We start from the raw sequence: 57,671 nt of genomic DNA on the forward strand, positions 1-57,671 counted from the left end.
AGTAGACTTACTACAAAATGGCCAAGTAATCGCAACGCAAGAAGTAACAGCGGAAAAAGGTTGGAAGTATGAATTCAAAGATTTAGCGGCATACGATGCCGAAGGTAAGGCGTATAAGTATGAAGTAAAAGAACAAGCAGTAGACGGATATCAAACAGGAGTACATGGTTATGACATCACGAATACTAAAGTTGGTCAAACAAAAGTAGAAGGAACGAAAACGTGGAAAGACGATAATGCGAAAGATCGTCCGACGATGATTAAAGTAGACTTACTACAAAATGGCCAAGTAATCGCAACACAAGAAGTGAGCGCAGCAAGCGAATGGAAATATGCGTTTAAAGATTTAGCAGCATATGATGAGAATGGTGTAGTTTACAAGTATGAAGTGAAAGAACAAGCAGTAGACGGATATCAATCAAAAGTCAAAGGTAATGACATCACAAATACAAAAGTAGGCCAAACAAAAGTAGAAGGAACGAAGACATGGAAAGACGATAATTCATCAGAACGTCCTTCAATGATTAAAGTAGACTTACTACAAAATGGCCAAGTAATCGCAACACAAGAAGTGAGCGCAGCAAGCGAATGGAAATATGTGTTTACAGATTTAGCGGCATATGATGCTGAAGGAAAAGCATATAAGTATGAAGTGAAAGAGCAACCAGTAGATGGATATCAATCCGAAGTCAAAGGATATGACATCACGAATACAAAAGTAAGCCAAACAAAAGTAGAAGGAACAAAAATGTGGAGAGACGATAATGCGAAAGATCGTCCGAAAGCAATTAAAGTAGACTTACTACAAAACGGTAAAGTGATTGCGACGCAAGAAGTAAGCAAAGCAACAGGCTGGAAATATGAATTTAAAGATTTAGCAGCATATGATGTAGACGGAAAAGCATACAAGTATGAAGTGAAAGAACAAGCAGTAGACGGATATCAAACAGAAGTAAAAGGTAATGACATCACGAATACAAAGGTTGGTCAAACAAAAGTAGAAGGATCGAAAACGTGGAAAGACGATAATGCGAAAGAACGTCCTTCAATGATTAAAGTAGACTTACTACAAAATGGCCAAGTAATCGCAACACAAGAAGTGAGTACAGCAAGTGATTGGAAATATGCGTTTAAAGATTTAGCAGCATATGATGCTGAAGGTAAGGCGTACAAGTATGAAGTGAAAGAAAAACCAGTAGCGGGATACAAATCCGAAGTAAATGGTTATGACATCACGAATACAAAAATCAAGGACGAACCAGGTGTAGATCCAAAAGATCCAAGTACAGATCCAAACACAAATACAGACAAAAATAGCGATTCAAAAGTTCCACCTACTACAGAAAATGATAAGCCAACATTACTTCCTAACACAGGAGGAACATCAGCAGAAATGATTTCAATTCTTGGCGGTATGGTATTGTTCCTTTTAGGTGGAATTCTATTTGCTCGTCAGCGAATAAAATAATAAAAAAGCTTTAGATTATTGATTAAACCGTAATCTGAGTAGCAGACAAGTTGAAAAATTACTATTGATATTACGCCCTTTAGGTAAGTATTCAAAAACTTCACGATAAAGTGAAGGGAAGAATGCAACCTGAAGGGTTTTTTTATAGAAAAAAGAGAACAGTTTCAAGTTGGACTCAATCAACGGCCCAATAATATGGTCAGCTTTCATAGAGATAAGCGGCTCTAAAGCGATAATAAAGCTGCTTTTAAGAAGTCTATTATCATAGGCTTAGAATGTGGTGTCCTATCTCATGTAATTTAAGGTCAATGACCATGTTCCATTAAGTTTTAGATGAATGCATAGCCATTTTTATGGCTAATTTAGAAATAGTATTTTGGAAAGCTTTGTTCTTGAGTAGCTGCTGCAACGTTTATTTCAGGAATAAAAGCATTAATTCCTGAAATTCAAGTTAAAGTTCACACAACTGCAAGAATAATTTTTTCATAATTGAAAAATCTCTTTATTAGATGTAATCAATATTATTACAATTTTTATTCTACATGATAATGCTATGCAATAAATATGTTTTTTATTTATATATTACAATTTTAATTATACACGATAATACCATGTAATAAATATGCTTTTATGCATATTTATTTTTTCTCAATAAACAGCCACCGATTAATCGGTGGCTTGAAATAGTATTAAGCAGCTTTTTGTCCTGTTTTCACGGTAGGTTGAAGGCTATTATAGACGCCTGTACCAATGACCTCTAATGCCATTTTCATACGTTCTGGTGAAATATTCTCAAATACATTATCTTGAGGTGTATGATATACCTTTTCGATATGATAGATTAATGGATTCCAACTATCTACGCCCATCCAAATAAATAGTGCAGAAGGAATACCAACTTCAGCAAATGGTACGTGATCACTAGAGCCAAATTTTCCTTGAAGAACGAGATCATTATTTAATTGTTTACCTGCTTGTAAAGCGGCATCTGTTACAAAGTTCGTGGAACCGTCAGGAGTCATAGCGTATAAATTCTTTGCTTTATCATAATTTGTTGCAACCATGTCTGCGTTAAAGACACCTAAAATTCGGTCGCGTTCTTTTTGGGACAGACTATTAACATAATAATCAGAGCCAAGTAAGCCAGTTTCCTCAGAACCAAAAGCAATAAAACGAATTTCTTTATCAGTTTCTACATTTTGAAAAGTGCGAGCCAGTTCTAATACTAATCCCGTTCCAGAGGCATTATCGTTTGCTCCAGGTGCTCCAACGACACTATCGTAGTGTGAACTTACAACGACAGCCTTGTCATTACCTGTACTATTTTTTGGTTTCTTTTTTGCGATGACATTTAAGGATGTTAAATTAGATTCATGTCTCGCTTTTAGGGAAAGAATTGTTGTCTCTTTTTTAGCGATTTCTTCTTTAAATGCATTTCCTTGAGCATAAGCTAGACCGAAGACAGGGATAGACTGTTTTTTAGTTAAGCGAGGATTGAAAGTTTGTCCATAGTTTCCGCGTCCGCCAATTAAGCTGTATAAAAGAACACCTTTTGCCCCTTTGCTAACAGCATTTTCAACTTGCTTATTATAATCTGCTACTGTTGTACCTCTTTCGAATAAAACAATTTTTCCGTTTACCTCATTTGGAATATCGTCCAATTTTGTACCACCTTGAACAAAGATAAGCGGAGCTGTAACAGCTTCTGTAGAAATTAGTGCATTGGGAGCAGCACCAGCTTGCCAATTACGCTTTGTCCCTAATGTTGATTCGATAAATCCAACGTATTGATCCGGCACTTGAAAGGGCTGATACTCTACTTCATATCCCATTGATTTAAGATTCATACCAACATAGCGAGAAGCCCATTCTTCTGATTTTGTACCACCTGGACGGGGACCGATTGTTTCGGATAAGAAACGGATATGCTCGATGGCGCGGTTTGCATCAACTTGTTTTGTAATAGGTGGGGTCTGTGTAATTTCTGAAGTGGAATCAGCTTTTGCTTGCCCGATTGGAGCTAAGCTAACGGCGAGTGATACAGCAAGCAAGGAGCTTACTATTTTTTGTTTCAGCGATTTTCTCATTTTTTCCTCTCCCATTCTTCTATTCTCTCTGACTGACAAAAGAAGACGGATAACGACTTTATTTTATCTTTATATATCTGAATTTTCAATAATTGGATGTTGAGAAATAAAAAACGCTATATGCATATTTGTATATTTTCAGCTTAGATATGTATGCTATCATTTTAAATGAAGGATCGCTTTCTATTCTGAAGGCTCCTACATTGCATGAATCTAGTGTACCCAAACTTTAGATTATGTGGGGAAAAGGGATCCGTTATAGGGTTTCTTTTCTTTTGTTTGAATCATGTGATGGTAACTATGTTTCCGCATTTCATAATTATCATCAGTGATATATGTAAGGCATCCATATGAAAATACGAGGCTGTTCAAGAGTTTTCCGTACTTTTGGACAGCCTCACCCCGTTAAAAAGGTGATACTTTGATGCATCACCTTTTTATTTATATAAGCTTTTACATACCTAAAAATAATAAAAAACAGCCGCTTAGTAGAAGGAATCTACAAAACGGCTGTTTTTTATTATATTTCTGTTAAGATAATCGGTTCACCGCGTGTTACAACAACTGTATGTTCACATTGTGCAACAAGGCTCTTATCTGGTGTAACGAATGTCCAACCATCGTCACCGCGCTCAATAATATGATCAGCTTTCATAGAGATGAATGGTTCTACAGCGATAACAAGGCCGTCTTTTAGAAGTGCATTATCCATTGGATCATAGTAGCTTAAGATGTGATTTGGGGCTTCGTGTAAGCTAAGACCAATGCCGTGACCAGTTAAGTTTTGAATAACGTTATATCCACTTTTATGTGCAAAGTTAGAAACAGCACGACCAATTTGATTTTGTTTTGAGCCAGCTTTTACTTTTTTCATTGCTTCCCAAAATGAGTCTACTGCTGCTTGGCAAAGTTTTTCTTTTTCTTCATCGTCGCCAAGAACAAATGAGATACCTGTATCTGCATAATAGCCGTCAAGTGCTGCCGATACGTCTACGTTTACTAAATCGCCTTCTTTTAATACGCGATCGCTTGGAATGCCGTGAGCAACTTCTTCGTTTACACTAATGCAAGTTACACCTGGGAATTTATATTCTTTTTCAGGCGCTGAAATAGCACCGTTCTCGTCTAATACTTTTTTACCAATTAAATCAAGCTCTTTCGTTGTCATACCTGGCTTCGCTTGTTTTTTCATTTCTTCGCGTGCAAGTGCAACGATGCGGCCGATTTTTCGTAAACCTTCTAAATCTTGTTCATTACGAATAATCATGAAAACCACTGTCCTTCCTCGAATATATGTCTTATCCGATTGTATCATGTTTATTTTTGTACTGCTACTCGCGTGCGGTATGCGGGTTGATTCCTCTCATAAAGAATACATGACAATTGTCATATTGATGTCATGACGCATCATACTGTTTCCTGACTTTTCCAGCGCATACAATGTAAATATAAGAAACAGCGGGGTGGAGAGATGGAAAAGATTATTGAAGTAAATGGTGTTTCTAAAACATTTAAACATAAAAAAGCAGTAAATAATGTTTCATTTCATGTAAATAAAGGGCAAATAGTAGCATTACTCGGCCCGAATGGTGCGGGGAAAACAACGACAATTTCGATGATGCTCGGGTTAAAAGATCCGACAGAAGGGAATGTCTCTATATTTGGAAAAAGTCCGAAGCATAGAGATGTTCGTAATAGCCTTGGTGCGATGCTGCAAGAAGTAAGCGTGATTGATAGTATCACGGTAGAAGAGGCAATTGAGTTATTCCGTAGTTATTATACGAATCCAGTAGCGAAAGAAACATTACTTCAGTTATCAATTTTAGAATCAGAGAGAAAGCAAAGATGTGAAAAGTTATCAGGTGGTCAAAAGAGAAGGTTAAATTTTGCACTCGCACTTGCAGGAAATCCAGATTTATTATTTTTAGATGAACCAACAGTTGGAATGGATATTACGTCACGAAAAACATTTTGGGAAACGATTAGAAAATTAGCAAGTGAAGGGAAAACGATTATTTTAACGACGCACTATTTAGAAGAGGCAGATGCTTTAGCGGATCGGATTTTATTATTTGCGAACGGAAAGATCATCGCAGATGGTACGCCAGATGAAATGAAAGCGACGATTTCTCGAAAAACGATCTCGTTTTATTCGAAAGAAAATATCCCTATGGGCTTGCTAAAGGAATTGCCGAATGTAACAGAAGTACAGTCAAATGAGGGGCGGTTTATTTTAACAACGGAGGATACTGATGCCACGTTACAAGCAATTTATCAAAAAAACTTACCTGTAACAGATATTTCAGTTGAACGTGGAAGTCTCGATGAAGCATTTGAACAGTTTGTCGCAAATCAGAAGGGGGAAATCGCATGAGAGCATTATGGATGCAATGTAAAATAGAGGTTTTACGTACGTTCCGTAATAAATTATTTATCTTTTTCTCATTATTAATGCCAGTTATGTTTTACTACATTTTCACAAATGTTATTCAAGTCCCACAAAATGGAGATGCTTGGAAAGCTCATTATTTAATTTCAATGGCGACTTTCAGTATTGTAGGGACTGCACTTTTTAGTTTCGGTGTGAGACTTTCTCAGGAAAAAGGGCAAGGATGGACACATCTTTTAAAAATTACACCACTTCCAGAGGGAGCATATTTAGCAGCAAAGATTATTGCTCAAACAGTAGTGAATGCTTTTTCAATCTTAGTTATTTTTATGGCAGGAATATTAATTAATAATGTCGAGTTAACAGTAGGTCAATGGATTGGTGCCGGATTATGGTTATTATTAGGCGTGACACCATTTTTAGCACTCGGAACAGTAATAGGTTCAATCAAAAAGGCGGATGCAGCTGCTGGCCTGGCTAATATTTTAAATATGAGCTTAGCTGTAGTTGGCGGATTATGGATGCCAATTGAAGTATTCCCAAAAGTATTAAGAACTATTGGAGAATGGACACCAACATATCATTTTGGTAGCGGGGCATGGGATATTGTAGCTGGAAAATCAATTGGATGGGAAAATATCGCGGTACTAGGAGGTTATTTCCTTATATTTGTTGTAGTATCAATATATATAAGAAAAAGACAGGAAGCGGTATAAATGATAGAGAAGAAGTTTGAGATTTTTCCGAAACATATGGGGTTCTTCCCGTATATGTGGCTCGTGTATCTGTTATTTCCAATTTATAATTTAACGCAAGTATCAGGGTGGAAGCTTGTAATTGGCATCGGTATGTTGATGGTTTTCATCGTCACATACCGCCAACTTTATTTCGTTCAAAAGACGTTCATTTTATGGGCATGTATTCAAATGTTACTAACCTTTTTATTTGCTTTATTTTATAATCCTTTCATGATACTTTTTGGATATTTCACGGCGAGTGCGATGGGATTTACGCCAAGTAAGAAAGTATTTCGTGTGTTACTAGGTTTGTTAGTTGTAATGCTTGGAGCTTTTATATTTGTAAATATTGATCAACTAACAGTTACGAGTTTAGTGAATATAGTTCCAATGTTTATTTTAATGCTACTTACACCATTTGGAATGCGAAATTTCAATCAAAAAAAGATGTTAAGGAATCAATTGAACGAAGCAAATGAACAAATTAAAGATTTAGTAAAGCGCGAAGAACGGCAGCGAATTGCAAGAGATCTTCATGATACGTTAGGGCATACGTTATCTCTTATTACTTTAAAAAGTCAGCTCGTGGAGAAGTTAATTGTGAAAAATCCAGAGCGTGCAAGTATGGAGGCGAAGGAAATTACACAAACATCTCGTACGGCTTTAAAACAGTTGAGAGAGTTAATTTCTGATATGCGTATGATTACAGTAGAAGAAGAGCTTGAGCAAATAAAAGCGATTTTGCAAGCAGCCAATATTGAATTAGAAGTAAAACAGGAAGCTAATTCTAGTTCGTTATCACCAATTGAGCAAAATATTTTAGGTATGTGTTTACGTGAAGCTGTTACGAATGTCGTGAAGCATAGTAAGGCGACGGTGTGCATTGTTTCTATATTAGAATCACAAGGTGAATTGATTTTAAAAGTAGAAGATAATGGTATCGGTTTAGAGGAGCAAAATCATGATGGAAACGGCATTCGTGGTATGAAGGAACGAATTGCCTTAATTGACGGTCTAGTGGAGCTAGATACGATTAATCCGGGGACGCTGTTAACAGTGAAAGTTCCAATTGTAATTAGAACGGGAAAAGATGAGGTGAGGGCATGATTCGAATTATTATTGCAGAAGATCAACGGATGCTTCGTGGTGCATTAGGAGCCCTGCTTGATCTAGAAGATGATATTGAAGTAGTTGGGCAAGCGGCGAACGGTGAAGAGGCCTTAAAGTTAATTGAATCGTTAGAGCCAGATATAAGTATTATGGATATTGAAATGCCGATTCAAAGTGGTTTAGATGTTGCTGAAACGTTAAAGAAAGAAAAATCATCTTGTAAAGTAATGATTTTAACAACATTTGCACGACCGGGCTATTTTGAAAGGGCAATGAAAGCTGGTGTGCACGGATATTTATTGAAAGATAGTCCGAGTGAGGATTTAGCTTCGGCAATTCGTAACGTAATGAAAGGGAAACGAGAGATTTCTCAAGAGTTAATGTTTGGCTTATGGCAAGAGCAGAATCCGTTATCGGATCGCGAAAAAGAAGTGCTGTTACTTGCGAAAGAAGGAAAGACTGCAAATGAAATTGCGAAGGCACTTTATCTTTCACCTGGCACAGTTCGTAATTACATTTCTGAAGTATTAACGAAGCTCGATGCAAAAAATAGAATTGAGGCAATTACAATTGCGGAAGAAAAGGGATGGATATGAAAAAGAAGTTTACCTATAATCGGTAAACTTCTTTTTTGCTTATTTTCCTTGTTGTACTTCTACTACTTTACTAATTTTTGCTAGTGCTTTATATCCATGTGCTTGGAAAGCCTTTTCGAATTCTGTCGATGTTGTATTGCCATATAAATCTTTTGCAGCCTGTACGATGTGGGATTGAAGTGATTCAAAATCTTCTGCTGAAGTTGCGTAGTTTTGCAATGCACGCATAACAACTTTACTTACTTTTTCATTGCCTTGTTTTTGAACAGCAATCCCGTTGTATGTCTTACCCTCAGCTAATTGATATAATACGTGACTAATGATACCAGAATTTACGTGCGACTCTTGATCATTTCCGTTATTATAGAAATCTTGCAAGTTTGTATATAGTTTGTTGCCACCGTCACCAATTTCCCTTGGGATGTCACGAATTGTTAGGCCGCCTAACGTATCGCCCATAATCCAATTTCCTTTATCTTTCTTTACGTAATATTCTATTTGTGTACCCCAGAAGTCTGCTAAACCTTCATTTAGTGCAGATGTTTCAGCACTTGGATATCGCACAATTTTATTTTTCGTCGTACCACTAAATACAGCATGTCCAAATTCATGGGCTGTTACATCAAGAGCGGAGGTTAATTTCCCGTTTAGACCATCGCCAAAGACCATTTGATTCCAAGCTGGATGCCAAAATGCATTTACATAGTTTTCTTTTACACCATCACTAACTTCGGTAGAATCGAATCCGTGGACGCTAGCAACAACTTTCGAATCTTTATTATCATAACTTTTTAGATTATGTTCTTTCTTAAAATAGTCGTAAATATCACTCATATTTTTCATAACACCAGCTGCTTCTTTATCTGCAAAGCTCGAAGTGTTGCTTGAAATAAGTGTCCCTGGATAACCGGCTTGGCTATCGCCACCAAGAGAATCAGCATAGTTTGCGTTATAAATATAAATACCATTTCCACGGGATAAATCAGCTAAATAAAATTTTCCGTCAGTACCTTTTGCGATATTAAATAATACATTTTCTTGTAAGGCATTTTTCCCAGTTCCTTGCTCTTTAGCTAGGGAAAGACTAGGTGATGTTACTTGATTAATAGTTTTATTCTCTTTATTTTTAATGAACTTTTCTTGGAAAAGTACTTCACCATTTTGTAGGTCCATGATGGCATTTCCATTTATAATTTGTTCATTGTTTTCATACGTAAATGTAAGGATCGTTGCGTATGTATAGTAGCCATCTTTTTTCTTATAAACTACCGTTTCGCTAGAAAATTCTGTTTCTGTCGCATCACTTGGAATTTGAAGTGTATTGCGTAATTTAGATTTTACTTCATTTTTCGACAAAAAATTTGTTATAGTAAGATTAGGTTGTTGGTCTAAATTTTGGACAACTTTACCACTAACAGTTGTAATTACTCCATTTTTATCTACTTTTACAATGAGATCTTGACCATATACTTTATAGTTTTTGTACGTTTGTGCAAGGCGTACTTCGGTTTGATTTTCTTTTGTTTCTTTATTTGTAGGTTGAAAATCTACGTTTTTTTCAGTAGTGACTTGCTCTTGTTGAGCTTTAGCCCCGTTTACCTCACCTTTTAAATATTTTTTAGCAATATTCTCTTTCGTATCATTTTGAGGTTGTGTTAATTTCCCGATTGTTAAACCAGGCTGAGCAATTTCAACTTTTACTTCATTTTTATCTAATTCTTGAGCGTGAATAGCTTCTGTTGATAAAGGACAAAGAAGACCGAATGTGACGAAAGCACTAGCAAGTTTTCTATAATTCATCTATAACACTCCTAATCTCGTATTGTGTATGTGAGATGAATTGTATGAGAAATTTGCCGAATTTTATATATATTATGCATTATTTCATATCAAAAATTGTCGAATGCACATTATTGTAGTGGTATGACAACTTAAAAAATTAGATTGTTATAATGGGATGGTGAGTAAGTATGCACGCAGAAAAATTAGGAAGCGAAATAAAGAAAATTAGGGTAATGAGAGGATTAACACAGAAACAACTCTCCGATAATGTATGTCATCAATCGGAAGTGAGCAGAATTGAATCGGGCGCGGTATACCCAAGTATGGATATATTGCAAGGTATCGCAGCAAAATTACAAGTTCCCATTATTCATTTTTATGAGGTACTCATTTATTCCGATATTGAGAAGAAAAAGCAGTTTAAAGATCAAATTATTGTACTTTGTAAGCAAAAGAAATATAAAGAAATTTATAATAAAGTATGGAATGAGCTGAAAAAGGAAGAATATCACCCTGAGTTTCAGCAGTTTCTTCAATGGCAATATCATGTATCTGCGTATGTGTTGAAGAAGATTGATTATGAATATTGTATTCTAGAGTTAAAAAAGCTACTAAATCAACAATTAACTGGGATAGATATGTATCAAAATCTTTATATAGAAAATGCAATTGCAAATATTTATGCTGAAAATAGCTATTTTAAGAAGAGCATTGAGTTATTTGAAGATATATTAAAACAATTAGAGGCATTGCATGATAATGAAGAATTTGACGTGAAGGTAAGGTATAATCATGCAAAAGCATTATACTTAGATGACCAATATGAAGAGTCACTTTATCAAGTAAATAAAGCGATTGAAATATCATGCCGAATTAATAGTATGGCATTAATTGGACAGCTATATTATCAAAGAGGTGAATGCCTAGGGAAGTTGGAGTATGATGGGGCAGAGATTGAAGATGCATATAAAAAGGCAAGTTTCTTTTTTGATATATTAGAAATGCATGCATATAAAGAAGCGCTCGCAAATAAAATCAGTAGATAAACAGCCTAAAAAATGGATATGCATAATTGCATACGATATGGATAAATTTTCATGATATATTAAAAGAAAAAACGTGGGTGATGGAATATGAAGAAACTACTTATTGGTAGTCTATTAACGTTAGCAATGGCATGGGGTATTTCACTAGGGGATACAGCTTTCGAGAAAAGCCAAGTAATTTCTCATAACGATCAAGAGGTACAATTAGCTTCAGATCTACCTTTTGAATATTAAAAAAAACAACCGTCTTACTTAGACGGTTGTTTTTTCGTGGAGTAACATCCAAACATCTTTACTAGAAACAGGTTTGCTAAAGAGGAATCCTTGAATGTGGTCACAGTTTTGTTCGTGTAAAAACTTCCATTGTTCTTCTGTTTCTACACCTTCCGCAATAACCTCTAACTTTAATTCTTTCGATAGCTTAATAATGGAAGCGATAATCGCTTCTTCTAAAGGGCTATTTGTAATTCCGCAAATAAATTCTCGAGCAATTTTTAATGTATTGATTGGATATTTCGTTAAATAAGCTAAAGAACTATAACCAGTTCCAAAGTCATCAATTGAAATTTGGATACCGAGATTTTGAAGTTCTTCTAGTTTAGCAATTACCGAATGATTTTGATTAATTGCGATACTTTCTGTAATCTCAATATCTAGCGCTTCCGGCTTTAGTCCTGTTTCTTCCAAGACTTTTGAAATAGTTGATATTAAATCTGCGTGATTAAATTGAACAACAGATAAATTTACACCAACCTTTAAGTGAGAAAATCCTTGGTTATGCCACTTTTTTGCTTCTAAGCAGGCGGTACGTAAAATCCAGTTACCAAGTTCAATAATAAATCCTGTTTCCTCCGCTAGAGGAATGAATTGGGCAGGCGATACAATTCTGAGTTTTGGATGTTTCCAACGAATTAATGCCTCAAAACCGATAATTTGTTTTGTTTTTGTATTTACTTGTGGTTGATATTCAAGGAAAAATTCATTTTGTTGCAGAGCTTTTGAAAGTTCACCTTCTAGGAAGTGTATTTCATTTTGCGCAATACTCATTTCTTTTGAGAAGAAAATGAATCTATTTTTCCCATTAGTTTTTGCTCGATACATAGCCATATCTGCATTTTTCATTAATTCAGTTACATCGGTTCCGTAGTCAGGGCACATTGCAATTCCTATACTCGGTGTAACAGAAAGTTCTTCATCTTTAATGAAGTAAGGCTTATTTAATATAGTTAAAATTTGTTCGGCTATAAAAGTAGCACTTTTTTCAGAGTACATATCTGGTAATAAGATTGTAAATTCGTCTCCCCCTTGGCGGGCAACGATATCTTTTGAACGCAAACATCCACGTAATCTTTTGGCTACTTCAATTAATAATAAATCCCCAACATCATGGCCGAGTCGATCGTTAATTTTTTTAAATCGATCTAAGTCAAGGAACATGACAGCAACGTCATTTGCGCTATTTTGAGCTGTATTTAAAATCGTTTTTAAATCTTTTTCGAATTTCCGGCGATTCGGTAGTCCTGTAAGTGCATCATGGAAAGCCAAATGTTCTACTTGTTTTTGTTTTTCATATAAAGTTGTAATATCACGTGCTATACCAAACATTCCAACAACTTCTTTATTTATAAAAGTCGGGATGAGTGTAATGTGAAGGTAATAATAATATCCCTCTTTCTCTTTTGTACGAACTTCTAGAGTTTGTGGTCTACCTTCTTTTGTAATTTGTAAAGATTTCTTCAATAATTTATGATCTTGCAAATCGATGAAGTGTAGAAGAGAATAGCTTGTTACTTCACAATAGTAGGATGTAAATAAACTTTCGCAAGCCTTATTAGATTGTTGAAAAATCCCGTTCATATTCAAAGAAAAAACAGCATCAGATGATCTTCGAATAAAGATTTATAACGTTGTTCACTTTTTGATAGTGCAGATGCACCTTCTTCAACTTTGCCTTCTAGTTGTGTAGTCAACTGTTCGTATGTATCGATTAATACTTGATTATCTTTCCACATGTAAAGTTGTCGTAGGAATAATAAGATGAGTGATAATACGAGACCGATTAACATGAACTTATCATCCCAAGGCTGAATGACAATAAAGGAAAAAGTAATGATTATACTAAAATAAGGTAATATAAAGCGTACATAATCGAATCGATAATATTTAGTCTTAGTTTCATGTTGCATTGGTTTATCTAAAATGTATAGTATGGACGATAAACCGATTAATAAAATTGAAGCAGTATGTATTAAATAAGAGACTTCAGAAGAAGTTTCCATTCCTGATCTTAACTGGAACAGGTGTATATATCCGTAAACAAGTATGATAGTGAAGCCGACAATTAATGAGATTCTACTAGAAGAATACTGCTCTCTTCTATATAAGCTAATAACGGCGTAAATTACTAATGATTGAGCAATGAAATATCCAATTGAAACCCACGTATCCGTTGTTAACATACGAAAGCTTGAAATGTCTAAAATAAAGGTTAAGTTAAAGTAAATATTCATAATAACAATAAAGATGCTATCGAATGAAAATTGAGCAAGACCTCTAATGGAGTAATGTTGTATAAACTTTATAGCAAAGCCAGAAAAGAGCAAAATATATTGTACGATGAAAAAGGGTAGTGCTTTATATGAAAATATGACTTGGTCATAAATAGAAAGAGAATGAAGGAATAAAGTTATTTCCATAGTTAGTCCACATAGGCAAGTACATAGTAGTAAAACCCAAAATAGTTTATCACCGCGCTTCATTTTTTTAATTGCTTTATATAAACAATAGCAAGAAAAGAGTGCAGCAAAACAAAATAAGAAGAGAATTCCAATTTCTTTTATATTCAAGTCCTTAGGGATAAGGAATATCCAAAGAGAAAATATAATAATATACATCATGACAAATTGTACATATTTTTTTTGATTGATCATATAATGGCTCCGTTTCAATAAAGTTGAATCACAGGGGGAAAATGCTAATTTAAATAATAGCATATAAAACAGGAGCTTTTTTACTATAAGAAATACTTTTTGAAAAAAATAGCGCAACGTTACAATTTACCATTGTAATGTTGCGCCTTTTATTCTTTTCACTCCCCTAGTAGAAGAGAGTTCTTCTATTAATTGAAGAAGTGCTAAATTCTTTTGTTTACTCTCAATCATAATATCGAAATTACGATCAACTTTTTTTGCGATGTGTAAAAAGGGTTTAATAAACTCTAAATCAATATAATCTGAGTGGGCCCTAAATTCTTTTTCTGATTTAGGAGAAGAAATATGAACTTTAGGAGGTACATTTGTATGTGGCCAAGTTTCAAAAATTGCAGGAAGTAGCCTTTCTAGCGGTTCATCACACAGATTCGCTATGTGATGATGATAATCGAATACGAAAGGGATGTTTTCCTTTTGACAAATAGCCAAAGTTTCAGAAGTGGTATATGTTTTATCGTCATTTTCAAGAGTCATTTGTTTTTTTATATGTGAAGGAAGTTTTTTTATGTTTTCATGAAAACGTCCAATTGCACTTTCCTTATTTCCATATGCGCCGCCTACATGAATATTAATGTAGGAAGAATCTGCAATTCCTATAGCGTCTAATACGTTATAATGATAGGTCATATCTGTAATCGCATTAGTTGTAATATGTGGCTTGTCGCTTGTAAATAGCGTAAATTGATTTGGATGGAAACTTATGCGCAAATTGTGTTCCTGAATTAATGCCCCTATTTTACGCCAAAGCGGTGCAAATGCTTGAAGGTAATCAAATTTGACTTCAGGATGTGTTGCAAGCGGGACGATAGAAGATGATAAACGATATAATGGAATTTCATGTGCAATATTGTAATGAAGGATACGTATTGTATGTTCTAGATTTTGTAGTGTAACATTATATAATTTATCTTCACGCTCTTGTTTTTTTAGTTTTTTCCAGCTTGTAAATGTCATTGTTTTGGCAGGCGAACAGTCCCATAATGCCGTAGCATGTGAGACATATCCAAATCGAATTATCATATGTGATGCACCTCTTTGGCTCTTGAAATTTCTCTATAAAAAGAACGCGAGTATCGTTCCTATCCATTCCTTTCCTCTATCGATAATGGAGAGAGGGCTGACATCTTCAAAGGAAAGTAATGAGGAGCGTCCCAAATCTTCCTCGAATTTACTTTTTACTTCTTGTATGAAATGTTTATCGTATAAAAGGCAATTGATTTCATGGTTAACATATAAACTTCTCATATCGAAATTAGCAGTTCCGATATCACAAATATGATCGTCTACTATAATAATTTTGGCGTGGAAAAATCCTTGCTGAAAAGCGTAAATATTACAACCAGCTTGTATTAACTTTCGGCAATATGGGAATTTTGCTTCTCGAACGAGGGCGTGATCAGCCTTTTGTGGAACGAGAATGGTTATTTGAACCCCACGTTTTCGCGCTTTTAATAATGCATTCATAATTTTTTTTCCAGGAATAAAATATGGTGTACCGATAAAGAGTTCTTTTTTCGCGCTTTCGATTAAATGTAAAAATGTATTTTGTAAATAGGCACCATCAGTAGGGATGAAACGATGTAGAACGGTCCCTGGTTGTTGCGTAGGAAAATAAAGAGATGAATCTAATAAATTTTGGTCTGTATCGTCGAGCCAATCATGTAAAAATTGTTTTTGTAAATCTTGTATCCCTTCTCCTGTAAGACGTAAATGATAATCTCGCCATAACCCTAACCTTTGATTATGCCCTAAATATTCCTCGCCAATGTTAAATCCACCAATATAACCAATTTTCCCGTCAATAACTGTAATTTTTCTATGGTTTCTTTGATTTGCAGAAAAGAAGGGAAAAGGAAATTTCACTTTGTGACAAAATGAAAAAGAGACACCATGCTTTTGTAGGGAGTAAATCGCTTCTTTTGATAAATAATGACTTCCAAACCGGTCGAGTAAAAGTCTTACTTCAATTCCTTCTTGTGCTTTATCGATAAGTAACTTTAAAAACGTACGACTTATGTCATCGTTTTTTACAATGAAAAATAAAACGTGCACATGGTGTTTAGCTTGTTTTATATCAGTAAAGAGAGCATCGTACAGATCATTTCCGTATGTATAAAGGCGAAAATCACTTTGACGTAAAGGGAAAGAACGAGAACGTACACGCTTTAAGTGAACAATTCTCCCATATGAAAGGTCGATTGTAATCCAGAGAGCGCTGCCTAATAACAAGAGAGATAAGAAAAACATAAGTAAATTCCCTCCTTCACGGTCTTTTCACCATCAGTTTTTTACAAATCAAAAATTCAATTTATCCCGCTATTTGCAGGCAATAAGACTCCCACCTCAAAATTAGGGTAAAACCAAGAAGTTGAGTGGGATTCGGGGTGCCCGAAAAAGTCCGATTAGTGTGGGCTAATAATCATGGGGTATGAACAGCTCCGCCGATTAAAGTTTCACTTTATAGTTTTACCGAAATAAACAGCTTTATTAAAAAATGTGTTGTTGTATAACAAAAAACTGTTGACTGAATGCTCACTCATTATATAATGGGAATAGGGGATATAATTCAGAAAATTATATATTTTCGAAGATTCTAAAAAATGAAGAAGGCTTACAAAGAGAGGGGTAGCATAAAATGAATAGCTTACTAATCATTAATTGGCTGGCTGCCATTGCTGTTATTGCTTATGCGGGATATTTGTTTGTATATCTTATACGAACGAGGATGGCCTACATACAATTAGGAAAAAAGATTGAATTTGACCGTCGTTTTAAAGAGCGTTGGGATCTCCTTAAGGTCAATGTTTTCGGTCAAAAAAAGCTGCTGAAAGATAAAAAGAGCGGCATCATTCACGTTATGTTCTTTTACGGATTTATTCTTGTCCAATTTGGAGCAATTGACTTCGTTTGGAAAGGGCTCGCACCAGGATCACATCTTCCACTTGGACCACTATACCCTGCATTTACATTCTTCCAGGAAATTGTCACACTTGTTATTTTAATTGCAGTCTTTTGGGCTTTTCATAGACGCTATGTTGAAAAGCTTGTTCGTTTAAAACGTAATTTCAAATCAGGTCTTGTCCTTATCTTTATCGGTGGCTTAATGATTTCTGTGCTACTTGGTAATGGGATGGGAATTATATGGCATGGCGAAGAGCTTTCGTGGAGTGAACCAATCGCTTCTGCAATAGCTTACGTTTTCTCAGGGGTAAATGAAACCGTAGCCATTTCAGTGTTCTATTTCTCTTGGTGGGTGCATCTATTAATCTTGTTAACGTTTTTAGTTTATGTACCACAATCAAAACATGCGCATTTAATTGCTGGGCCAGTTAACGTATTTTTTGGTCGTCTTTCAAATCCAGGAAAACTTGAAAAAATCGATTTTGAAGATGAAACTCAAGAAACATTCGGTGTTGGTAAAATTGAAGACTTTAGACAAAATCAACTTATCGACTTATATTCTTGCGTCGAATGTGGTCGTTGTACAAATATGTGTCCGGCAACAGGAACAGGGAAAATGTTATCACCGATGGATTTAATTTTAAAACTTCGTGATCATTTAACTGATAAAGGAGCAGCGGTAACATCAAAAGCACCGTGGGTTCCAGTTGTTGCTTTTAATAATACACAAGGAAATCAGTTAGCGATGATGGCAGCTGGAAAAGGACAACAGGAATCAGCGGCTACAGCGCTAGCGTACGATCCAAGTTTAATCGGAGATGTTATTACAGAAGAAGAGATTTGGGCATGTACAACGTGCCGTAACTGTGAGGACCAGTGCCCAGTTATGAATGAGCATGTTGACAAAATTATTGATTTACGCCGCTATCTCGTTTTAACAGAGGGAAAAATGGATGCGGAAGCGCAGCGTGCAATGACAAACATTGAGCGTCAAGGGAATCCGTGGGGACTGAACCGTAAAGAGCGTGAAACATGGCGCCAAGGTGATGATGAAGTAACAGTTCCAACTGTAAAGGAGAAATCAAAAGCTGGCGAAGAGTTTGAATACTTATTCTGGGTTGGATCAATGGGTTCGTATGACAACCGCAGTCAGAAGATTGCGATATCATTTGCGAAGCTAATGAACGAAGCAGGCATTTCATTCGCAATTCTTGGTAATAAGGAAAAGAACTCTGGTGATACACCGCGCCGCCTTGGAAATGAATTTGTATTCCAGGAAATGGCGACTAAAAATATTGAAGAATTTGAAAAAGCAGGAGTGAAGAAAATCGTTACGATTGACCCTCATGCTTATAACACCTTTAAAAATGAGTACCCGGACTTTGGCTTACAAGCAGAAGTCTATCATCATACAGAATTACTAGCCCAGTGGGTGAAGGAAGGACGTTTAAAACCTGTCCATTCTATTGAGGAGACAGTTACGTACCATGATTCCTGTTACTTAGGAAGATACAACGAAGTATACGAAGCGCCGCGCGATATTCTAAAAGCAATTCCAGGTGTAAACCTTGTAGAAATGGCGCGTAACCGTGAAACGGGAATGTGCTGTGGTGCGGGTGGCGGCCTAATGTGGATGGAAGAAACGACAGGTTCTCGTATTAACGTTGCTCGTACAGAACAAGCGCTAGCTGTAAAGCCGTCAATTATCGGTACAGGCTGCCCGTATTGCTTAACGATGATTAGTGACGGTACGAAAGCGAAAGAAGTTGAAGAAACAGTTCAAACTCTGGACGTAACCGAGATTTTAGAACGCTCAGTTATCGGACAAAAGAAAGAAGCAATGTAGTTTGTAGGAATGCATCCAACTTTAGAAAGAGGTGCAATAATTGCACCTCTTCTCAACGTAGGAATACCGAGCGAGCGCTCGGTGCTAAAAAAAGAAATGGGGGAAAGAAATATGAATAAAACAGTTATTTTAAGTGCTGCAAGAACACCGGTTGGAAAATTTGGAGGAACTTTAAAAGACGTGAAAGCAACAGAACTTGGAGGAATCGCAATTAAGGCAGCGCTTGAAAGAGCGAATGTTTCCGCTAGTGATGTTGAAGAAGTTATATTCGGAACGGTTATCCAAGGAGGGCAAGGACAAATTCCATCACGCCAAGCAGCAAGAGCGGCCGGCATTCCTTGGGAAGTGCAGACAGAAACAGTAAATAAAGTTTGTGCATCAGGACTTCGTGCAGTTACGTTAGCGGATCAAATTATTCGTACTGGTGATCAATCACTGATTGTAGCTGGTGGAATGGAATCGATGAGTAACAGCCCTTACATTTTACGAGGGGCAAGATGGGGATACAGAATGGGTAACAACGAAGTTATCGATTTAAACGTTGCAGACGGTTTAACATGCGCATTTTCAGGTATACACATGGGTGTTTATGGCGGAGAAGTTGCAAAAGAGGATGGGATCTCTCGAGAAGCACAAGATGAATGGGCATATCGTAGCCATCAACGTGCGGTTTCGGCACATAAGGAAGGTCGTTTTGAAGAGGAGATTGTACCAGTAACAATTCAGCAAAGAAAAGGCGATCCTATCGTCGTGGCTAAGGATGAGGCGCCGCGTGAAGATACAACGGTTGAAAAATTAGCGAAATTAAAGCCTGTTTTTGATAAGACGTCGGCAGTAACAGCTGGTAATGCTCCTGGACTAAATGATGGCGGTGCTGCGCTTGTATTAATGAGCGAGGACAGAGCGAAGCAAGAAGGAAGAAAGCCATTGGCGACAATTTTGGCGCATACGGCGATTGCAGTAGAATCGAAAGATTTCCCAAGAACGCCAGGTTATGCAATTAATGAATTGCTGAAAAAGACAGGCAAGACAATTGAAGAAATTGATCTATTTGAAATCAATGAGGCATTTGCGGCAGTAGCAATTGCAAGTACAGAAATCGCAGGGATTGATCCGGAAAAGTTGAATGTAAATGGCGGTGCTGTAGCAATGGGGCATCCAATTGGAGCGAGCGGAGCACGTATTATCGTTACACTTATCCATGCACTGAAGCAGCGCGGCGGCGGAATTGGAATTGCTTCTATTTGTAGCGGTGGCGGTCAAGGTGATGCAGTGATGATTGAGGTTCATTAATTTACGTTCAGAAAATTTTTGGTTTATTAACAACTTATATTAAGGGGGAAGAAAGAATGGGTGTACAAAAAATAGTTGTAATTGGTGCAGGGCAAATGGGTTCAGGTATCGCACAAGTGTGTGCAATGGCAGGCTATGATGTGAAAGTGCAAGATTTAAAGCAAGAGCAATTAGACCGAGGGCTAGCTATTATTTCGAAAAATTTAGCCCGTCAAGTAGAAAAAGGCCGTATGAAGGAAGAAGAGAAAGAAGCGACTTTAAATCGTCTTACATGGACGCTCGATTTAAATAGTGTAAAAGAAGCGGATCTTGTTATTGAAGCAGCTGTTGAGAAAATGGATATTAAAAAGAAAATTTTTGCGAATCTAGATGAAATCGCTCCAGAACACGCAATTTTAGCGACGAATACGTCATCGTTACCAATTACGGAAATTGCAGCGGTAACGAAACGTCCTGAGAAAGTAATCGGCATGCACTTTATGAATCCAGTTCCGGTTATGAAACTCGTTGAAATTATTCGTGGTTTAGCTACAGATGATGCAGTGTACGAAACGATTGAGGATATTACGAAAAAAATCGGGAAAGTGCCAGTTGAAGTAAATGATTTCCCAGGGTTTGTATCGAACCGTATTTTATTACCGATGATTAACGAAGCGATCTATACGTTATATGAAGGTGTAGCAACGAAAGAAGCGATTGATGAAGTAATGAAACTCGGTATGAATCATCCGATGGGACCACTTACATTAGCTGATTTTATCGGTTTAGATACGTGTTTATACATTATGGAAGTGTTGCATGAAGGATTAGGAGATAGTAAATATCGCCCATGTCCATTATTACGTAAGTATGTGAATGCAGGATGGTTAGGGCGTAAAACGGGTCGTGGTTTCTACGTTTACGAATAAATTCCTCCCTTTATTAAAGTAGTGGTCTGACCAAGTTGTTAAAAGGATATATAGCAAACGGAGGCGAAGTACATGAATTTTCATTTTACTGAAGAGCAACAAATGATGAGGAAAATGGTTCGAGATTTTGCACAGAAGGAAATAGCTCCCTTTGTTCCTAGTATGGAACAAGGGGTGTTCCCAAAAGAGATTTTGCAAAAGATGGGTGAGCTTGGACTAATGGGTATTCCAGCGCCTGCAAAATATGGCGGGGCAGAAATGGATTTTATTTCTTATATTCTAGCGATTGAAGAAATTTCAAAGGTAAGCGCAACGGTTGGTGTAATTTTAGCTGTACATACGTCAGTTGGAATGAATCCGATTTTGTATTTTGGAACAGAAGAACAGAAGCAGAAATATGTTTCTAAACTGGCGACTGGTGAATATTTAGGCGCATTTGCTCTAACAGAACCGAATGCAGGATCAGATGCAGGTAGTTTGAAATCAAGAGCTGTAAAGAAAGGCGATCACTACATCATTAATGGATCGAAAGTCTTTATTACAAATGGTGGTGAAGCAAGTACATATATCGTCTTCGCGTCTACAAATCCAGATGCGGGGAAAAGCGGGATTTCAGCATTTATAGTAGAGAAAGATACACCAGGCTTAATCATCGGAAAAGATGAGCATAAGATGGGTCTTCTTGGTTCTCGTACAGTGCAACTTACGTTTGAAGATATGAAAGTGCCGGTCGAGAATTTACTTGGTGAAGAAGGACAAGGATTTAAGGTGGCAATGGCGAATTTAGATGTTGGGCGAATTGGAATCGGAGCGCAGGCATTAGGAATCGCGGAAGCGGCGCTTGCATGTGCGATTGATTATGCGAAAGAGCGTGAGCAATTTGGAAAGCCAATTGCGGCGCAGCAAGGACTCGGATTCAAACTTGCAGATATGGCGACTAGCGTAGAAGCAGCGCGATTACTTGTATACAGAGCAGCATCGCTAAGAGCACAAGGATTACCATGCGGTAAAGAAGCTTCTATTGCGAAATTATTTGCTTCTAAGACGGCTGTTGAAGTTGCGATTGAAGCGGTGCAAGTATTTGGTGGTTATGGTTATACGAAAGATTATCCAGTAGAAAGATTTTTCCGTGATGCGAAGATCACACAAATATATGAAGGAACGAGCGAAATACAAAAGCTTGTAATTAGTCGAGCTTTATAAAAAGGCAGAGGGGGAGACGGGAATGCATTTTAAATTATCAGAAGAACATGAAATGATAAGAAAAATGGTTCGGGATTTTGCAAGGAATGAAGTAGCACCGACGGCAGCAGAGCGTGATGAGGAAGAGCGATTTGATCGCGCTTTATTCGATCAAATGGCAGAGCTTGGTTTAACCGGTATTCCGTGGCCTGAAGAATACGGCGGAATTGGAAGCGATTACTTGGCGTATGTAATTGCCGTTGAAGAATTATCTCGTGTCTGTGCTTCTACAGGTGTAACGTTGTCTGCACATACTTCACTTGCTGGATGGCCGATTTTTAAATTTGGAACGGAAGAGCAAAAACAAAAATTTTTGCGCCCAATGGCTGAAGGGAAGAAAATTGGTGCATATGGCTTAACAGAACCAAGCTCTGGGTCAGATGCTGGTGGAATGAGGACGACTGCAAAACGAGATGGAGACCATTACATTTTAAATGGTTCGAAAATCTTTATTACAAATGGCGGCATTGCTGATATTTATGTTGTTTTTGCATTAACAGATCCTGAGTCAAAGCAACGCGGCACGAGTGCATTTATTGTGGAGAGTGATACGCTAGGATTTTCAGTTGGGAAGAAGGAAAGTAAGTTAGGAATTCGTTCTTCGCCAACGACTGAAATTATGTTTGAAGACTGCCGTATTCCTGTAGAGAATCTGCTAGGGGAAGAGGGCCAAGGATTTAAAGTTGCGATGCAAACGTTAGATGGCGGCCGTAATGGTATTGCGGCGCAAGCGGTCGGGATTGCACAATCCGCTTTAGATGCTTCTGTAGAATATGCAAGAGAACGTCATCAGTTTGGGAAGCCAATTGCGGCGCAACAAGGAATTGGCTTTAAACTTGCAGATATGGCAACGGATGTAGAGGCAGCGCGTCTTTTAACATATCAAGCGGCTTGGCTTGAATCTGAAGGGCTTCCGTACGGGAAAGAATCAGCGATGTCAAAAGTATTTGCAGGTGATACAGCGATGAAGGTAACGACTGAAGCAGTACAAGTATTTGGTGGTTATGGTTATACGAAAGATTATCCAGTAGAGCGTTATATGCGCGATGCAAAGATTACACAAATATATGAGGGAACACAAGAGATTCAAAGGCTTGTAATTTCTCGTATGTTAACGAAGTAGGAACGAAAGCGTAGGTATTTTCCTACGCTTTTTACTTCCAAAAATAATAGAGAGAGGTGAAGGGATGGTTAAACATAATGTACATGCGTCAGTGAAAGATGAAAAATTAGTTGCGTTAAGGCGTGAACAGATGATTAAAGGTGCGGTGCAGCTGTTTAAGCAAAAAGGATTCCCGCGTACAACAACGAGAGAAATTGCGAAAGCGGCTGGATTTAGTATCGGAACACTGTATGAATATATTCGCACAAAAGATGATGTATTATATTTAGTTTGTGATAGTATTTATGAACATGTAAAAGAGCGGTTAGAGGAAGTAGTGTGTACAGAGAAGGGAAGTATAGAAAGCTTAAAGATAGCGATAACGAATTACTTTAAAGTGATGGATGAATTGCAAGAAGAAGTATTAATTATGTATCAAGAGGTACGTTTTTTACCGAAAGAATCACTCCCATATGTATTAGAAAAAGAGTTTCAAATGGTCGGGATATTTGAGAATATTTTAGAGCAGTGTACGGAAAATGGGACATTTACACTAAATAAAAAGGAAGTACAGCTTCTTGCACATAATATTTTCATACAAGGACAAATGTGGGGATTTAGACGTTGGGCCCTGCAAAAACTGTATACGCTTGAAGAATATACTGAAATGCAAATTAGGTATGTACTGCAAGGAGCACATATGTTTCCGAAATAAGGAATAGACAAATTATAATTTTATTACCATATAAAGTGAAACTTTAATCAGTGGGGGGGGGGTGTTCATCCCACACTGATTATTAGCCTTCACCAATCGGGCGTTTACGGGCAGTGGATCTCCCACCTAACTTCTTTGCTCCAGCCGAATTTTGAGGTGGGAGTTTTACTGCCCGCAAATAGCGGGATAAAAGTTTCCCGTTTTTTTTGTAGCATATTTGTGCGACTTTTGTTTATAATGAATAGTATGGATTTTTTTAAGCAGACCGTTGTATATAAGGTTATATTTGAAGAAAGGAAGTGCCGCATAAGTGAATTTTAAGCAATATTCACCAGAAGAGCTAAAAGAATGTTCAATGATTGAAGTTGTACATAGCGTTTTAGGGGATAAAAGACAAGCAACGACATTCAACGAGTTGGTTCAAGAAATCGCTCAAGTGCTGGGACTATCTCAAGAACAAGTTAATGCGAAACTCGCACAATTTTATACAGATTTAAACATCGATGGACGTTTCATTAATTTAGGCGAAAATCGTTGGGGGCTACGTAGCTGGTACCCATATGAGCAAATTGATGAAGAAATTCTGCCTCAGCCAAAACCAAAGAAGAAACGCAAAGTTGAAGAGGACGGTTTTGACGACTACATTGAAGAAGATGATGTAGAAGAAGATGTAGAAGATGATGTAGAAGAAGATGTAGAAGATTTGGACAAGGTTCTTGAAGACGAAGACGCAGATGATGTAGAAGAAGATAATGAAGACTTCGCAGAAGAAGAACTTGAGTACGATGAAACTGAAGAAGAAGAAGAGGAAGAGCGGTAGTTCTTGACTTTTCATTATCGTCCATGTAGAATCATTTTTGGGCTCTTTAAAAAAAGACGATAATACTTTTAAAGTGTAAATATAAAAGAAAATTGCTCCCTACTTATTACTTTATGTGATGAGGGGAGCAATTTTCTTTTTTGTTTTTTGTTTAGAAAATAAAAAGAGTCTAACAATAAGATAGATACAGTGTTATCTACATACGTTGCACTTTGCAACGGTGATTATATAACAACGAAGTAGAAGGGAGTATTTTCATGACTAAGTATATTTTTGTAACAGGCGGTGTAGTATCGTCTTTAGGAAAAGGTATTACAGCAGCATCTCTTGGAAGACTTTTAAAAAATCGTGGTTTAAACGTAACTATTCAAAAGTTTGATCCATACATTAACGTAGACCCAGGGACTATGAGCCCATACCAACACGGTGAGGTATTCGTAACAGATGATGGTGCAGAAACGGACTTAGACCTAGGTCACTATGAGCGTTTTATCGACATCAACTTAAATAAATACAGCAACGTAACAACAGGTAAAATTTACTCTTCAGTTCTTCAAAAAGAGCGTCGTGGTGAATATTTAGGAGGAACAGTTCAAGTTATTCCTCACATTACTAACGAAATTAAAGAACGTGTATATCGTTCTGGTCGCGAAACAAACGCCGACGTTGTTATTACAGAAATCGGTGGAACTGTTGGTGATATTGAGTCTCTGCCATTCTTAGAAGCAATTCGTCAAATTAAGAGCGACATCGGTCGTGACAATGTAATGTACATTCACTGTACGTTAATCCCGTACTTAAAAGCAGCGGGTGAAATGAAAACAAAACCAACGCAACATAGCGTTAAAGAGCTTCGTAGCTTAGGTATTCAACCAAATATTATCGTTGTTCGTACAGAACTACCTGTTTCTCAGGACATGAAAGACAAGCTTGCATTATTCTGTGACATCGATACAAAAGCAGTTATCGAAGCACGCGATGCAGATACTTTATATGCGGTTCCATTATCTCTTCAAGAACAAAACATGGACCAAATCGTTTGCGATCACTTAAAATTAGACAATCCAGCTGCAGATATGACAGAGTGGACTGCGCTAGTTAATAAAGTACGTAACCTTTCTAAGAAAACAAAAATCGCTCTTGTTGGTAAATACGTAGAGCTTCAAGATGCATACATTTCTGTTGTAGAAGCACTTCGTCATGCAGGTTATTCATTCGACACAGATGTAGAAGTGAAATGGGTAAACGCTGAGCACGTAACAGCAGAGAACGTAAAAGAATTAGTTGGCGACACAGATGGTATCCTTGTACCAGGTGGCTTCGGCGATCGTGGTGTAGAAGGTAAGATCGTTGCAATTCAATATGCTCGTGAACACAAAGTTCCATTCTTAGGAATTTGCCTAGGTATGCAACTTGCATCAATCGAATTTGCACGTAACGTATTAGGATTAGAAGGGGCTAACTCTTCTGAAATTAATCCTGACACACCTTATGCAATTATCGATTTATTACCAGAACAAAAAGATGTAGAAGATTTAGGTGGTACGCTTCGCCTTGGTCTATACCCATGTAAGCTTGCTGAAGAAACAAATGCTTACAATGCTTACAACGAGCCGGTTGTATATGAGCGTCATCGTCATCGTTATGAGTTCAACAATCAATTCCGTCCAGATATGGAAAAAGCGGGATTTGTATTCTCTGGTACAAGCCCAGACGGTCGTCTAGTGGAAATTATTGAATTACAAGATCACCCTTGGTTCGTGGCAGCACAGTTCCATCCAGAACTTGTATCTCGTCCAAACCGTCCACAACCATTGTTCCATGATTTCGTAAGTGCTTCTATTACGAATAAAGAGAGCAAGTAATAAAAAAACAGCCGTCACTTTAAAGTGATGGCTGTTTTTTTATAAGTTTTCTATGTAATTATAATAATGACTTAGGATGCTGCAAGTTGTTGGCAAAGTTCCTCGTAAGCTACATTAATTTTTTTCATTTTTTCTTCTGAGCCATTTCCTGTATCAGGGTGATATTTCTTTGCTAAACTTCTATACTGTTTTTTGATAACATTCATATCTCTTGTATCTACAGGTAATTCTAAAGTTTCAAGAAGTGTGGAGATTCTAGAATTATTATTCCCTGAGGAAATCCAGTCCATATGAGCGTCGATGGTTTCTTAAGCAATCGCAAATATTTCTTTAAATTTATCAACAAATATTGGACCATCATATTTGTTAGATACAAATATATTTTGGTTTTCAAACTTTGATATAATGCCGCGTTTAATTAACATATTGAAAATAAGAAGGTCTCTCATGAAAATATAGACATCTGTTTTTAACTATTCATTAAAGTTTGCATCTGATATTTCAGTATACATATGACTAAATGTGTGCACGACACTGATGATATTAAAATTGGAATTAGTGTGATCTAAAAAATGGCCATTTCTATCCACGACAGAGAATGATTTCCCGTTTATATGAAAAAAGATAGGAACGATACGTCGGTCGTTTACTTGCTTAAGTTGGATTTCAATATTATTCGGATATAGAAAGAAGTAAATTGTTAAGTACGCGTATTAGCAAAGAAGATTAAATAGAAATGTATAACAGGAACTAAGTTTTAGGCCCTGTTAACATAAATTATTCATAGTCCCCAATTATTTCATCAATTGTAAATTTAATTCCGTGATAAGCAAATAAAGCTACAATTAAACTTGGGAAACCATAACGGTTACCTTCATCATCTGGAATAAGACCTTTTAACAGCTTTGTATCAATATGTACATCTGTATATTGTTCCAGTGATTCAGCACCTTCTTGAATAGCCGAGATTCCAACGATAGATTGGCCTTCTTCATGAAGTTTTTTCGCGGCTTTTATAATTTCTTCATCTGTCGAAAAACGACTAATAAGAAGTACGCGGTCCGCAGAAGTCACTACCGCCAGTTCACCGTTTTCTATTAAACGTTTTGCTTGTTTCATTGGTTCGGCGCCAAATAATGCTTCTGAAACAATACCCTCCATTTCGTTTGTACCATACAAGTAAATGAAACCGTCGCCAACTAACGCCTGGGCAAGTAGACGAGCGCTATCTTCTATATTCATTTCCTCTTTTTGAGAAATTTTTGAGAAATATCCACTTAATTGAGTCGAGAAAATTTTTAACATGTTGTTGCTCCTTTCTTTCGTGTTAGCTGGTTCTCATTATAGCTTATTTTTTTTGGAAAGGGGAAATAGTAGGGTGGCATAACAAAATAGGAAACGGTAAAATAAGAAAGAATAGGAAGGGATTTGGCAAAGAGTAGCGAAAATAAACCGATAAGATATAAGAAGCTTTAAATCTTGTACTTACACAGAAAGGTTGGGAGTTATGGAAGGGAAAATTTTAATCGTTGATGATCAATATGGCATTCGTGTTTTATTGCATGAAGTGTTCCAAAAAGAAGGTTATCAGACGTTCCAAGCAGCGAATGGATTTCAAGCTTTAGATATCGTGAAAAAAGATAATCCAGATTTAGTAGTGTTAGATATGAAAATCCCAGGTATGGATGGTATAGAGATTTTAAAACATGTAAAAGAAATTGATGAGAGTATTAAAGTGATTTTAATGACTGCTTATGGAGAATTGGATATGATTCAAGAAGCGAAAGATTTAGGAGCTTTAATGCACTTTGCTAAACCGTTTGATATTGATGAGATTCGTCAAGCAGTGAGAGATCAGCTTGCTGTAGAGGCGTAAAAAATGAATTTTTTATAAAAAATATGGAAAAAAGCGTTTACATGGACTATTGAGCAGGTGAATACGGTTGAGTTTTTGAGTACAAGTTGTTATCCTATTGAGTGTAGAAAGAAGTCCGGTATGTAAATATACATATTTTACCTTATCCTGGTCATACTACCAGCGATAAGAACTTATCGGATACAAAAAACGTTTTTTAGGAGGATTCACCATGCCTTTAGTTTCTATGAAAGAAATGCTAAACACAGCACTAGAAGGAAAATACGCAGTTGGTCAATTTAACATGAACAACTTAGAGTGGACTCAAGCTATCTTAGCTGCTGCGGAAGAAGAAAAATCTCCTGTAATCTTAGGTGTATCTGAGGGTGCAGCTCGTCATATGACTGGTTTCAAAACAGTTGTAGCTATGGTTAAAGCTTTAATCGAAGAAATGAACATTTCTGTTCCTGTAGCGATTCACCTTGATCATGGTTCAAGCTTCGAAAAGTGTAAAGAAGCAATTGATGCAGGTTTTACATCTGTAATGATCGACGCTTCTCACCACCCATTCGATGAAAACGTTGAAACTACTAAAAAAGTGGTAGAATACGCACACGCTCGTAACGTATCTGTTGAAGCTGAGCTTGGAACAGTTGGCGGACAAGAAGACGACATCATCGCTGAAGGCGTAATTTACGCTGATCCTGCAGAGTGTAAGCACCTTGTTGAAGCAACAGGTATCGATTGCCTAGCTCCAGCTTTAGGTTCTGTACACGGTCCTTACAAAGGTGAGCCTAACTTAGGATTCGCTGAAATGGAACAAGTTCGTGACTTCACTGGCGTACCTTTAGTATTACACGGTGGTACTGGTATCCCAACTGCTGATATCGTAAAAGCTATTTCTTTAGGTACTTCAAAAATTAACGTAAACACTGAGAACCAAATTGAGTTTACAAAGGCTGTTCGTGAAGCATTAAACAAAGACCAAGAAGTTTACGATCCTCGTAAATATATTGGACCTGGCCGCGACGCTATCAAAGCAACTGTTGCTGGTAAAATGCGTGAGTTCGGTTCTAACGGTAAAGCGTAAGAATAAAATTCCGTTTTGGAAACCGTCTAGTCTTTTAGACGGTTTCCTTTTGTTGTATAATGAAAGCGCGAACAAATCTAAAGATTTTATAAAGTGAATTTTTGGTTTGCGAATATAGAAAATAATGTGCATAATCCTATTAATAAATGTGGTAAGTATCTGAATTGAGGAATTTGATTCGATGAATAGTTAATCTTCATCTATTTGTACAGCAGGGGAGCTGCAGGTGATGGTTTTCTACTTATTGAGTTTGGATGGAAAGAGGGATTGAGATTCTTAAGGGGGAATCTTCTACTTCTCCTTATTAAAGAAGTAGAAGATAAATACATTCACAAGAAGGGAGCTCAATATGGAAAAGTTGCTAGTTGAAGGCGGAAGAGCTTTGAATGGAACAATTCGCGTGAGTGGTGCAAAGAACAGTGCTGTTGCACTAATTCCAGCGACAATTTTAGCAGATACTCCAGTAACTATCGGTGGCGTTCCTAATATTTCGGACGTGAAAATGTTAGGAGACTTACTGGAGGAAATTGGAGGGAAAGTAACTTATGGGCAGGAAGAAGAGATGGTAGTCGATCCTTCTAACATGGTTGCGATGCCTTTACCAAATGGAAAAGTGAAAAAATTGCGCGCCTCTTATTATTTAATGGGTGCAATGCTTGGCCGTTTTAAAAAAGCTGTTATTGGGCTTCCAGGTGGATGTCATTTAGGGCCACGACCGATTGATCAGCATATTAAAGGGTTTGAAGCGTTAGGGGCACATGTTACAAATGAACAAGGTGCCATTTATTTAAGAGCAGACGAACTACGTGGAGCGCGTATTTATTTAGATGTTGTTAGTGTAGGAGCTACGATTAATATTATGCTAGCGGCTGTACGAGCGAAAGGTAGAACTGTTATTGAAAATGCAGCGAAAGAACCAGAGATTATTGATGTAGCTACATTGTTAACGAGTATGGGAGCACGTATTAAAGGTGCTGGTACAGACGTAATCCGAATTGATGGTGTGGATTCTTTACATGGGTGTCACCACACTATCATCCCAGACCGTATTGAAGCTGGTACGTATATGATTTTAGGAGCAGCGTCAGGAGGAGAAGTAACAGTTGATAATGTTATTCCTCAGCATTTAGAATCCGTTACTGCGAAGCTAAGAGAAGCTGGTGTTCAAGTTGAAACGAACGATGACCAAATTACAGTGAATGGCAATAGAAGGTTAAAAGTAGTTGATGTAAAAACGCTTGTATATCCAGGGTTTCCAACAGATTTACAACAGCCGTTTACAACACTTTTAACAAAAGCGCATGGAACAGGAGTTGTAACTGATACAATTTACAGCGCACGTTTCAAGCATATTGATGAATTGCGCCGTATGAACGCGCAAATTAAAGTAGAAGGCCGTTCAGCAATTGTGACTGGACCTGTTTTATTGCAAGGTGCGAAGGTGAAAGCGAGTGACTTACGAGCTGGTGCGTCCCTTGTTATTGCGGGTTTAATGGCAGATGGCATTACAGAAGTAACGGGGCTTGATCATATTGATCGAGGTTACGAAAATATAGTAGACAAGCTTAAAGGGCTTGGCGCAAACATTTGGCGAGAACAAATGACAAAGAAAGAAATTGAAGAAATGAAGAATGCATAAAGTGAAACTTTAATCAGTATGGGGTATCCCACGCCGATTATTAGCCCTCACCAATCGGGATAAGGTGGTGATACTTCCGTTAATGGGGAGCGAAGAATCACTACTAACGGAAGCACACTTTATAGAAAAACAAGGTTCACAAAATACGGCAGAAATATAAAGACTTAAAGGAGAGGGATTATCGTGGAAAGAAGTTTATCTATGGAGTTAGTACGTGTAACAGAGGCTGCAGCATTATCATCAGCGCGTTGGATGGGTCTCGGAAAAAAAGATGAGGCAGATGGTGCAGCAACATCAGCTATGCGTGATGTATTTGATACAATTCCGATGAAAGGTACAGTTGTAATTGGCGAAGGCGAAATGGATGAAGCGCCAATGCTATATATCGGAGAGAAATTGGGTACAGGATATGGACCACGCGTAGACGTTGCAGTTGATCCTTTAGAAGGGACAAATATCGTAGCGGCTGGCGGCTGGAATGCGCTTGCTGTTATTGCAATTGCAGATCACGGCAATTTGTTACATGCTCCTGACATGTACATGGATAAAATCGCGGTTGGCCCAGAAGCGGTTGGAGCAATTGATATCGACGCACCTATCATCGATAACTTACGTGCTGTGGCGAAAGCGAAAAATAAAGATATTGAAGATGTTGTAGCGACAGTTTTAAATCGTCCACGTCATCAAGCAATTATTGAAGAAATTCGTAAAGCTGGAGCTCGTATTAAGTTAATTAACGATGGAGATGTAGCTGGAGCAATTAATACAGCATTTGACCGTACAGGTGTAGATATTTTATTCGGTTCTGGTGGGGCGCCTGAAGGAGTATTAGCGGCTGTTGCATTAAAATGTTTAGGTGGAGAAATCCAAGGGAAGCTTCTTCCTCAAAATGAAGCTGAATTAGCGCGTTGTAAAAAAATGGGCATTGAAGATATAAATCGTATCCTTCGTATGGAAGACTTAGTAAAGGGTGACGATGCAATCTTTGCAGCGACAGGTGTAACAGACGGAGAACTATTACGTGGTGTTCAATTTAAAGGTAGCGTAGGAACAACACAATCCCTTGTTATGCGTGCAAAATCAGGTACAGTACGCTTCGTAGACGGACGCCATAGCTTAAACAAAAAACCGAATTTGGTTATTAAGTAAAAAGCGTAAGCAGCTCGTTCAGAATGGGAGGGGGATGGAGCTTCTGACGTAGAGGCGCTTTTTGCCTCGTAGGAAGAAGCGAAGCCACCGACCATTCTAGCTGCTGAAGCTGGATTAAGTAAAAAGTGGAGGCGGCTCGTTCAGAATCGCAGGGCACTTCAAACTCTCGACCTTGAAGCGCTTTTTGCTTCGAGTGAGAGAGTGAAATGACCGGAGATTCTAGCCGCTGGAGCTAGATTAAATAAAAGCAGAAATGCCTTATCTATTCTTCTTTATAATAAGGTGAGTAGAAAAAAGTAAGAAATATAAAAGGCGAAGACAAATTTTCTTGTCTTCGCTTCTTGTATTTGTGTTTCAACGTATTGATTAAAACTAGACAAAAGGGTTACAATAGTGAATATTATCCTACTTGAACTTATTGCCTTTCATTATTATTTATTTGCCTTCCGTATTTTTTCCCTTTACCCATGTGAAAAGAGAATAACGTTAAAGTGTGGTGTCTGAATGAATTTGTCAATTGCAGCATTAGAAAACATGAAATTAAAAGAGTTATACGAGCTTGCGAAAGAATTTAAGATTTCGTATTACAGCAAGTTAACGAAAAAAGAGCTGATTTTCGCTATCTTAAAAGCTCGAGCAGAAAAAGAAGGTTTCTTTTTCATGGAAGGCGTATTAGAAATTATTCAATCAGAAGGATTTGGATTCCTACGTCCTATCAACTACTCTCCAAGCTCAGAAGATATTTATATCTCGGCTTCGCAAATTCGTCGTTTCGATTTACGTAATGGAGATAAGGTTTCTGGTAAAGTACGACCTCCGAAAGAAAATGAACGCTATTTTGGATTATTACAAGTTGAAGCTGTAAACGGAGATGATCCAGACTCAGCAAAAGAGCGTGTGCATTTCCCTGCATTAACACCGTTATACCCAGATCGCCAAATGAAATTGGAAACGGAAACGAAAAAGTTACCGACACGCATCATGGATTTAATCGCACCAGTTGGATTTGGACAACGTGGTTTAATTGTCGCGCCTCCAAAGGCTGGTAAAACAAGTCTGTTAAAAGAAATTGCACACAGTGTCACAACAAATCATCCGGAAGCAGAATTAATTGTACTTTTAATTGATGAGCGTCCAGAAGAAGTAACAGATATTGAACGTTCTGTTAAAGGTGATGTTGTAAGTTCTACTTTTGATGAAGTGCCAGAGAATCATATTAAAGTAGCGGAGCTTGTATTAGAGCGTGCAATGCGTCTTGTAGAGCATAAAAAAGACGTTGTCATTCTAATGGATAGTATTACCCGTTTAGCGCGTGCTTACAACCTTGTTATTCCGCCAAGTGGTAGAACTCTATCAGGTGGTATTGATCCAGCTGCTTTCCATAGGCCAAAGCGTTTCTTCGGTGCTGCACGTAATATCGAAGAGGGCGGTAGCTTAACAATTTTAGCAACAGCGCTTGTTGATACAGGTTCTCGTATGGATGATGTAATTTACGAAGAATTTAAAGGAACTGGAAATATGGAACTTCATTTAGATCGCTCATTAGCTGAGCGTCGTATCTTCCCGGCGATTGATATTCGTCGCTCTGGTACGCGTAAAGAAGACCTATTAATTCCGAAAGAACATTTAGACAAGCTGTGGGGTATTCGTAAAACAATGCGTGATACACCAGACTTTGTTGAAGGCTTCTTACGTAAACTTCGTCAAACAAAGACAAATGAAGAATTTTTACAAAACATTGTTGCAGACTCAAAAAGATATGTAACAACTAAGTAAAGGGAAAAGATTGAGACTCGCTTATTTCGTAGTAAGCGAGTTTTTTATGTTTTTAAGGGAATATTAGAGAGAGTAATATATGGAAATAGTTTTGTTTTTTTGAGATGAAAATCATATTTGGATCGAGAGCTTGAAGTGCCCTACGATTCTGAACGAGCCGCTTGCGCTTTTAATTTTAAAAAGACAAAAACAGGTAGTTGCAAAATGGGGTTAGCCTTGTTATAATTTCATCATATGTGTTTCATCAATATAGTTGTGTAAGCAGCTGAAGATGAAAAACTCTGTTTCGAAAATGATTCAGGGCGGAAGGAGATGAAAAGAATGAAAGCAGGAATCCATCCAAATTACAATAAAGTTGTATTTATGGACACGAACACTGGCTTCAAATTCTTAAGCGGGTCTACAAAAGGCTCTAGCGAAACTGTTGAGTGGGAAGATGGTAACACTTATCCATTACTAAAAATTGAGATCAGTTCTGATTCTCACCCATTCTACACTGGACGTCAGAAGTTTGCTACTGCAGACGGACGTGTTGACCGCTTCAATAAGAAATACGGTATTAAGTAATAAAGAACATAAAACAGGCAAGTGTATGTATTCGCTTGTCTGTTTTTTTTGCGAAAATATTAAACCTTTACCCTACTTTGGATTAGGAAAGTAGATGAAAGGAGAGCTCAATGTACTTAATGAATCAAAATGGTTGGATTGAAGTGATTTGCGGGAGTATGTTTTCTGGAAAATCAGAAGAGCTCATCCGCCGTATACGCCGTACACAATTTGCGAAACAACATGCAATTGTATTTAAACCATGTATTGATAATCGTTATAGTGAAGAAGATGTTGTATCACATAATGGATTAAAGGTTAAAGCAGTTCCTGTTTCAGCTTCAAAAGATATATTTAACCATGTAACAGAAGAAATGGATGTTATTGCAATCGATGAGGTACAATTTTTTGATGGGGACATTGTGGAAGTGGTGCAAGTATTGGCAAATCGTGGCTATCGCGTCATTGTAGCTGGATTAGACCAAGATTTCCGTGGTCTACCATTTGGACAAGTTCCTCAGCTGATGGCGATTGCTGAACATGTAACTAAATTGCAGGCAGTTTGTTCTGCATGTGGATCTCCTGCAAGTCGTACGCAACGTTTAATCGATGGAGAACCAGCGGCATTTGATGATCCAATTATTTTAGTTGGGGCTTCAGAATCGTATGAACCACGTTGTCGTCATTGTCATGCAGTACCTACAAAACAAAGATAAATGAAACTCGCTATGTAGAGCGGGTTTTTTTCGAAAATAGATGAAGATTGGTGGCAAGCTCTTCGTGCCTAAGAACCTCCGCTACTCAAGGTGAAAAGCACCTTTTGTGCGAGAGAACCTTAGCTGGTCAGAGCTGAACGAGCCACCTACACTTTTAAATATAATTTGCGTTTTTTTGATTAAGTACCATATACTATTTGTATTAGATACTAGGATGTAGAGGTGAATGGTGTGTTAGATCGTTTGCAAGCTGTAGAAGATCGTTATGAGAAGTTGAATGAGTTGTTAAGTGACCCAGAGGTTATTAGCGATACAAATAAGCTTCGTGAGTATTCAAAAGAGCAATCTGATATTCAGGACACGGTAGAGGTGTACCGTGAGTATAAAGATGTTCGTGAGCAATTACGAGATGCAAAAGCAATGTTAGAAGATAAGTTAGACGCTGATATGCGTGACATGGTAAAAGAAGAGGTTTCTGAATTAGAAGGACAAGAGAAAACATTATCAGAACGTCTGAAAATTTTACTTGTTCCAAAAGACCCTAATGATGATAAAAACGTTATCGTTGAGGTTCGTGGTGCTGCTGGTGGTGACGAGGCGGCTTTATTTGCTGGTGATTTATATCGTATGTATAGCCGTTATGCTGAGGTGCAAGGTTGGAAAACTGAAATTATCGAAGCGAGCTATACAGAGTTAGGTGGATATAAAGAGATTATCTTTATGATTAATGGTAAAGGTGCTTTCGCTAAGCTGAAATTCGAGAATGGTGCTCACCGTGTACAACGTGTTCCTGAAACGGAATCTGGTGGACGTATTCATACATCTACAGCAACTGTAGCTGTATTACCAGAGGCAGAAGAAGTAGAAATTAATATTCATGAAAAAGATGTTCGTGTTGATACGTTTGCTTCTAGTGGTCCAGGTGGACAAAGCGTTAATACAACGATGTCAGCGGTACGTTTAACACATTTACCGACTGGTGTAGTTGTATCTTGTCAGGATGAGAAATCACAAATTAAGAATAAAGAAAAAGCGATGAAAGTATTACGCGCACGTGTTTATGATAAGTTTAGACAAGAAGCGCAAGCTGAGTATGATCAAAACCGTAAACAAGCTGTTGGTACGGGAGATCGTTCAGAGCGTATTCGTACGTATAACTTCCCGCAAAACCGTGTTACAGACCATCGAATCGGTTTAACGATTCAAAAGCTAGATCAAATCCTACAAGGTAAGTTAGATGATTTCATCAATGCCTTAGTGATGGAAGATCAGGCTCAAAAGATGGAGGCAGCTGAGTAATGCGTGTCTATGAAGCCCTGAAATGGGCTTCTTCTTTTTTACAGGAAAATGGACGAGATGAAAATGCGGGAGAAATTGTCCTTTGTCATGTATTAAAGACGAACAGAACCGGAATGCTCATGAATATGCGTGAAGAAATAACTGCGGAACAAGAGAAAAGTTTTGCAGAATTTATCCACAAGCACGTAGAAGGTACTCCGATCCAATATATGCTTGGTTATGAAATGTTTTATGGCCGATCATTCTTTGTAAATGAAGAGGTATTGATACCAAGACCGGAAACAGAGGAACTTATAGTTGGGGTGCTAGAGAGAATTGAGCGCCATTTCGGTAATGAGGAGCTTCACATAGCGGATATTGGAACAGGTAGTGGAGCGATTTCTATTACGCTCGCTTTAGAAAATAAAAATCTTCATGTGCATACAGTAGATATCGCACAGGAGTCGATTGAAGTTGCAAAAGAAAATGCAAAAACTTTAGGGGCGGATGTAACTTTCTATCACGGCGATTTACTGTCGCCGTTTTATGAAACAGGTCAGAAGTTAGATGTTGTTGTTTCCAATCCTCCGTACATACCAGAGGAAGATTGGCGTGGTCTTTCTACTGTTGTGAAGGAGCATGAGCCGAAGCGTGCGCTTGTTGGTGGGGAAGATGGACTAGATTTCTATCGTCGTTTTATGGAGGAATTGCCGAATGTATTACAGAAAAAGGCGATTGTGGCGTTCGAAATTGGTGTAGGGCAAGGTGAAGATGTGAAAGCATTATTACAGCAAACTTTCCCGCGCGCTCAAGTTGAAGTTGTATTTGATATTAATGGAAAAGATCGCATGGTATTTGCAGAGATGGAGTAAGGCATAAGCCTTACTCTATTTTTTGTATAAAAAATTCGTAACTACTCAGCCATACATTTCATTTAGAAGTTTGGTAAGGAGTATTATTCCAGAGAAAATACGCCTCTTATTACCTATAGAAAGTTATTTTCATTTTTCAGCATATAGATTGCTGCCATGAAAATAAAAATGGACATACACTTTGCTAGCTTTCTTTGTTTTAAAACTTTGCGTGTGGCAGGAAAAGGCCCTGACCGCTCCTGTACGTAGCCAGTCCCTCTCGTCCATTTAAAAAAATGCTTTTCTGTCGGCCTTTCATAGAGTGGCGGAGTAGTTACAAAAATTTATATAGATTTTGAATTTAATAGTTTAGAAAGAAGTAACTCTGTCCACACTGTTTCTAGAGGGGACGGTGGAGGAAATGAAAAAACAAGTTATTGCTTACTTTCTTTTATTATTAATTGGTGCACAGTTACTTGTGCAGTTTGGATATATGAAAGCTGATGCAAAAGGGCCTGCTGTTATTCCGAAAGAGGCCGTTCGATTACGTATTTTAGCTAATAGTGATTCTGATAAAGATCAGGCATTAAAACGTAAAGTACGTGATGAAGTGAAAGTACAAATTGATGGATGGGTAGCGGATTTAACGTCATTTGAAGAAGCTCGAAAAGTAATTCAAAATCATATTCCTGAAATTGAAAAGACAGTGGCGAATACGCTGAAAAGAGAAGGAAGTAAAGAGGCGTTTCAAGTGAAATTCGGTAAGAATGTGAAGTTTCCTACAAAGGTATATGGGAATTTTATTTATCCGGCAGGAGAATATGAAGCGGTACTTATTACAATTGGAAAAGGTGAAGGTGCAAACTGGTGGTGTGTGTTATTTCCACCGATGTGTTTCTTAGATTTTTCAAGTGGTACAGCTGTAAGGAAAGAAGAACATGTTGTGAAAGCTGAATCTCCTGAAGAGGAGCAGGTGAGACAACCAGATGAGGAAGTAGTGGATGCACCGGAGAAGAAAGAGGATAAGGTGAAAGAAAAGAAAGTAGTAAAGCTGGAAAAAGCTGAAAAAGTAACAGCACAGGAAAAGAAAGTAGTAAAACACGAAACGCAAGTAGAAGAACAGCCTGTAAAAAAAGTAGAGAAACCTGTGGAGCAAAAACAAGAAAAGGAAAATGAGTATGTAACAGTAGAAGAGGAAGAAGAAAAACCAGAGGTTAAATTATTTATCGTCGAAGCTTTTACATCTTTATTCTCTAAATAGTACTATTAATAAATCCTTCCTCATATATATCAATGAGGAGGGATTTACTATGAAGAACGTGTATTTTGCTACGAAAGCAGATGTAGAAAGATTGCATTCTTTTTTCGGACAAGCTAATAAAAAAGATGATAAAATAAATGAGTTGTACGCACAATTTATGATCTTGGAAGAGGCGGGAGAAATACGAGCGGTAATTGGATATGAACAAAGTGGAGAAAATGCACTTATCCGTTCTTGTTTATTCACACCTAATGTGGATAAACAGACTTTCTTATATTTTTTTGAGATGTTTTTGCAGTATATGAAAGAAAAAGATATTCGACAATTGTACTTACTCACAAATCATCCACAATCTGTGACAATCTTTCAGTTTTTTAACTTTGTCATTATAGAGAAAGAGGAAGTACCAGAGGAAATTCGACAGTTAGAACACTTTTGTAAAAATATAAAAGAGCTAAATGCAATAATACTAAATTGTCAGCTATTCACAAAGTTATCCACGGATTAACAAGGTTTATCCACATTTTGTGGATAAACCTTGTTTGTCTTTTGGATAAATCTCATAGTAAACTAAAAATAGACAAGTATTTCATGGTAGAAAAGGACGTGGGGAAAAATGCATACAAATATGTGGATTGTGGATAATGTTGTGGAAAGAAAAAAATATTATCCACAATTAAAAGAAGCAGCGAGATTATTAAGAGAAAATGAAGCGGTGGCCTTCCCGACGGAAACGGTATATGGGTTAGGAGCAAACGCAATGGATGATGAAGCGATAGCGAAAATTTTTGAAGCGAAAGGGAGACCAAGCGATAATCCACTGATTGTCCACATAGGAACAAAATCTCAGTTAGATGGTATTGTAAGAGAAATTCCGCCGGTTGCAGAAAAGTTAATGGAGCATTTTTGGCCAGGACCATTAACAATCATTTTACCGAGAAAAAAAGGGATTTCAGAGAGGGTTACGGCAGGACTTAATACAGTCGGAGTGAGGATGCCGGATCATCCAGTAGCGCTCGCCCTTATTGAAGAGGCAAACGTGCCTGTTGCGGCACCGAGTGCGAATCGTTCAGGACGCCCAAGTCCAACGTTAGCTTCTCATGTGTATGAAGATTTAAATGGAAAAATTGCTGGTATTGTTGATGGCGGGGCAACAGGAGTAGGCGTTGAATCAACTGTAATTGATTGTACGAGCGAGGTTCCGACGATTTTACGTCCAGGTGGGATTACGAAGGAGCAATTAGAAGCCGTGATAGGAAATGTTTCTTTAGATCCAGCTTTAAAGGATGCGAAAGAAAAGCCAAAATCACCGGGAATGAAATATACACACTATGCACCGAAAGCACCACTTAGTATTGTTGAAGGATCACGAGAGTTTATTCAGCTTATTGTGGATGAGAAAAAGAAAGAAGGGCTTAAAGTAGGTGTATTAACGACCGAAGAGTATCAACATGTATATAGTGCTGATGTTGTATTATCTTGTGGTATGCGAAGTGATTTAGCTAGCGTTGCGACTAAATTATATGATGTACTTAGAACGTTTGATGCAAGTGAAGTAGATGTTATTTTTAGTGAGTCATTCCCGAATGAAGGAATAGGAAATGCAATTATGAATCGTTTAACAAAAGCTGCGGGACATCATATTATCACTGAATGATAATGTACCTTGAGCAAACAGAATATTTCTCCTCGGATAAGCATATTGTGAAGTAGCACGTCCGAGGGGGGACATGAATGACGCTTGAACAGCTAATACCTTTAATAATTATGGCGTTCGCCTTAGGGATGGATGCATTTTCAGTGAGCCTCGGTATGGGGATGGTGACATTAAAGTTAAGACAAATCCTTTATATCGGTATGACGATAGGAATATTTCATATTATCATGCCATTTACCGGAATGATATTAGGACGTTTTCTATCAGAGAGGTATGGGGATGTTGCGAATTTTGCAGGAGCCATTTTATTGATTGGACTAGGGTTCTATATCGTATATGCGTCTATTTTAGAAGGTGAAGAGACTAGAACTGCTCCAATTGGAATTAGTTTATTTGTATTTGCATTTGGTGTCAGTATAGATAGTTTTTCAGTAGGTCTTAGTCTTGGAATCTACGGAGCGCAGACGATTGTTACTATATTACTTTTTGGATTTATTAGCATGTTGTTAGCGTGGATTGGTTTATTAATCGGTAGACATGCGAAAGGTATGCTTGGTACATATGGTGAAATAGTAGGTGGTATTATTCTTGTTGGGTTTGGATTATATCTCCTTTTTCCTATATAATTTTCATATGAGGGTGGGAATATAAATCGGATGCTAAAATGGTATGTCGTATTTATAACCTTTTTTCCAAGATGGTTACGTAGGCTTATCATTTGGGGCATTATTTTGCAAATTGCGGTTTTAGGTTGGATTAAATTGATTCGTGAATGGTAAGATAATTCCTTTCTGTACACCTGAATACAATACTCTGCAAATATAAAAAGGGTGGTACAAATGACGAGATTAAAACAAGTTTTTGGTATTATTATTAGTTTTTTTGTTTTTTGGTTTAGTATGATCGGTGTACAAATGTTTGCTGAGTTTTTAGATATTGAGTCATTAAAATTTGTTGCAGGAAAATCTGAGGCAGCGCGTGTGTTTTATTCACCGTACCCATTCTTAATTGTTTTCCTTATCACATTACTTTCTTTATATTTCTTTGTTATAAAGCTTGGTAAATCTAAAAAAGAGAAATTACCTGCAATAGAGGAGAAGAACGAAGAATTACAGTGAAAAAATCCCCCGCTTAAAGCGGGGGATTTTATGTTTGAGTGACGAAGCTGAACGAGCCGGTTACGCTTTTAGATGTATCCAGCTCCAGTGGCCAGCTCTTCGCATCTAAGAACCTTAGCTGGTCAGAGCTGAACGAGCCGCCTTCACTTTTAAAGTGGCCTTACTAATTCAAATTGTTCTCCTAGTTTTGCGTAGTTGTGTCCTGCTAGGCGGCTTATTGGTTTTAGTTCTTCGGCGTGAATTCGGCCGTTTTCGTATAAGTGTTCTGCGACGTGGAAGCGAACGACACGGCCAATTAGTAGATCACAAGCTGGTGAGTCTTCGGTTCCGCCGAGCGGGATAGCGCGTTCTAATACGCATTCCATTCGAATGTTTGCTTCTTTCACCCCTGGTACTGAAATGACATCACTGTCGATCGGTGTTAGTTTTGCTAATTCGATTTCACTTTCATTAGGAGGTAGGTTGGCTGCTGTTTCATTGATCGCTTCTACGTAAGATTCATCAGAAATATGTACGACGAATTCCCCTTTTTCGATTGCGTTTCGGGAAGTGTCTTTCGGTTTTCCTTCTTTTCGTTGTACTGAAACTGAGATAAGTGGTGGATTGGCAGCGACGATATTGAAATAACTATATGGCGCACCGTTCAATACACCATCTTTAGTTACAGAAGTAACGAATGCAACAGGACGTGGAATGATACTTCCTGTTAGTAATTTGTAATTATCTTTTTCGGTTTGTTCGTTTGGATTAATGGATAACATGTTGTAATCCCCTTTCTAAATATGAATACTTATTGTTTGTTTACAAGATATCAATGGGAATCTCCTGCTGAAAATAATATTTTTTTGATGATGTGAAAAAGAGATTACCTCAATTTGAAGTAATCTCTTTTTTGGTAAATATCTTGAAATAGAGATAAATATTAAAGTAAAACGTAAGCGCCAGGTCCAATTAAAGCTACACCGATAGCGACAGCGATTAACATTAAATTATATTCGAATCCGTTTTGTGTTACCCAGTAACCATTTTTTCCGTGAACTGTGAAGATTGCTACTAACATTGTTCCTACGATAAATAATGAACCGACTACAGTGAAAATACCTGATGCGAATAAGAAACCACCTAATAGTTCAGTTGCGCCAGCCATAAATGCCATAAATACACCAGGGCGTAAACCGATTGATTCCATAAAGCCACCTGTTCCTTTCAGACCGTAGCCACCAAACCAACCGAATAATTTTTGAGCACCGTGACCCATGAATGTAATTCCTATAATAAGACGAATAATAAGAAGACCGATATCCATCATTTTTGAAACCCCCTAAAAGTTATTTGCTTATCTTATGTAAGTAAATAACAAAATAGTTACTTACTTTAGTCAAGTGGATCTTAACAAAAATTTGAAAGAAATTTTACAAATTAACAACAAAAAATAAAATGTAGTAAAGACCTCTAGACAAGTAAGTGAAAAAAAGAGAAAATATAAGTAGAAGTTAACTTCGCATTGTTATTCAGACAATCAGAATTGACTGGGATTTTGTGAGGCGCTACAATAGGAGTCTAGTAGTAATGACATGATTTATTTCGAAAGCGTTTTTACAGTATAACATTCGAAGTATGAAGTCTTACGTGTATTTCGATCTTGAATAGAGATTGCCCTATAAACTTTTAGGTAAATTATAAGGAGGACTATCCTATGTTTAAAAAATTATTCGGTTTTGGTTCAAAAACAAATGAAGAAACAATCGTAGCTCCATTAACTGGAGCAGTGAAAAATATTGAAGAAGTACCAGATCCAGTATTCGCTGGTCGTATGATGGGTGACGGTGTTGCAATCGATCCTACTGAAGGTGTAGTTGTATCTCCAGTTGATGGTGAAATCGTACAATTATTCCACACGAAACATGCTATTGGAATTAAAGCGAAAAACGGTACAGAAATTTTAATTCACGTTGGACTAGAAACTGTAAAAATGGAAGGTGAAGGTTTCGAAGCTCACGTTTCTGAAGGACAAGCTGTAAAAGCTGGAGATAAATTAATCTCATTCGACTTAGAATTAATTCGTGAAAAAGCGAAAAGCACAATTACTCCAATCGTTATTACAAACACAGATGCAGCTGAGTCTATTAAGACAACTGTGGGTGTAGCAGCTACAAAAGGTTCAACAGAAGTAATGAAAGTTACAATGAAATAATTATTGTATGAAAGGAATCTGTTTCGTATGAAATGGATTCCTTATTTTGTTTCGTAGTGTGTTCATTATGTATGGTAAATACTTTGGGCACTTGGAAATAGGGTTTCACATATATGTGGATAAGGCGCATTTTTCTTAGAAAAAATATAAGAGAAATGCGCCTTTCGTATATTCACATTTCTTTTGTTCTATTCTAATGTACGCTATGATAAAGTGAAACTTTAGTCAGTGGGGGGTTTGTCCATCCCCCACTGATTATTAGCCCTCACCAATTGGGCTTTTACGGGCAGCCCGACTCCCACCTAAATCCCTCGCATTTGCCGAATTTTGAGGTGGGAGTCTTACTGTCCGCAAATAGCGGGATAAATGGTAGGAAACAGAAAAAAGGGGTGGGTTTAGATGAAACGGGTGTTATTTGTTTGCACTGGAAATACATGCCGTAGTCCGATGGCTGAGGCTTTGCTTCGTCATTATGGAGAAGGTAAATTTGAAGTGCAATCTGCTGGTGTTTTCGCCTATCCTGGAAGCGATGCGTCGGTACATGCAAAGGAAGCTTTAGCTGAAAAAGGAATTGTAATCGATCATGCTTCACAGCAGGTAAACGATACTTTGGTTGATTGGGCGGATATTGTAGTAACAATGACGGAAAACCATAAGCAAATTGTACTTGGGCATTATCCGAGTGTTGAAAAGAAATTGGATACATTATATGGATTAACTGAGGGTGTAAGTAAGGATATTTCAGATCCATTTGGCGGATCGCTTTCTATTTATAAAGAAACGTTAGAAGAGATGGAAAAACTTGTACAAACTTTACTGAAAAAACATTCAGAAGGTTGATGTTTCGTGTATAATACGATATTGGAGATCACTTCGTTCCATTAAGGTAGCGAGTGTGAAATGAAGATAATTGATTGAAACTTTGGAGGGGTAAAAATGAAAGTAGTAGTAGCATCTGATCACGGCGGTATGAATATCCGTAAAGAACTTGTAAGTTTATTAGAAGAGTTAAATATTGAATATATTGATTTAGGTTGTGAATGTGAGGCTGGTTCTGTTGATTACCCTGATTTTGCGTTTCCAGCAGCAGAAATGGTAGCGAATGGTGAAGTGGATCGTGGCATTTTAGTTTGCGGGACAGGCATTGGTATGTCAATCGCAGCAAACAAAGTAAATGGTATTCGTTGTGCATTAGTTCATGATACTTTCAGTGCGAAAGCGACGAGAGAGCATAATGACACTAACATGTTAGCAATGGGCGAGCGTGTAATTGGAGCGGGTCTAGCGCGTGATATCGCGAAAATTTGGCTGACAACTGACTATGAAGGTGGCCGTCACGAAAACCGCGTAGGAAAAATTAAAACGTACGAAACAAAGTAATAGATTCTAACTATAAGTAGTATGAAATATAATTTGGTGAACCAACCTGTGAAAGGAAGAGGCGTAATGACAGAAATCGTAAAGGTAAGAGAACAGCTGCAAATGTCGCTTTCTGATTTCCAAGAACAAGCTTCACTGCAAAGTGGCCAAATTTTTGTAGTGGGGTGTAGCACGAGCGAAGTGCTAGGTGAGAGAATTGGAACATCAGGAACGATGGAAGTGGCAGAGGCGATTTTTTCTGAATTAAAACAATTTCAAGAACGAACAGGTATTGAATTGGCGTTTCAATGTTGTGAGCATTTAAATCGTGCTTTAGTAGTTGAGAGAGATGTAGCGATGAAATATCAATTTGAAATTGTAATAGTTACGCCTGTTAGATCAGCAGGTGGTGCATTAGCGACGTATGCGTATCACAATTTTAAAGATCCGGTAGTAATTGAGTTTATTAAAGCAGATGCAGGAATGGATATTGGCGATACATTTATCGGTATGCATTTAAAGCATGTAGCTGTACCGGTTCGTACAAGTGTGAAGGAAATAGGAAGTGCGCATGTAACGATGGCGAAAACACGTGGGAAACTAATAGGTGGAGCGCGTGCTGTTTATGCGGCAAATGAAGAAGCTATTTCTTGCCGTTAAACATGAAAAATTATAAAGTCCTATAACAGCTTTATATCGAAAGGTAAAAGGTATGTAGTCTGACTTTATAATAGAAGAAAGAAAAGACCAATTTTGGTCTTTTTTTTTCTTTTATGATATAGAAAGTCATGTTAGAATGTAGTTGAAAACATGAAGGTTCGAAAGAATTACAACCTGAATTTTCGTTTTTTCTGAATAAATGAGAAAAAACTATTGGGAATTGATGTAATTCGTTCAGAAAAGGGGGATTTTGGTGGATCATTTAAAACGTCAAGATGAAAAGGTATTTGCTGCAATTGAGGCAGAACTAGGAAGACAGCGTTCAAAGATTGAGTTAATTGCTTCGGAAAACTTCGTAAGTGAAGCAGTAATGGAGGCACAAGGTTCTGTTTTAACAAATAAGTATGCTGAAGGATATCCTGGAAAACGTTACTATGGTGGCTGTGAGCACGTAGACGTAGTGGAAGATATCGCACGTGATCGCGCGAAAGAAATTTTTGGCGCAGAGCATGTAAATGTTCAACCACATTCTGGTGCACAAGCGAACATGGCAGTATACTTCACAATTTTAGAGCAAGGCGATACAGTACTTGGTATGAATTTATCTCATGGTGGTCACTTAACACACGGAAGCCCTGTTAACTTCAGTGGAGTACAATATAATTTCGTAGAATATGGCGTGGATGCTGAATCTCACCGTATTAATTACGATGATGTATTAGCAAAAGCGAAAGAACATAAACCAAAATTAATCGTTGCAGGTGCAAGTGCATATCCTCGTGTTATCGATTTCAAACGATTCCGTGAGATTGCAGATGAAGTGGGCGCATACTTTATGGTTGATATGGCACATATCGCTGGTTTAGTAGCTGCTGGTTTACATCCAAACCCAGTACCACATGCACATTTCGTTACAACAACAACACATAAAACATTACGTGGTCCACGTGGTGGTATGATTTTATGTGAAGAACAATTTGCAAAACAAATTGATAAATCAATCTTCCCTGGTATTCAAGGTGGTCCACTTATGCACGTAATTGCTGCAAAAGCTGTTGCATTTGGTGAGACACTACAAGATGGGTTTAAAACATATGCACAAAATATCATTAATAATGCGAACCGCTTAGCTGAAGGTCTTCAAAAAGAAGGACTTACACTTGTTTCTGGTGGAACAGACAATCACTTAATCTTGATTGATGTTCGTAACTTAGAAATTACAGGTAAAGTAGCAGAGCACGTATTAGATGAAGTTGGTATTACAGTGAACAAAAATACAATTCCATTTGAAACAGCAAGCCCATTTGTAACAAGCGGCGTACGTATCGGTACAGCAGCTGTAACATCTCGTGGTTTCGGTTTAGAAGAAATGGATGAAATTGCGGCACTTATTGCTTATACATTAAAAAATCATGAGAATGAAGTTGCATTAGAAGAAGCAAGTAAGCGTGTAGAAGCGTTAACGAGCAAATTCCCAATGTATACAAATCTATAATAGATTGAAAAAGACTGCTGAAACGTAATTGTTTTGGCAGTCTTTTTTGTGGACATATATTATTTTTAAAGTATGTATACAAATGATGAATAAATTTTGGCGATATAATGAAGGATACAGCTCCCATAATTGGTAAAGATACTAGATAGATTCATTCTAATTCACGATTTTACCAAATTTGCCCTTGAATATTAGTAGCGTTTTCTTTACAATCGTAAATAGTGTAAAAAAGCGTGTAAACGCATGAATATCATCTAAAGGAGAGATTCACATGGGAAAACTGTATGTATTTGATCACCCGTTAATTCAACATAAGATTACATATATTCGCGATAAGAATACAGGTACGAAAGATTTTCGTGAATTAGTGGACGAAGTAGCAAGCTTAATGGCTTTCGAAATTACTCGCGACCTTCCACTTCAAGACATTGAAATTGAAACACCTGTAAGCAAAGCGACAACAAAAGTGATCGCTGGTAAAAAACTTGGTTTAATTCCGATTTTACGTGCAGGTTTAGGAATGGTTGATGGAATTTTGAAATTAATCCCAGCAGCAAAAGTAGGACACGTTGGTTTATACCGTGACCCTGAAACATTGCAACCGGTAGAATACTATGTGAAACTTCCAACGGATGTAGAAGAGCGTGACTTTATCGTACTAGATCCGATGCTAGCAACAGGTGGTTCTGCAGCTGAAGCAATTAATTCTCTGAAAAAGCGCGGTGCAAAGCAAATTAAATTAATGTGTATCGTAGCTGCTCCAGAAGGAGTAAAAGTAGTACAGGAAGAGCATCCTGATGTTGATATTTATGTAGCGGCATTAGATGAGAAGTTAAATGACCATGGTTATGTAGTTCCAGGTCTTGGTGATGCTGGTGACCGTTTATTCGGAACGAAGTAAGACAACAGACGAGAGGGGGATTCCCCGCTCGTTTTTTTTTCGCCTTGGGCGTGCGGGGGAGGGGGAGATAAATATACAGGGTATATACAACATAAGTTATATACACATCACATATAATATAGAAGTCTTACGTCTTGGGGGCACTATATTATGGAAGGAAAGCGCTATATCTTAAAAATATAATAGTGACAAACTTGTGAACAATTTCTTCTATTATAAAGAGAAAACTGTTAGAAATTGCATATCTCTAACCAGTATTTAGAAGGGGAACGTTTTCATTTTTGGGAGGAAATGCCTAATACTCAAATTTTTTGATTTTTTACGATTTCTCGTTGACACTGTTAATACCCTATTGTATGCTAACAACGGGGATAGATGGTAGGGCTTTCAGTGACAAAAATACATCTTTTCCGTGACGAAAATGTAAACTTTTTATTTTGTATAGAATTTATGCAGGAAAATGAGTTATTATTAACACATCGTGAATGAGGGTTACATATTGGAGGGATGAATCCTTGCAAAAAAACGATCGCAGCCATATAAAAGCGTATGCTTTAATGTCAGGAATTCTTGCTCAGTTAGTTGGTTCTATTCTTATTGGAATCTTTGGTGGGCAATGGATTGATAATAAGGTTGGAACGTTTCCATTGTTTCTTATTATAGGGTTATTACTCGGGTTAGGAACAGGGGTATACGCAATGATTCGACTCATTCGACATTACTATTCGGGAGAGCAATGATGATAGACGTACATGGACTTGTCCAAAGACAAAAGAAATATATGTACTACTTGCTTGCGTTTCTAGTGCTAGGATGGGGATTTACCTCTTACAAGGATGTATTTCTTGGACTGATTATCGGAACGATTTTCAGTTTTCTTAGTTTGCGCATCATTGCACGTAGAACAGACAAGCTATTAGATCGCGTAACAAATGGAGAAAACGTGAAATTTAAAGCAACAGCGGTAAGTACATATTCAAGATTCGCCACGATTGGGTTATTAATTTTATTTGCAGCCAAATATCAAGAATTAATTGCGATGTGGGGCTTAGGTGTAGGATTGCTGACAGGATACCTTGTCATGATCATAGATTTTCTTTATTTAGAGTATACGAGCAGGGAAGAGAGGTGAATTACTAGTGGAACACGGTAAATTAGTTGAATTTCTAGGTTTAACGTTCGATTTGTCATCAGTTATGATGGTTACTGTAGCAGCAGTTATTGTTTTCTTAATCGCTGTTATCGGAACTCGCAGCTTAGCGCTTCGCCCAACCGGAATGCAAAACTTCATGGAATGGGTGTTTGACTTCGTGAAAGGGATTATCAATAGTACGATGGACTGGAAAACAGGTGGACGATTCTTAACGCTTGGCGTTACGCTTATCATGTTTATCATCGTATCGAACTTCCTTGGTTTACCATTCATGTATTCAACAGTTGAGGCTGGCGAACATATTGCATGGTGGAGATCACCAACGTCTGATCCAGCAGTTGCATTAACATTAGCCGTGATGGTAGTTACCCTCACCCATTACTATGGAATTAAGATGAAGGGTACGAAAGAATATGCTAAAGGTTATTTCCAACCTATGAAATTCTTATTCCCATTAAAGGTTATTGAGGAGTTTGCTAACACATTAACGTTAGGTCTTCGTTTATTTGGTAACATTTACGCAGGTGAAATCTTATTAGGATTACTTGCTAAGTTAGGCGGAGCATCATTCTTAGGAGCATTAGGTGCACTTGTACCGATGTTAGCATGGATGGGATTCAGTGTATTCGTTGGATCAATCCAGTCATTTATTTTCGTAATGTTAACGATGGTTTATATGGCTCATAAAGTAAGCCATGACCATTAATATAATTTAAGTAAGAAAAAATTTATTTTTTTATAATACAAAGGAGGACAAATTAAATGAGTTTAGGTGTAATCGCAGCTGCAATTGCAATTGGTTTATCAGCATTAGGTGCAGGTATTGGTAACGGTCTTATCGTATCACGTACAATCGAAGGTGTTGCTCGTCAACCAGAATTAAAAGGCGCACTTCAAACAATTATGTTCATCGGGGTTGCATTAGTTGAGGCACTTCCAATTATCGGTGTAGTTATTGCTTTCATCGTAATGAACAAATAAGGGAGACTCCCCTTACATAGATGGCGAAGAGTGTTTTTTGAACTTTCTTCGCCATTGCTTTATGAACGAAACGTATGTCTTTTTTTTTCATATGATCAATTTAGATATTTTGAAGGGAGTGAATCCTTGTGCCAACTTTATTATTAGGGGCTTCCATTCCATTTGGAACGATTGCTTATACATTGTTCATTTTCTTACTTCTATTAGTAATGCTACGCAAATTTGCGTGGGGTCCTTTAATGGGAATTATGAAAGAACGTGAAGAGCATGTTACTAATGAAATCGACGCTGCAGAAAGAAGTAATGCTGAAGCGAAGAAATTAGTAGAAGAACAACGTGAAATGTTAAAACAATCGCGTGTTGAAGCACAAGAGTTAATCGAAAGAGCGAAGAAACAAGCTGTAGATCAAAAGGATGTTATTGTTGCTGCTGCGAAAGAAGAAGCAGAATCAATTAAAACATCTGCTGTACAAGAAATTCAACGCGAAAAAGAGCAAGCAATTGCTGCTTTACAAGAACAAGTCGCTTCTTTATCTGTTCATATTGCTTCTAAAGTAATTGAAAAAGAACTAAAAGAAGAAGATCAAGTGAAGTTAATCCGCGATTATATTAAAGAAGTAGGAGAAGCGCGATGAGCAATGGGATTGTAGCAAAACGTTATGCTGTCGCTCTTTTTAAAATTGCAAAAGAAAAACACGTATTAGAAATGTTTGAAGAGGAATTACGCCTTGTACAAAACGTTTTTACAAAGAACGGAGAACTACATAGCTTTTTAACGCAACCGAACATTTCAAAAGAGCAGAAGAAAACGTTTCTTGCAAACGTATTCGCATCTGTTTCTGAATCTATTTTAAATACGTTATATATTTTAATTGATAACAAGCGTATTGATATCCTACCTGAAATTACAAATGAATATGTTGTTCTTGCTAATGAAGAACGTAACGTAGCGGATGCAACTGTATATTCTATTCGTCTTCTATCGGAAGAAGAAAAACTTAACATTGCAGAAGCATTTGCAAAAAAAACAGGAAAAGATGCAATTCGCGTGAAAAATGTTGTGGATGAAGATTTACTAGGCGGCATTAAAGTACGTATTGGAAATCGCATTTACGACGGAAGCTTACAAGGAAAATTAGCACGTATTCAGCGTGAATTAATGAAGAATAGATAGGGGTGAAGCACATGAGCATCAGAGCTGAAGAAATTAGCGCACTGATAAAGCAACAAATCGAGAACTATCAGTCTGAAATCGAAGTGAGTGATGTTGGTACAGTTATCCAAGTTGGTGACGGTATTGCGCGTGCTCATGGTCTTGATAACGTTATGGCTGGTGAACTTGTAGAGTTCTCTAACGGCGTTATGGGACTAGCACAAAACTTAGAGGAAAACAACGTAGGTATCATTATTTTAGGACCTTACACAGAAATCCGTGAAGGTGACGAAGTTCGTCGTACTGGTCGCATCATGCAAGTACCAGTAGGAAAAGAACTAATCGGTCGTGTTGTAAACCCATTAGGTCAACCAGTTGATGGTTTAGGCCCAATCAATACAACAAACACTCGTCCAATTGAAAGTCCAGCACCAGGTGTAATGGATCGTAAATCTGTTCATGAGCCACTTCAAACAGGTATTAAAGCGATCGATGCTCTTGTACCAATTGGCCGTGGTCAACGTGAGTTAATCATCGGTGACCGCCAAACAGGTAAAACAGCAGTTGCACTTGATACAATCATTAACCAAAAAGATGAAGATATGGTTTGTATCTATGTAGCTATCGGACAAAAAGAATCAACAGTACGTAACGTAGTAGAAACACTACGTAAGCACGGTGCATTAGATTACACAATCGTTGTAACTGCATCAGCTTCTCAACCAGCTCCATTATTATACTTAGCTGCTTATGCTGGTGTAACAATGGGTGAAGAGTTCATGTACAATGGTAAACACGTATTAGTAGTATATGATGACTTATCAAAACAAGCAGCGGCTTACCGTGAGCTTTCATTACTATTACGTCGTCCTCCAGGTCGTGAAGCATATCCAGGGGATGTATTCTACTTACATTCTCGCTTATTAGAGCGTGCAGCAAAATTAAGTGATGCAAGAGGCGGCGGTTCTTTAACTGCACTACCTTTCATCGAAACACAAGCAGGGGACGTATCAGCTTACATCCCAACAAACGTAATTTCTATTACGGATGGACAAATCTTCTTACAATCTGACCTATTCTTCTCTGGCGTACGTCCAGCGATCGATGCGGGTACTTCTGTATCTCGTGTAGGTGGATCTGCTCAGATTAAAGCGATGAGTAAAGTATCAGGTACACTTCGTCTTGACCTTGCATCTTACCGTGAGTTAGAAGCGTTCGCTCAGTTCGGTTCTGACCTTGATAAAGCAACACAAGCGAAATTAAACCGTGGTGCTCGTACAGTTGAGGTATTAAAACAAGGATTACACAAACCGTTACGTGTAGAGAAACAAGTTATCATTCTTTACGCTTTAACACGTGGATTCCTAGATGATATCCCAGTAGTAGATATCACTCGTTTCGAAGAAGAATTCCATGCTTGGTTAGATTCAAATGCAGCTGACTTATTAAGCGAAATTCGCACAACTAAGAAACTTGCGGATGACGACAAATTTGCAGCAGCAATCAATGGATTTAAAAAAGTATTTGTAGCTTCTGAATAATAATGAAAAGTGAAGTCGACTGTTCAGCCCCATCGGCTAAGGCTCTTTCCCACAAAAGGTGCTTTCTACCTTTTGGTGGGGAAGGTTCTTAGACGAAAGGGGCTAGGAGACGGAACTAGATAAATAAAAGCGGAAGCGGCTCGTTCTGAATGTGAGGAAGAAGTGAAGCCACCGAGCATTCAAGCCGCTGGAGCTAGATAATATAAAGGCATCTCAAACTTTGAGATTGCTGACGGTTATGTAAAGGAAAAGAGTAGGTGCACCTATTCTTTTCCTTCAATCATGAGCAAGAATATCTTGCAACGTAGATTAGGAAGAGGATTCTTACTAATCGTGCCAACTTCCGGAAAAAAGGTGGTGAAAACCTGTGGCATCTTTACGCGATATAAAAGCGAAGATTAACTCGACAAAGAAAACGAGTCAAATTACGAAAGCGATGGAGATGGTATCTGCATCTAAGTTAAACCGTGCAGAGCAAAATGCTAAATCTTTCGTTCCGTATATGGAAAAGATTCAAGAAGTAGTAGCGAGCATTGCGCAAGGAAGTAAAGGGATTAATCATCCAATGCTAAATGCGCGTCCTGTAAAGCGTACAGGGTACATCGTTATTACATCTGATCGCGGACTAGCAGGTGGTTATAACAGTAACGTATTACGTACAGTAAGTAACGTAATTCGTGAACGTCATAATATGGATTCAAACCAATATTCAATTATTGTGCTTGGACGACTAGGACGTGATTATTTAAAACGTCGCGGTTTTAACATCATTGATGAAGTAGTTGGATTATCTGACCACCCATCATTTACTGATATTAAAGATATTGCTTCTCGAGCAATTGCGATGTTCGCAGATGGTGCTTATGATGAGCTGTATATTTACTACAATCATTATGTAAGTAAAATTTCACAAGAAGTAACGGAAAATAAAATTTTACCGCTTACGGATGTGGAGTCTGACAAACCGACGACAGCTTATGAATTCGAACCTTCTGAAGAAGAAATTCTAAAAGTATTATTGCCACAATACGCAGAAAGCTTAGTGTACGGTGCATTACTAGACGGTAAAGCAAGTGAGCACGCGGCGCGTATGACAGCAATGAAGAGTGCTACAGACAACGCAATGGAAGTTATCGATTCACTTACACTTTCATTCAACCGTGCGCGTCAGGCAGCGATTACGCAAGAAATTACGGAAATCGTTGGTGGAGTAGCAGCGTTAGAATAGTATTAAAAAGCGTAGGTGGCTTGCTCAGAAGGGGAGGGCATTGGAACTCCTGACAAAGAGGCGTTCTTTGCCTCGTAGGAAGGGGTGAAATGACCGACCCTTCTAGCCACCGGAGCTAGATTCAATAAAAAGCGTAAGCGGTTCTTTCAGGAGAACCGCGAAAGCTAAACTAATAAAAATTAAAAGCCGACTTCTCTTAGAAAGCTGGCTAATTAAAAGAAAGCTAGGAGGGAACCCGATGAATAAAGGGCGCGTTACGCAAATCATGGGTCCGGTTGTAGACGTTAAGTTTGATGGCGGAAAGCTACCAGAAATCTACAACGCCCTTACGGTAAAACAAAGCAACGAAAACGGAGCAAGCATTAACTTAACATTTGAAGTTGCACTTCATTTAGGTGATGACACAGTTCGTACAGTTGCAATGTCTTCCACAGATGGACTTGTTCGTGGCACAGAAGTAGAAGATACTGGTAAAGCAATCTCTGTACCAGTTGGTGATGCAACACTTGGTCGTGTATTTAACGTATTAGGTGATGCAATTGACTTAGATGGTGAAGTTCCTGCGGATGTACGTCGTGATCCAATTCACCGTCAAGCGCCTGCATTCGAAGAATTATCTACTAAAGTAGAAATTCTTGAAACTGGTATTAAAGTAGTAGACTTACTTGCTCCTTACATTAAGGGTGGTAAGATCGGTCTATTCGGTGGTGCCGGTGTAGGTAAAACAGTATTAATTCAGGAATTAATTAACAACATCGCACAAGAGCACGGTGGTATCTCTGTATTCGCTGGTGTAGGTGAGCGTACTCGTGAAGGTAACGACTTATACCACGAAATGAGCGATTCTGGCGTAATTAAGAAAACTGCGATGGTATTCGGACAAATGAATGAGCCACCTGGAGCACGTCAACGTGTTGCATTAACAGGCTTAACAATGGCTGAACACTTCCGTGATGAGCAAGGACAAGACGTACTATTGTTCATCGATAACATCTTCCGTTTCACGCAAGCAGGTTCTGAAGTATCTGCCCTTCTTGGTCGTATGCCATCTGCGGTAGGTTACCAACCAACACTTGCAACAGAAATGGGTCAATTACAAGAGCGTATTACATCTACAAATAAAGGATCTATCACGTCTATCCAAGCGGTATACGTACCAGCCGATGACTATACGGATCCAGCACCAGCTACAACGTTCGCTCACTTAGATGCAACAACAAACTTAGAGCGTCGTTTAACACAAATGGGTATTTACCCAGCCGTAGATCCATTAGCATCTACATCTCGTGCGCTTTCTCCAGAAATCGTAGGAGAAGAGCATTATGGAGTAGCTCGTCAAGTACAGCAAACTTTACAGCGTTATAAAGAGCTTCAAGATATCATCGCTATCTTAGGTATGGATGAGTTATCTGAAGAAGATAAGTTAGTTGTACATCGTGCTCGTCGTATTCAATTCTTCTTATCACAAAACTTCCACGTAGCTGAACAGTTTACAGGTCAAAAAGGTTCTTACGTACCTGTAAAAAATACAGTTAGTGGTTTCAAAGAAATTCTAGAAGGAAAATATGATGACCTTCCAGAAGATGCGTTCCGTCTTGTTGGTAGCATTGAAGAAGTTATTGAAAACGCGAAGAAAATGATGGCGTAAGGCCTTGGGAGGGACGAATTATGAAGACATTTCCAGTCAGTATTGTAACTCCTGATGGACCGGTTTACGAAAAAGAAGTAGAAATGGTGAGTGTAAAAGCAGAGAGTGGGGAAATGGGGATCTTACCAGGTCACATTCCAACTGTTGCACCGCTAAAAATTAGTGCAGTTCGTCTGAAAAATGGTGGGCACACTGATTATGTAGCAGTAAGCGGTGGCTTTATCGAAGTTCGTCCAGATAAAGTAACTGTATTATCATCATCTGCTGAAGAAGCAAACCATATCGATATCCATCGTGCAAATGAATCGAAACGTCGCGCTGAGCAACGTATGCAAGATAAACAAGCACATGTTGACTTTAGACGTGCAGAAATGGCATTACAGCGTGCTGTGAACCGTTTAAACGTTTCTGATATGAAATAAAAAAATCCGTAAGGGCTCTTGCCTTTACGGATTTTTTGTTATGGATATAAATTAAAAGGGGAAAAAAACGCCTCTTTTTAGCTAGGAGAGAGCATCTAGCCATGCATAGAAGCGGTCAGAGCCTTTTTCTGCCCCATGCCAAGTGAATATCAAGAAATAAAAAGAACTGCAGGTTATCTTTTTGTTATATATAGCTATAAATTTAGATGGGGAAAAAAACGCCTCTTTTTAACTAGGAGAGAGCATCTAGCCGTGCATAGAAGCGACCAGAGCTTTTTTCTGTCCCATGTTAAGTGAAAATCAAGAAATAAAAAGAACTGCAAGTTAGTTTTTTGTTATGCATAGCTGTGTTTTATTTAAATGTTGAAACTAAAACTCAATTTAGTAGATAGAATAAACTAACAAAATTGGTATAATTATATTGTTGTTTGTATAAGTAGAGAATATATAACAATTTATATTTCATAAAGGAGCTGAATAAATGATCGGTGAAATGAAACGAGAAGCATTGTACTCTTTAAAGGGAAAATGGGGACTAGGTGTTGGATCAACGATTTTACATATTATTTTAAGTTATGTTGTTTCAATGGCTGCAATGCTTATACTTTTAATTCCAGGAATTATTATATTTTTCTTATTTGCTGGTTTAACAGGATCACTTGAAGAGGAAACAATATCAGTCGGAGCAGGTATTACATTTGGAATTTTTTATTGCATAATGATCATTTTGAGTAATGCATCTTATGGTATTACATCATACGGTTATACGAATGTGTTGCTACAAATTAGTAAACGAGAAGATGCTAGAGTAGATTATTTATTTGAAGGATTTCGTGGCTTTAAAAGAATGATGAAAACAATGTGGGCTATGCTTGCGATTTTGTTATATACAGGTACGTGGATTCCGATGTTGTTACTAGGTGTATTCGCGTTTTTTGGTGAGGAAGGGAATGTATCGTTAACGATTGCTTTCTTTGTACTATTAGCTATTTCGATTGTTGTAATGATTGTGATGTATTTTTCTTATGCGATGACGTATTATGTTATGATTGAAAATCCAGATTATAGCGTTTCACAGGCGATGAAAGAAAGTAAGAATTTTA

Annotated in this window: 57 protein-coding genes and 2 pseudogenes (1 of these 59 running past the window's edge); 48 read left to right on the plus strand and 11 right to left on the minus strand. The window is 37.7% G+C overall.

The genetic code is table 11. From position 1 onward, the window contains the following. A partial coding sequence (locus MR071_RS19560; RefSeq protein WP_242237636.1) for a Cna B-type domain-containing protein occupies positions 1 to 1,468 on the plus strand: 1,468 nt, incomplete at its 5' end. A 189-nt stretch (positions 1,469 to 1,657) separates the two neighbouring features. Here the strand turns inward: MR071_RS19560 and MR071_RS19565 are convergent. The 3 genes and pseudogenes from MR071_RS19565 to map all read right to left on the minus strand — a co-directional run. After that, positions 1,658 to 1,827: pseudogene (locus MR071_RS19565) on the minus strand (type I methionyl aminopeptidase); the annotation flags it as partial. A 330-nt stretch (positions 1,828 to 2,157) separates the two neighbouring features. Then, positions 2,158 to 3,555 carry a M28 family metallopeptidase gene (locus MR071_RS19570; RefSeq protein WP_105586091.1) on the minus strand — a complete coding sequence of 466 codons (1,398 nt, stop codon included), beginning with the start codon at positions 3,553 to 3,555 and terminating at the stop codon, positions 2,158 to 2,160. Positions 3,556 to 4,075: 520 nt separating this feature from the next. Continuing rightward, on the minus strand, positions 4,076 to 4,870 hold the full coding sequence (map, locus tag MR071_RS19575) for a type I methionyl aminopeptidase (RefSeq protein ID WP_105586089.1): 795 nt from the start codon (positions 4,868 to 4,870) through the stop codon (positions 4,076 to 4,078). A 156-nt stretch (positions 4,871 to 5,026) separates the two neighbouring features. Here map and MR071_RS19580 point away from each other — a divergent pair, with 156 nt between their 5' ends. The 4 genes from MR071_RS19580 to MR071_RS19595 are packed head-to-tail and all read left to right on the plus strand — an operon-like array spanning position 5,027 to position 8,387. Beyond that, complete coding sequence (locus MR071_RS19580; protein WP_242237638.1) at positions 5,027 to 5,929, plus strand: ABC transporter ATP-binding protein; 903 nt, start codon at positions 5,027 to 5,029, stop codon at positions 5,927 to 5,929. Beyond that, a complete protein-coding gene (locus MR071_RS19585; RefSeq protein WP_002113090.1) occupies positions 5,926 to 6,660 on the plus strand; it encodes an ABC transporter permease in 735 nt (244 codons plus the stop codon). Before MR071_RS19580 ends, MR071_RS19585 begins: the two co-directional genes overlap by 4 nt. Then, a complete protein-coding gene (locus MR071_RS19590) occupies positions 6,661 to 7,788 on the plus strand; it encodes a sensor histidine kinase (protein WP_242237640.1) in 1,128 nt (375 codons plus the stop codon). Then, positions 7,785 to 8,387, plus strand: a complete 603-nt coding sequence (locus MR071_RS19595; protein ID WP_044438293.1) for a response regulator transcription factor — start codon at positions 7,785 to 7,787, stop codon at positions 8,385 to 8,387. The genes MR071_RS19590 and MR071_RS19595 overlap by 4 nt, the downstream gene beginning before the upstream one ends. 39 nt (positions 8,388 to 8,426) lie before the next feature. Here MR071_RS19595 and MR071_RS19600 read toward each other — a convergent pair whose 3' ends face one another. Next, on the minus strand, positions 8,427 to 10,187 hold the full coding sequence (locus tag MR071_RS19600) for a M4 family metallopeptidase (protein WP_242237641.1): 1,761 nt from the start codon (positions 10,185 to 10,187) through the stop codon (positions 8,427 to 8,429). Between the two features lie 170 nt (positions 10,188 to 10,357). Between MR071_RS19600 and plcR the strand changes: the two genes are divergently transcribed. Then, positions 10,358 to 11,215: a transcriptional regulator PlcR gene (plcR, locus tag MR071_RS19605; RefSeq protein ID WP_105586085.1), complete on the plus strand. Its 858-nt coding sequence runs from the start codon at positions 10,358 to 10,360 to the stop codon at positions 11,213 to 11,215. Positions 11,216 to 11,302: 87 nt separating this feature from the next. Then, positions 11,303 to 11,449, plus strand: a complete 147-nt coding sequence (locus tag MR071_RS19610; RefSeq protein WP_105586084.1) for a quorum-sensing peptide PapR — start codon at positions 11,303 to 11,305, stop codon at positions 11,447 to 11,449. A gap of 18 nt (positions 11,450 to 11,467) precedes the next feature. Here MR071_RS19610 and MR071_RS19615 read toward each other — a convergent pair. The 3 genes and pseudogenes from MR071_RS19615 to cls form a co-directional block, all read right to left on the minus strand. Further along, positions 11,468 to 14,145 (minus strand): annotated as a pseudogene (locus MR071_RS19615) (DUF4084 domain-containing protein). Between the two features lie 126 nt (positions 14,146 to 14,271). Further along, positions 14,272 to 15,225 (minus strand): UV DNA damage repair endonuclease UvsE, encoded by a 954-nt coding sequence (uvsE, locus tag MR071_RS19620; protein WP_105586082.1) that lies wholly within the window; start codon positions 15,223 to 15,225, stop codon positions 14,272 to 14,274. 33 nt (positions 15,226 to 15,258) lie between these two features. Beyond that, positions 15,259 to 16,452 carry a cardiolipin synthase gene (cls, locus tag MR071_RS19625; protein ID WP_105586081.1) on the minus strand — a complete coding sequence of 398 codons (1,194 nt, stop codon included), beginning with the start codon at positions 16,450 to 16,452 and terminating at the stop codon, positions 15,259 to 15,261. A gap of 388 nt (positions 16,453 to 16,840) precedes the next feature. Between cls and MR071_RS19630 the strand changes: the two genes are divergently transcribed. The 8 genes from MR071_RS19630 (at position 16,841) to pyrG (ending at position 26,897) form a co-directional block, all read left to right on the plus strand. Continuing rightward, positions 16,841 to 18,952: a (Fe-S)-binding protein gene (locus MR071_RS19630; protein ID WP_105586080.1), complete on the plus strand. Its 2,112-nt coding sequence runs from the start codon at positions 16,841 to 16,843 to the stop codon at positions 18,950 to 18,952. A 9-nt stretch (positions 18,953 to 18,961) separates the two neighbouring features. Further along, positions 18,962 to 20,245 (plus strand): acetyl-CoA C-acetyltransferase, encoded by a 1,284-nt coding sequence (locus MR071_RS19635; RefSeq protein ID WP_105586079.1) that lies wholly within the window; start codon positions 18,962 to 18,964, stop codon positions 20,243 to 20,245. A gap of 56 nt (positions 20,246 to 20,301) precedes the next feature. After that, on the plus strand, positions 20,302 to 21,153 hold the full coding sequence (locus MR071_RS19640) for a 3-hydroxybutyryl-CoA dehydrogenase (protein WP_105586078.1): 852 nt from the start codon (positions 20,302 to 20,304) through the stop codon (positions 21,151 to 21,153). A gap of 72 nt (positions 21,154 to 21,225) precedes the next feature. Continuing rightward, a complete protein-coding gene (locus tag MR071_RS19645; protein ID WP_105586077.1) occupies positions 21,226 to 22,356 on the plus strand; it encodes an acyl-CoA dehydrogenase in 1,131 nt (376 codons plus the stop codon). A gap of 22 nt (positions 22,357 to 22,378) precedes the next feature. Further along, positions 22,379 to 23,518 carry an acyl-CoA dehydrogenase AcdA gene (acdA, locus tag MR071_RS19650; protein ID WP_193646739.1) on the plus strand — a complete coding sequence of 380 codons (1,140 nt, stop codon included), beginning with the start codon at positions 22,379 to 22,381 and terminating at the stop codon, positions 23,516 to 23,518. A gap of 64 nt (positions 23,519 to 23,582) precedes the next feature. Further along, a complete protein-coding gene (locus MR071_RS19655; protein ID WP_105586075.1) occupies positions 23,583 to 24,212 on the plus strand; it encodes a TetR/AcrR family transcriptional regulator in 630 nt (209 codons plus the stop codon). A gap of 310 nt (positions 24,213 to 24,522) precedes the next feature. Beyond that, entirely contained in the window at positions 24,523 to 25,032 is a 510-nt protein-coding gene (gene rpoE / locus MR071_RS19660; RefSeq protein WP_242237643.1) for a DNA-directed RNA polymerase subunit delta, read from the plus strand. Between the two features lie 257 nt (positions 25,033 to 25,289). Continuing rightward, positions 25,290 to 26,897 carry a CTP synthase gene (gene pyrG, locus MR071_RS19665; protein WP_105586073.1) on the plus strand — a complete coding sequence of 536 codons (1,608 nt, stop codon included), beginning with the start codon at positions 25,290 to 25,292 and terminating at the stop codon, positions 26,895 to 26,897. A 71-nt stretch (positions 26,898 to 26,968) separates the two neighbouring features. Here the strand turns inward: pyrG and MR071_RS19670 are convergent, their stop codons facing one another. Beyond that, positions 26,969 to 27,187 (minus strand): J domain-containing protein, encoded by a 219-nt coding sequence (locus MR071_RS19670; RefSeq protein ID WP_105586072.1) that lies wholly within the window; start codon positions 27,185 to 27,187, stop codon positions 26,969 to 26,971. A 487-nt stretch (positions 27,188 to 27,674) separates the two neighbouring features. Further along, complete coding sequence (locus MR071_RS19675; protein ID WP_105586071.1) at positions 27,675 to 28,202, minus strand: DUF2529 domain-containing protein; 528 nt, start codon at positions 28,200 to 28,202, stop codon at positions 27,675 to 27,677. 202 nt (positions 28,203 to 28,404) lie between these two features. Here MR071_RS19675 and spo0F point away from each other — a divergent pair, with 202 nt between their 5' ends. The 15 genes from spo0F (at position 28,405) to MR071_RS19745 (ending at position 41,833) form a co-directional block, all read left to right on the plus strand. Further along, complete coding sequence (spo0F, locus tag MR071_RS19680) at positions 28,405 to 28,773, plus strand: sporulation initiation phosphotransferase Spo0F (protein ID WP_000398592.1); 369 nt, start codon at positions 28,405 to 28,407, stop codon at positions 28,771 to 28,773. Positions 28,774 to 28,984: 211 nt separating this feature from the next. Next, the gene (locus tag MR071_RS19685; protein ID WP_002016312.1) at positions 28,985 to 29,842 is read left to right on the plus strand and encodes a class II fructose-bisphosphate aldolase; all 858 of its coding nucleotides are present in this window, start codon (positions 28,985 to 28,987) and stop codon (positions 29,840 to 29,842) included. Between the two features lie 349 nt (positions 29,843 to 30,191). Continuing rightward, positions 30,192 to 31,481, plus strand: a complete 1,290-nt coding sequence (gene murA / locus MR071_RS19690) for a UDP-N-acetylglucosamine 1-carboxyvinyltransferase (RefSeq protein WP_242237645.1) — start codon at positions 30,192 to 30,194, stop codon at positions 31,479 to 31,481. A gap of 183 nt (positions 31,482 to 31,664) precedes the next feature. Continuing rightward, positions 31,665 to 32,630, plus strand: a complete 966-nt coding sequence (glpX, locus tag MR071_RS19695) for a class II fructose-bisphosphatase (RefSeq protein WP_105586069.1) — start codon at positions 31,665 to 31,667, stop codon at positions 32,628 to 32,630. 504 nt (positions 32,631 to 33,134) lie between these two features. Further along, a complete protein-coding gene (gene rho, locus MR071_RS19700; RefSeq protein ID WP_002123767.1) occupies positions 33,135 to 34,406 on the plus strand; it encodes a transcription termination factor Rho in 1,272 nt (423 codons plus the stop codon). A 321-nt stretch (positions 34,407 to 34,727) separates the two neighbouring features. Continuing rightward, the gene (locus tag MR071_RS19705; protein ID WP_000643447.1) at positions 34,728 to 34,973 is read left to right on the plus strand and encodes a type B 50S ribosomal protein L31; all 246 of its coding nucleotides are present in this window, start codon (positions 34,728 to 34,730) and stop codon (positions 34,971 to 34,973) included. Positions 34,974 to 35,083: 110 nt separating this feature from the next. Further along, on the plus strand, positions 35,084 to 35,668 hold the full coding sequence (locus MR071_RS19710; RefSeq protein ID WP_000281086.1) for a thymidine kinase: 585 nt from the start codon (positions 35,084 to 35,086) through the stop codon (positions 35,666 to 35,668). A 231-nt stretch (positions 35,669 to 35,899) separates the two neighbouring features. After that, entirely contained in the window at positions 35,900 to 36,967 is a 1,068-nt protein-coding gene (gene prfA, locus MR071_RS19715; RefSeq protein WP_002113060.1) for a peptide chain release factor 1, read from the plus strand. Then, complete coding sequence (gene prmC / locus MR071_RS19720; protein WP_105586068.1) at positions 36,967 to 37,818, plus strand: peptide chain release factor N(5)-glutamine methyltransferase; 852 nt, start codon at positions 36,967 to 36,969, stop codon at positions 37,816 to 37,818. The genes prfA and prmC overlap by 1 nt, the downstream gene beginning before the upstream one ends. 400 nt (positions 37,819 to 38,218) lie before the next feature. Continuing rightward, complete coding sequence (spoIIR, locus tag MR071_RS19725; RefSeq protein ID WP_105586067.1) at positions 38,219 to 39,058, plus strand: stage II sporulation protein R; 840 nt, start codon at positions 38,219 to 38,221, stop codon at positions 39,056 to 39,058. A gap of 49 nt (positions 39,059 to 39,107) precedes the next feature. Next, positions 39,108 to 39,566, plus strand: coding sequence for a GNAT family N-acetyltransferase (locus MR071_RS19730; RefSeq protein WP_002016300.1), 459 nt, complete (start codon positions 39,108 to 39,110; stop codon positions 39,564 to 39,566). 108 nt (positions 39,567 to 39,674) lie between these two features. After that, positions 39,675 to 40,715 carry an L-threonylcarbamoyladenylate synthase gene (locus MR071_RS19735; protein WP_105586066.1) on the plus strand — a complete coding sequence of 347 codons (1,041 nt, stop codon included), beginning with the start codon at positions 39,675 to 39,677 and terminating at the stop codon, positions 40,713 to 40,715. A 77-nt stretch (positions 40,716 to 40,792) separates the two neighbouring features. Next, entirely contained in the window at positions 40,793 to 41,341 is a 549-nt protein-coding gene (locus MR071_RS19740; protein WP_105586065.1) for a manganese efflux pump MntP, read from the plus strand. Between the two features lie 30 nt (positions 41,342 to 41,371). After that, on the plus strand, positions 41,372 to 41,494 hold the full coding sequence (locus tag MR071_RS25505) for a hypothetical protein (RefSeq protein WP_255835269.1): 123 nt from the start codon (positions 41,372 to 41,374) through the stop codon (positions 41,492 to 41,494). 60 nt (positions 41,495 to 41,554) lie between these two features. Further along, positions 41,555 to 41,833 (plus strand): DUF3935 domain-containing protein, encoded by a 279-nt coding sequence (locus tag MR071_RS19745; protein WP_105586064.1) that lies wholly within the window; start codon positions 41,555 to 41,557, stop codon positions 41,831 to 41,833. 149 nt (positions 41,834 to 41,982) lie between these two features. Here the strand turns inward: MR071_RS19745 and MR071_RS19750 are convergent, their stop codons facing one another. Together MR071_RS19750 and MR071_RS19755 are read right to left on the minus strand one after the other, a co-directional pair. Beyond that, positions 41,983 to 42,594 (minus strand): flavin reductase family protein, encoded by a 612-nt coding sequence (locus MR071_RS19750; RefSeq protein ID WP_002123782.1) that lies wholly within the window; start codon positions 42,592 to 42,594, stop codon positions 41,983 to 41,985. A 161-nt stretch (positions 42,595 to 42,755) separates the two neighbouring features. Further along, the gene (locus tag MR071_RS19755; protein WP_105586063.1) at positions 42,756 to 43,142 is read right to left on the minus strand and encodes a DoxX family protein; all 387 of its coding nucleotides are present in this window, start codon (positions 43,140 to 43,142) and stop codon (positions 42,756 to 42,758) included. A 387-nt stretch (positions 43,143 to 43,529) separates the two neighbouring features. Here MR071_RS19755 and MR071_RS19760 point away from each other — a divergent pair, with 387 nt between their 5' ends. The 18 genes from MR071_RS19760 to MR071_RS19845 form a co-directional block, all read left to right on the plus strand. Further along, on the plus strand, positions 43,530 to 44,027 hold the full coding sequence (locus tag MR071_RS19760) for a PTS sugar transporter subunit IIA (RefSeq protein ID WP_000473645.1): 498 nt from the start codon (positions 43,530 to 43,532) through the stop codon (positions 44,025 to 44,027). A 399-nt stretch (positions 44,028 to 44,426) separates the two neighbouring features. Next, positions 44,427 to 44,867, plus strand: a complete 441-nt coding sequence (locus tag MR071_RS19765; protein ID WP_105586061.1) for a low molecular weight protein arginine phosphatase — start codon at positions 44,427 to 44,429, stop codon at positions 44,865 to 44,867. Positions 44,868 to 44,963: 96 nt separating this feature from the next. After that, positions 44,964 to 45,407: a ribose 5-phosphate isomerase B gene (rpiB, locus tag MR071_RS19770; RefSeq protein WP_000869917.1), complete on the plus strand. Its 444-nt coding sequence runs from the start codon at positions 44,964 to 44,966 to the stop codon at positions 45,405 to 45,407. A gap of 66 nt (positions 45,408 to 45,473) precedes the next feature. Then, positions 45,474 to 46,046 carry a TIGR01440 family protein gene (locus MR071_RS19775; RefSeq protein WP_105586060.1) on the plus strand — a complete coding sequence of 191 codons (573 nt, stop codon included), beginning with the start codon at positions 45,474 to 45,476 and terminating at the stop codon, positions 46,044 to 46,046. Between the two features lie 253 nt (positions 46,047 to 46,299). Beyond that, complete coding sequence (gene glyA / locus MR071_RS19780) at positions 46,300 to 47,541, plus strand: serine hydroxymethyltransferase (RefSeq protein ID WP_142395846.1); 1,242 nt, start codon at positions 46,300 to 46,302, stop codon at positions 47,539 to 47,541. Positions 47,542 to 47,812: 271 nt separating this feature from the next. After that, complete coding sequence (gene upp, locus MR071_RS19785) at positions 47,813 to 48,442, plus strand: uracil phosphoribosyltransferase (RefSeq protein ID WP_098775787.1); 630 nt, start codon at positions 47,813 to 47,815, stop codon at positions 48,440 to 48,442. Between the two features lie 375 nt (positions 48,443 to 48,817). Further along, a complete protein-coding gene (locus MR071_RS19790) occupies positions 48,818 to 48,931 on the plus strand; it encodes a DUF4024 domain-containing protein (protein ID WP_242237647.1) in 114 nt (37 codons plus the stop codon). 26 nt (positions 48,932 to 48,957) lie between these two features. Next, entirely contained in the window at positions 48,958 to 49,182 is a 225-nt protein-coding gene (locus tag MR071_RS19795; RefSeq protein WP_001171219.1) for an AtpZ/AtpI family protein, read from the plus strand. Then, the gene (locus tag MR071_RS19800) at positions 49,182 to 49,574 is read left to right on the plus strand and encodes an ATP synthase subunit I (RefSeq protein WP_242237650.1); all 393 of its coding nucleotides are present in this window, start codon (positions 49,182 to 49,184) and stop codon (positions 49,572 to 49,574) included. Before MR071_RS19795 ends, MR071_RS19800 begins: the two co-directional genes overlap by 1 nt. Positions 49,575 to 49,581: 7 nt before the next feature. Then, the gene (gene atpB, locus MR071_RS19805; protein ID WP_002089740.1) at positions 49,582 to 50,301 is read left to right on the plus strand and encodes a F0F1 ATP synthase subunit A; all 720 of its coding nucleotides are present in this window, start codon (positions 49,582 to 49,584) and stop codon (positions 50,299 to 50,301) included. Positions 50,302 to 50,357: 56 nt separating this feature from the next. After that, positions 50,358 to 50,576: a F0F1 ATP synthase subunit C gene (gene atpE, locus MR071_RS19810; protein ID WP_000052064.1), complete on the plus strand. Its 219-nt coding sequence runs from the start codon at positions 50,358 to 50,360 to the stop codon at positions 50,574 to 50,576. A gap of 128 nt (positions 50,577 to 50,704) precedes the next feature. After that, positions 50,705 to 51,211, plus strand: a complete 507-nt coding sequence (atpF, locus tag MR071_RS19815; protein ID WP_002016287.1) for a F0F1 ATP synthase subunit B — start codon at positions 50,705 to 50,707, stop codon at positions 51,209 to 51,211. After that, positions 51,208 to 51,750, plus strand: coding sequence for a F0F1 ATP synthase subunit delta (atpH, locus tag MR071_RS19820; RefSeq protein ID WP_087996354.1), 543 nt, complete (start codon positions 51,208 to 51,210; stop codon positions 51,748 to 51,750). Before atpF ends, atpH begins: the two co-directional genes overlap by 4 nt. A gap of 11 nt (positions 51,751 to 51,761) precedes the next feature. Then, positions 51,762 to 53,270 carry a F0F1 ATP synthase subunit alpha gene (gene atpA / locus MR071_RS19825; RefSeq protein ID WP_002113043.1) on the plus strand — a complete coding sequence of 503 codons (1,509 nt, stop codon included), beginning with the start codon at positions 51,762 to 51,764 and terminating at the stop codon, positions 53,268 to 53,270. 367 nt (positions 53,271 to 53,637) lie between these two features. After that, positions 53,638 to 54,498 (plus strand): F0F1 ATP synthase subunit gamma, encoded by an 861-nt coding sequence (gene atpG, locus MR071_RS19830; protein WP_002089737.1) that lies wholly within the window; start codon positions 53,638 to 53,640, stop codon positions 54,496 to 54,498. A gap of 238 nt (positions 54,499 to 54,736) precedes the next feature. Beyond that, on the plus strand, positions 54,737 to 56,146 hold the full coding sequence (gene atpD, locus MR071_RS19835) for a F0F1 ATP synthase subunit beta (RefSeq protein WP_002144743.1): 1,410 nt from the start codon (positions 54,737 to 54,739) through the stop codon (positions 56,144 to 56,146). A gap of 20 nt (positions 56,147 to 56,166) precedes the next feature. Beyond that, entirely contained in the window at positions 56,167 to 56,568 is a 402-nt protein-coding gene (gene atpC, locus MR071_RS19840) for a F0F1 ATP synthase subunit epsilon (protein ID WP_002016279.1), read from the plus strand. Positions 56,569 to 57,049: 481 nt separating this feature from the next. Then, positions 57,050 to 57,671 carry the 5' portion of a DUF975 family protein gene (locus tag MR071_RS19845; RefSeq protein ID WP_242237652.1) on the plus strand. The gene runs 164 nt beyond the window's last position, so the window shows 622 of its 786 coding nt (coding positions 1-622); its start codon is at positions 57,050 to 57,052; its stop codon lies off the right edge, out of view.

The organism is Bacillus cereus group sp. BfR-BA-01316 (assembly GCF_022664195.1).
In the GTDB taxonomy this organism is placed as follows: Bacteria; Bacillota; Bacilli; order Bacillales; family Bacillaceae_G; genus Bacillus_A.

Excerpts from the sequence above, each read along its gene's own strand:
- MR071_RS19570 (WP_105586091.1), bottom strand. The coding sequence starts at position 3,555 with ATGAGAAAATCGCTGAAACAAAAAATAGTAAGCTCCTTGCTTGCTGTA.
- map (WP_105586089.1), bottom strand. The coding sequence starts at position 4,870 with ATGATACAATCGGATAAGACATATATTCGAGGAAGGACAGTGGTTTTC.
- MR071_RS19580 (WP_242237638.1), top strand. The coding sequence starts at position 5,027 with ATGGAAAAGATTATTGAAGTAAATGGTGTTTCTAAAACATTTAAACAT.
- MR071_RS19585 (WP_002113090.1), top strand. The coding sequence starts at position 5,926 with ATGAGAGCATTATGGATGCAATGTAAAATAGAGGTTTTACGTACGTTC.
- MR071_RS19590 (WP_242237640.1), top strand. The coding sequence starts at position 6,661 with ATGATAGAGAAGAAGTTTGAGATTTTTCCGAAACATATGGGGTTCTTC.
- MR071_RS19595 (WP_044438293.1), top strand. The coding sequence starts at position 7,785 with ATGATTCGAATTATTATTGCAGAAGATCAACGGATGCTTCGTGGTGCA.
- MR071_RS19600 (WP_242237641.1), bottom strand. The coding sequence starts at position 10,187 with ATGAATTATAGAAAACTTGCTAGTGCTTTCGTCACATTCGGTCTTCTT.
- plcR (WP_105586085.1), top strand. The coding sequence starts at position 10,358 with ATGCACGCAGAAAAATTAGGAAGCGAAATAAAGAAAATTAGGGTAATG.
- MR071_RS19610 (WP_105586084.1), top strand. The coding sequence starts at position 11,303 with ATGAAGAAACTACTTATTGGTAGTCTATTAACGTTAGCAATGGCATGG.
- uvsE (WP_105586082.1), bottom strand. The coding sequence starts at position 15,225 with ATGATAATTCGATTTGGATATGTCTCACATGCTACGGCATTATGGGAC.
- cls (WP_105586081.1), bottom strand. The coding sequence starts at position 16,452 with ATGTTTTTCTTATCTCTCTTGTTATTAGGCAGCGCTCTCTGGATTACA.
- MR071_RS19630 (WP_105586080.1), top strand. The coding sequence starts at position 16,841 with ATGAATAGCTTACTAATCATTAATTGGCTGGCTGCCATTGCTGTTATT.
- MR071_RS19635 (WP_105586079.1), top strand. The coding sequence starts at position 18,962 with ATGCATCCAACTTTAGAAAGAGGTGCAATAATTGCACCTCTTCTCAAC.
- MR071_RS19640 (WP_105586078.1), top strand. The coding sequence starts at position 20,302 with ATGGGTGTACAAAAAATAGTTGTAATTGGTGCAGGGCAAATGGGTTCA.
- MR071_RS19645 (WP_105586077.1), top strand. The coding sequence starts at position 21,226 with ATGAATTTTCATTTTACTGAAGAGCAACAAATGATGAGGAAAATGGTT.
- acdA (WP_193646739.1), top strand. The coding sequence starts at position 22,379 with ATGCATTTTAAATTATCAGAAGAACATGAAATGATAAGAAAAATGGTT.
- MR071_RS19655 (WP_105586075.1), top strand. The coding sequence starts at position 23,583 with ATGGTTAAACATAATGTACATGCGTCAGTGAAAGATGAAAAATTAGTT.
- pyrG (WP_105586073.1), top strand. The coding sequence starts at position 25,290 with ATGACTAAGTATATTTTTGTAACAGGCGGTGTAGTATCGTCTTTAGGA.
- MR071_RS19670 (WP_105586072.1), bottom strand. The coding sequence starts at position 27,187 with ATGGACTGGATTTCCTCAGGGAATAATAATTCTAGAATCTCCACACTT.
- MR071_RS19675 (WP_105586071.1), bottom strand. The coding sequence starts at position 28,202 with ATGTTAAAAATTTTCTCGACTCAATTAAGTGGATATTTCTCAAAAATT.
- spo0F (WP_000398592.1), top strand. The coding sequence starts at position 28,405 with ATGGAAGGGAAAATTTTAATCGTTGATGATCAATATGGCATTCGTGTT.
- MR071_RS19685 (WP_002016312.1), top strand. The coding sequence starts at position 28,985 with ATGCCTTTAGTTTCTATGAAAGAAATGCTAAACACAGCACTAGAAGGA.
- murA (WP_242237645.1), top strand. The coding sequence starts at position 30,192 with ATGGAAAAGTTGCTAGTTGAAGGCGGAAGAGCTTTGAATGGAACAATT.
- rho (WP_002123767.1), top strand. The coding sequence starts at position 33,135 with ATGAATTTGTCAATTGCAGCATTAGAAAACATGAAATTAAAAGAGTTA.
- MR071_RS19705 (WP_000643447.1), top strand. The coding sequence starts at position 34,728 with ATGAAAGCAGGAATCCATCCAAATTACAATAAAGTTGTATTTATGGAC.
- MR071_RS19710 (WP_000281086.1), top strand. The coding sequence starts at position 35,084 with ATGTACTTAATGAATCAAAATGGTTGGATTGAAGTGATTTGCGGGAGT.
- prmC (WP_105586068.1), top strand. The coding sequence starts at position 36,967 with ATGCGTGTCTATGAAGCCCTGAAATGGGCTTCTTCTTTTTTACAGGAA.
- spoIIR (WP_105586067.1), top strand. The coding sequence starts at position 38,219 with ATGAAAAAACAAGTTATTGCTTACTTTCTTTTATTATTAATTGGTGCA.
- MR071_RS19730 (WP_002016300.1), top strand. The coding sequence starts at position 39,108 with ATGAAGAACGTGTATTTTGCTACGAAAGCAGATGTAGAAAGATTGCAT.
- MR071_RS19735 (WP_105586066.1), top strand. The coding sequence starts at position 39,675 with ATGCATACAAATATGTGGATTGTGGATAATGTTGTGGAAAGAAAAAAA.
- MR071_RS19740 (WP_105586065.1), top strand. The coding sequence starts at position 40,793 with ATGACGCTTGAACAGCTAATACCTTTAATAATTATGGCGTTCGCCTTA.
- MR071_RS25505 (WP_255835269.1), top strand. The coding sequence starts at position 41,372 with ATGCTAAAATGGTATGTCGTATTTATAACCTTTTTTCCAAGATGGTTA.
- MR071_RS19745 (WP_105586064.1), top strand. The coding sequence starts at position 41,555 with ATGACGAGATTAAAACAAGTTTTTGGTATTATTATTAGTTTTTTTGTT.
- MR071_RS19750 (WP_002123782.1), bottom strand. The coding sequence starts at position 42,594 with ATGTTATCCATTAATCCAAACGAACAAACCGAAAAAGATAATTACAAA.
- MR071_RS19755 (WP_105586063.1), bottom strand. The coding sequence starts at position 43,142 with ATGATGGATATCGGTCTTCTTATTATTCGTCTTATTATAGGAATTACA.
- MR071_RS19760 (WP_000473645.1), top strand. The coding sequence starts at position 43,530 with ATGTTTAAAAAATTATTCGGTTTTGGTTCAAAAACAAATGAAGAAACA.
- MR071_RS19765 (WP_105586061.1), top strand. The coding sequence starts at position 44,427 with ATGAAACGGGTGTTATTTGTTTGCACTGGAAATACATGCCGTAGTCCG.
- rpiB (WP_000869917.1), top strand. The coding sequence starts at position 44,964 with ATGAAAGTAGTAGTAGCATCTGATCACGGCGGTATGAATATCCGTAAA.
- MR071_RS19775 (WP_105586060.1), top strand. The coding sequence starts at position 45,474 with ATGACAGAAATCGTAAAGGTAAGAGAACAGCTGCAAATGTCGCTTTCT.
- upp (WP_098775787.1), top strand. The coding sequence starts at position 47,813 with ATGGGAAAACTGTATGTATTTGATCACCCGTTAATTCAACATAAGATT.
- MR071_RS19790 (WP_242237647.1), top strand. The coding sequence starts at position 48,818 with ATGGTAGGGCTTTCAGTGACAAAAATACATCTTTTCCGTGACGAAAAT.
- MR071_RS19800 (WP_242237650.1), top strand. The coding sequence starts at position 49,182 with ATGATAGACGTACATGGACTTGTCCAAAGACAAAAGAAATATATGTAC.
- atpE (WP_000052064.1), top strand. The coding sequence starts at position 50,358 with ATGAGTTTAGGTGTAATCGCAGCTGCAATTGCAATTGGTTTATCAGCA.
- atpH (WP_087996354.1), top strand. The coding sequence starts at position 51,208 with ATGAGCAATGGGATTGTAGCAAAACGTTATGCTGTCGCTCTTTTTAAA.
- atpA (WP_002113043.1), top strand. The coding sequence starts at position 51,762 with ATGAGCATCAGAGCTGAAGAAATTAGCGCACTGATAAAGCAACAAATC.
- atpD (WP_002144743.1), top strand. The coding sequence starts at position 54,737 with ATGAATAAAGGGCGCGTTACGCAAATCATGGGTCCGGTTGTAGACGTT.
- atpC (WP_002016279.1), top strand. The coding sequence starts at position 56,167 with ATGAAGACATTTCCAGTCAGTATTGTAACTCCTGATGGACCGGTTTAC.